Here is a 57,671-nt window from a genome sequence, read left to right as displayed (position 1 = left end):
ATGTGATTGCCACACTCAATCTCAATGGCGATTATATTTCGGATGCGTTGGCTGCACAGGTCGGCGGCATCGGAATTGCACCGGGCGGCAACATCGGTCACGGCGTTGCAGTGTTTGAAGCGACCCATGGCACCGCACCAGGCTACGCAGGCAAAGATCGGGTTAATCCAGGGTCACTCATTCTCTCCTCCGAAATGATGTTGCGATACCTTGGCTGGACGGAAGCCGCCGATCTCATTCTTAATGGCGTGCGTGGTGCCATTGCCGCCAAGCAGCTGACGTTCGATCTGGCGCTGGTGCATACGGCTGCCAAACGCACCAAACGAGACCTTGCGCGTCGACGCACGGTGGAAGAAAAACTCGAGCGACTGATTCCGGGCGCGACCTTAGTCGGTACCAAGGGGTTTGGCGAGGCCGTCATCGACCATATGGAGCCGAACGCGTAAGTTGAGCGAGACGAGTAAGCGCGAGCGAGGGGTAAGGCGGTGATTCGAGTGTTGCTGGTCGACGATCACAAGATTGTGCGTACCGGCATTCGCAAGATAATCGAGGGCGCCGTTGATATGGTCGTCGTTGGTGAGGCCGACACCGGGGAGCAGGCGCTGGATCTGGTTCGGCTGCATAAGCCTGACCTGGTCATGATGGACAAGCACATGCCGGGCATTGGAGGCGTCGAAGCCATGCGGCGCGTGCTGGCGAGCTTCGATGTGAAAATAATCTGTCTGACCATGGATGGGGCGGGTCCAATGACCAAACGCATACTTGAAATGGGTGTGATGGGGTATTTGACCAAGTCATGTGAACCCAGTGAAATGCTTGACGCCGTGCGGCGCGTGATGGCCGGGGAGCGGTTTTTAGGCGCGGAGATCGCTCGACAGATGGCTGAAGCCTCCCTATCCGGCCGCGACACGGGCTCGCCTTTTGATCAGCTCTCAGAGCGCGAGCTGCAGGTGTGTAATCTCATCGCGCAGGGGTACGCGGGTCGCGACATCTCGAACATGCTGCATCTCAGCCCCAAAACGGTGAGTACCTACCGCACGCGAATCTTTCAAAAAACCAGTGTCGATAACGTGCCGGAGCTGGTTCGACTCGCTATGCATTACGGATTGATTGATAGTAAAAAGATATAAATGAATAGGTTAGGTGATACTATTAATCTTATTTCTATTAAAGAATTCGGTCGATTCAGCGCGTAGCCATGGCGATGGGCGGGGCCGCATTCAATAAAAATTGCACGCGCTGCCCACGACTGGCCCGGTTTCTCAAGGATGTGCGCCGTCAATATCCGGACTATTACGGCTATCCCGTACCGGCATTTGGTCGCAAAAAAGAACCGATTTTAATTGTCGGTCTGGCACCTGGACTGCATGGCGCCAATGCCACCGGGCGCCCCTTTACGGGTGACCACGCCGGTGATGTGTTGTATGAAACGCTGCACCGACACGGATTGGCCAGCCGACCCGACTCACGGCATCGACGCGATGGCCTAACGCTGAACGGGTGTCGGATTACCAACGCTGTGAAGTGTTTGCCGCCCGCCAATAAGCCGGTTGGCGCGGAAATTAATGAATGCAACCCGTTTCTGGCACGTGATATTCAGGATATGGCGCGGCCGGGTGTGGTGTTGGCACTGGGAGGAATCGCGCATAATGCGGTCTTGAAAGCCCTGTCGCTCAAACTGAATGCGGCCAAATTTGGGCATGGCGCGGTACATTCAGTCGCCACAGGATTGACACTGCTCGACTCCTATCACTGTAGCCGTTACAACACGAACACGCGACGCCTTACACAAGCGATGTTCGATGATGTGTTTATAAAACTGCGTAAATTGGCGACACTGACGCAGGCCGAGACAGAATAAGATACCGGTATGCCGAGCGATCAGAATAATGAACTCAGAGATGGCTTTCCCGTTGAACCCGGCGCGTTTGAGCCGGCGGAATTTCTCTCGCGCCTAACCCGCCGGCCGGGTGTCTATCGCATGGTCGATGCGGAGGATACGGTGATTTACGTCGGCAAAGCGCGCAATCTTCGTTCACGCGTCGCCTCCTATTTTCGCGAACATAAACAAACCCGCAAAGTGGAACTCATGATGCGGCGCGTGGCGCGTGTGGATATCACCGTGACGAACACAGAAGCCGAAGCGCTTATTCTGGAAGACACGCTGATCAAACAGCTAAAACCACGTTATAACGTGTTGCTCAGAGACGATAAAACCTATCCATTCATTCGGGTATCCACGCATAAATCCTATCCGCGTGTGAGTTTTTATCGCGGCAAGAGTCGCGGCAAGGGCAAGTTCTTCGGGCCTTATCCGAGTACGTTGGCTGTGCGAGAAGCGGTGCAGCTGCTGCAAAAGCTATTCCGCTTACGGTCGTGCGACGACACCTTTTTCTCGCATCGTTCCCGTCCCTGCCTGCAGCATCAAATCAAGCGGTGTTCGGCACCTTGTGTTGGCATGATCAGTGAGACGGAATACCAGTCTGATATTCAGCATGCGCTGTATTTCCTTCAAGGCAAAAGCGAAAAAATTACCGACGACATTCAGCGGCGCATGCTCAAAAGTTCGAGTGAGCAGGACTATGAGTCCGCGGCACACTATCGCGATCAGCTTGCTGGACTAAAGCAGATCCAGGAGCGTCAGCTTGCGGTCGGCAGTGCCGCGGTGGATATGGACGTGGTGGCCGCGGTAACGGATGGCACCACACATTGTGTCACCGTGATCTTTATTCGGGCCGGACGCAATCTTGGTACACGCAGCTACTTTCCTCGCGTGGTTGCCGACGCGGAATTGCTCGAGGTGTTGTCAGCGTTTTTGGCGCAATACTATTTGTCGCGTGGCGCGCCGCCGGAAATCATCGTCAATCATGCCTTGCCGGATGCCGACTGGATCGCCGGAGCTCTGAGCGCGAAGATCGAACGCACCGTGCGCATTCGGCATCGCGTGCGGCAGGATCGCGCGGGCTGGTTGAAGCTGGCAATTACCAATGCCGAACACGCATTGGCATTACGCCAAGCCAGCAGCCTACAGGTGAGACAGCAGCTCGAGACGCTGGGTGAGTTGCTCGATGTGGAAACGCCTGAACGAATTGAGTGTTTCGACATTAGCCATACGGGAGGCGATTTGACCAGCGCCGCGTGTGTGGTCTTTGATCGCGAGGCGATGCGCAACGCGGAATATCGACGTTTCAATATCAAGGGAGTGAGCCCGGGCGACGACTATGGCGCGATGTCGCAAGCACTCAAACGTCGGTATACCCGTATTAAACGCGGCGAGGCGCCACTGCCTGACATCCTTTTGATTGATGGCGGCCCAGGACAGGTGAGTGCCGCTGCGGCGATTCTTGAAGAGCTCCAAATTGAAGAGCCATTAGTGGTGGGTATCGCCAAGGGCGCTGAGCGGCGAGCGGGTCATGAACGCCTGTTTATTCATGGACGTGCTGGTTGGATCACGCCTGGCAATCACTCAGCGGCGCTGCGGCTTCTGATGCAGGTGAGAGACGAAGCACATCGTTTTGCTGTGCGCAGTCACCGCACACGGCGTGACAAGAAAGCGACAACGTCGGTGCTCGAGCATATTCCAGGATTAGGTGCCAAGCGTCGCCGTGTGTTGTTGCGGCATTTTGGCGGCTTGCAAGGCGTGCAGCGGGCCGGTATCGATGATCTTAAGAAAGTTGACGGAATTGGTCCAAAATTGGCCAAAACCATTTACACTCAGATCCATGAGGCTTAATACGGAAACCGCAATTTAATGAACGCCCCCATTTTGCTTACCTGGCTGCGTATTGCGTTGATTCCGCTTTTCGTGTTGGTGTTTTTCCTCCCGTTTGAATGGGCTCGACCTGCGAGCAGCCTGATCTTCGTGACCGCCGGACTCACCGATATCCTCGATGGCTATCTGGCGCGCAAGTGGAATCAGACGTCCCGATTTGGGGCCTTTCTGGACCCGGTAGCCGACAAGCTCATGGTGGCCACGGCACTGGTGCTGATCGTTCATTCGGTGCCCGACGCATGGGGTATCCCGGTGGCGTTGGGTGCCGCTATTATCATCGGGCGCGAAATCACGATCTCAGCGTTGCGCGAGTGGATGGCCGAGGCCGGCAATCGCAATGTGGTGGCGGTTGGGCCGGTCGGCAAAATCAAGACGGTGGCACAAATCACCGCGCTCGCGTGGATGCTCTGGGAGCAGCCGTTTTACGGCATCCCCATTTATTGGATTGGCATGGCGGCGCTGTTTATCGCGGCGATTCTCACACTGATCTCAATGGCCATCTATCTGCGGTCGGCCATGCCGCATTTCACCACCGATATCGATTAGTGGCGGCAATGGCGGCGGGTGAGCAGGAGGTCGTGATATTTTGCCCAATGTGGGGCCAATCGCTTGACTAAGAACGGTCAGCGGCTACAATACGCCGCTCGCCACACTACGTTGTGGGACGGCATTGCGGGAATAGCTCAGTTGGTAGAGCACGACCTTGCCAAGGTCGGGGTCGCGAGTTCGAGTCTCGTTTCCCGCTCCAGATTCCAAAGCCCACCAATGGTGGGCTTTTTTTGTGGATCCGCCTCACGCAAACCACGCTACGCTATGGAGCCTTCCGGGAGACATTATGAGCGACACACCGCACATTGATACCGATGTGGTCATAATTGGGGCCGGACCCTGCGGATTGTTTCAGGTGTTTGAGCTCGGCTTGCTCGGCCTGCGTTGTGAGGTGGTTGATTCGATTTCGCAACCCGGTGGCCAATGTGCTGAGCTGTATCCTGACAAGCCAATTTATGACATACCGGCTGTACCGGTGTGCACCGGACAGGAGCTAACCGAGAATCTGCTCAAGCAAATCGAACCGTTCAACGCGGGGCTTCATCTTGGTCAGGAAGTGACCGAGTTGGAAGCGCAGGGCGAACAGTTTGTCCTGCGCACACACCTTGATACCGAATTTCGCGCCAAGGCGGTTGTGATTGCAGGGGGCGTCGGATCTTTTCAGCCGCGTAAAATTCGCGTGGCCGATGCCGATGCGTTCGAGGGGGAATCGCTGCACTATCGTGTCCGATTCCCGGAACGATTTTCTGATCAACGCCTTGTGATTTTTGGCGGGGGTGACTCGGCCCTTGACTGGGCGCTGGAATTAGCGGACCGAGCGAAGCATGTGACTCTCGTCCATCGACGCGATGAGTATCGGGCTGTTGATGCCTCCGTCGAAAAATTTAAAGCACTGGTCGCACAGGGTCGAGCTGCACTACTGGAAAGAACGGTCGTCGACTCGTTGCAGGGCGACAACGGCAAACTCAGCCACGTACACGTAAAACGCGACAATGGCGAAATTGAGGCGCTCGAGGCCGATCACATGCTGGTCTTTTTTGGTCTGGCGCCAAAACTTGGGCCGATCGCGGATTGGGGGCTCGAACTCGAGCGTAAAACGCTGCCAGTGGATACCGAGAAGTTCGAAACTTCCATGCCCGGCGTGTATGCCGTGGGTGATATCAATACCTATCCTGGCAAAAAGAAACTGATCTTATCCGGTTTTCACGAGGGCGCGCTCGCCGCGTTTGCCATCAAGCAGCGGATAGAACCCGATAAGAAAGTACGCGTGCAATACACCACAACGAGTCCGCTTATGCATGAGAGATTGGGCCTGAAGGAGGGCAATGAATGAGCCAGAAACTGGATATTGATACGCGCACTGAAGTTGAAGCCGCCGTTTTTCGACGTCTCATTCGACATTTGGATGAACGAAAGCATGTGCAAAATATCGAGCTCATGCTGTTGGCCGACTTTTGTCGCAACTGTCTCAGCAAGTGGTATGTGGCCGCGGCGGATGAGCAGGGTGTGGAACTGGACATTTCCGAGGCCCATGAGGCGGTTTATGGCATGTCATATGCCGAGTGGAAAGCGAATCATCAGACGGACGCAACCCCCGAGCAACTGGCGCAGCTCGAGGCAAAAAAGGCCTGAATTTCTTCGGTCAGCGGCGCTGATCGCCGATGTTGGGCGCGGGCAGAGGGCGTCGCGAGTTAGCGCCAATTTCCGCTCGGATTGGCCTGCATTTAAGAGATCAGTATGCTACAGTTCCGCGGCTTGCGGCGGTGCCCACACCGTCGCACCGCCCAACGACATTTCTGGCTAGATGGCAGAGTGGTGATGCAACGGCCTGCAAAGCCGTGTACCCCGGTTCGATTCCGGGTCTAGCCTCCATTTCGAACTAGGTGCGGCTGCAAACAGCCCGGGTGGCGGAATTGGTAGACGCTGCGGACTTAAAATCCGTTTTCCGTAAGGAAGTGCGAGTTCAAGTCTCGCTCCGGGCACCAGTTTTATTTTTCGTGGGGCGACCTGCATGACCTCACTCTTTGCGCGCCAACACGCGTCCTGCGTCGTGGCCTACAGCGACCTTGAGATATGGCGCGGCGAACGCTGTTTGTTGAGTCATGCCCAATTTACTCAAACGCACCCACTTGTGCATGTCAAAGGCGTGAACGGAAGCGGGAAAACGACGCTTTTGAAGGTGCTTGCGGGCCTGTCCACCGCCGAAACCGGATCGGTCGAATGGCGGCGTGATGGCTCGTTAATTTCCCCGACCGCCGGCGGCCTACTTGCCTACGCCGGTCACCTCGAAGGCCTCAATCCCGCTCTGTCCGTGTTGGAAAACGTACAGTGGGGGGCAGGGCTGCAACGCGACCTATCCTCGGCGCACATCGAATCGGCGTTTGCGTCGCTGTCCCTGTCGGCGTTGTTGCCCCGCTTGGCGCGCCAGCTTTCGGCCGGCCAGCGGCGACGCGTTGCGTTATTGCGTTCCGTGCTAACACAGTCGCCCGTTCTGGTTTGGGACGAGCCGTACGCGAACCTCGATGAGGCTGGAGTGGAATTTGTGGACGCCTTATTAAGACAGCATCTCGAGGTGGGTGGTTGCGCCCTGGTGAGCGCTCACCGTGTACCCAGCGTAGCGTCGTCTCAAAGGCAAACCTTGGTGCTGCACTCATGACTTCAGTCTCCCTTTCGCGGGTACTCCGCGCGCAAATGCTGAAGGAGTGGCGGCAGCTTGGGCGCCAGTTTGGGGCAACGCTCACGCCGCTTCTTTTTTTCGCGGTGGTGGTGGCCCTGTTTCCACTGAGCACCCAACCATCGCCTGAGCGGCTGGCCACCATCGCCGGACCGGTGGTCTGGGTGGCGGCCTTGCTGTCTGCCATGCTTGCGCTTCAGACGTTGTTCCGCAGCGACTATGATGACGGCAGTCTGCAACTCATGGCGCTCTCACCAACGCCGTTATGGCTACAGGTTTGGGCAAAACAGTTTGCGCACTGGACCACATCGGGACTGCCATTGGTGTTGTTGGGGCCGGTGGCGGGTTACTCCTTAAATTTACCGGCCGAGGCCAATCTGACACTGGTGCTCGCGCTGTTGCTGGGCACACTGAGCCTGAGCGCGCTCGGTGCGATGGGGGCCGCGCTGACCGTCGGTTTAGGTCAGGGTGGCTTGCTGTTTTCCGTGTTAGTTCTGCCACTTATGGTGCCCACGTTGATTTTAGGTGCGCGTGCGACCGAGCTGGCAGGCGCCGGGTTGAGTGCGTCGGGTGCACTCAACGTGCTGGCGGCGATCACTCTGCTGACGGCCACGCTGACCCCGTTTGCCACCGCGGCTGCGCTCAGGGTGAGTCTTGAATAGCGGTGTGGATGGGCGGTTTGGCAAGAACGGGCGGCTTGCGGTGATTAAATGGCGGGATTACTGAGTGGATTTTCACGATCAGCATGTTAAAAAGCCCACGGGCGTCACAAAACTGACCGAAATCTCGTTTCAAAATGGGCGTTTGGAACGGCCTGGCGGGTATTGGAACCTGCGACGTGCCGTGTGTGTCTCTTAGGAGGCAGTGGCCAAACGGGTAGAATAAGGCATCACTGACCACGCGTGTGTCGGCGGACCCGAGGAATTCGAATACATCCATGAACGCTTTCATGAACTGGTTCTATCGCATGAGCTCACCTCCGCACTTTTATCGGTGGGCGGGGGCGGCCATTCCTTGGGTCTTGTGGCCGGCCGTAGCGCTGGGCATTGTCGCCGCGTACCTCGGTCTTGTGCGTGCGCCACAGGATTACCAGATGGGCGATACCGTGCGCATCATGTATGTGCATGTGCCGTCAGCGTGGCTGTCGCTGATGAGTTACTCCTCAATGGCCGTCGCGGCGGCGATCGGTTGGATTTGGCGCATGAAACTGGCGCATGCCGTGGCCGCAGCCATTGCACCCGCCGGCGCGTCTTTAACCTTCTTAGCGCTCGTTACCGGTGCCATCTGGGGTAAGCCCACATGGGGGACGTATTGGGTATGGGATGCGCGCCTAACGTCTGAACTTGTTCTGCTTTTTTTATTTATGGGCGTGATCTTATTGCGTAATGCCTATGAGGACCGACCGCAAGGTGACCGCGCCGCGGCGATATTGACGATCGTCGGCGTGGTGAACGTGCCGATCATTCACTTTTCGGTGAAGTGGTGGAATACATTGCACCAAACGGCAAGTGTCTCCGTGACCGGTAAATCCGGGATCGACGCGAGTTTGTTGTGGCCGCTCCTGTTGATGATGCTTGCCTTTACACTCTACTTGGTCGCGTTGGTGCTGATGCGCACCCGCAACGAGGTACTTCGTCGCGAACAGCGAAAGCGTTGGGTCATTGAGTTGGTGTCATCATGATGGAATGGCTGCAGATGAACGGCGATGGCATTTACGTCTGGCCGTGCTATGTCATCACATTGTTGGTGCTGATCGCCAATGTGCAGGTAGCCCGTTCGAATCGGCGTAAGTGGTTGTCACGTGCGGCGGAACGTGCGCGGCTCGCGAAGCAGTCCGAGAGGCGCTCATGACACCTCGAAGCAATCGTATGATGAGTGTGATCGTCTTATTGGTCGGCGTCTCCTTGGCGACGGTGTTCGGTCTGCGGGGTTGCGAAGATCTCAAGTTTTACTTCTTTGATCCCAGTCAGATTGCGGCCGGCGAAGTCGATACGGCGCAGCCCTTTCGGTTAGGCGGAATGGTCAAAGAAGGCTCCTTTGAGCGTACGCCTGAGTCACTCGATATTCGCTTCGTCGTTACTGATTTTGCCCATGATGTCACGGTGCGTTATACCGGCTTACTACCGGATTTGTTTCGTGAGGGGCAGGGTGTTGTGGCCACCGGGCAGCTCAACGCCGACGGCGTGTTTGAAGCCGAGACCATTCTTGCGAAGCACGATGAAAACTACATGCCGCCCGAAGTCGCCGACGCATTAAAAGTTCAGCATAACAATGACGACGGTGCCAAATGAAGATTCGGCGCGACCCACGATGGAGACCTAGCGCGTGATTCCAGAGCTTGGACATATCGCGCTGATTTTGTGTTTGATGTTGGCGGTCGCGCAGATGGTGTTCGGCTATGCCGGCGCCTGGGCGAATCGTGCGAGCTGGATGGCCGTCGTCAAACCGGCCGCAATCGGTCAAATGGTCTTCGCCACGCTATCGTTTGCTACGTTAGTTGCCGCGTTTCTCGCCGATGACTTTACCGTCTCTTATGTCGCCAGTAACTCAAATACCGCGTTGCCCACCCTGTACAAAGTGGCGGCTGTTTGGGGTGCTCACGAAGGATCGTTGCTGTTGTGGGTGCTCATCCAAAGTGGCTGGACGTGTGCGGTTGCGCTCGGTAGCAACCGGCTGCCGGATGTCTTTTCCTCGCGTGTGATCGCGACGCTGGGATTTGTCAGCGTGGGCTTTTTACTCTTTATTCTGCTCACGTCAAATCCGTTTTGGCGTCTTATGCCCGGCGCGTTCGAAGGGCGCGACCTAAATCCGTTATTACAAGACCCTGGACTCGCCATTCACCCGCCGATGCTCTACCTGGGCTACGTTGGGTTTTCAGTGGCGTTTGCGTTCGCCATCGCCGCCATGATGAGCGGTGACGTCGCGTCTCAATGGGCGCGTTGGACGCGACCATGGACTACGCTCGCATGGCTATTCCTTACCATTGGCATCGCGTTGGGCAGTTGGTGGGCGTACTACGAGCTGGGTTGGGGCGGATGGTGGTTCTGGGATGCGGTGGAGAACGCCTCGTTTATGCCCTGGCTAATTGGCACAGCGCTTATCCATTCATTGGCCGTCACCGACAAGCGCGGTCTGTTTAAAAGTTGGACACTGCTGCTATCAATTCTGGCATTTTCGCTATCTCTGCTCGGCACATTTTTGGTGCGATCCGGTGTCCTCGTGTCCGTGCATGCTTTTGCCAATGACCCTGAACGTGGATTTTTTATTCTGCTGTTTCTCGGTGTCGTGGTGTGCAGTGCGCTTTTGCTGTATGCGTTTCGCGCGGGTCGCTTTGTTGAGGATGGGCAATTTGATTTGGTATCGCGAGAAACGGCCCTGTTGGTGAACAATGTATTGCTCGTCAGTGCCGCGTTTGTCGTGCTGTTTGGCACGCTCTATCCGTTGATTAACGATGCGTTGTCGCTGCCCAAGGTGTCGGTGGGAGAGCCTTGGTTTAACGCGTATTTTGTGCCATTAGCGCTCGTCCTGATGGTTTTCCTCGGTGCGGGAATGCACACCGTGTGGCGGGTGAATAATGTCGCGGCACTGATTCGTCGGCTCCGTATGCCGGCGCTTGTGGCGATCGTCGGCGCGGTTGTGATACCGCTGATCATCTATCAACGCACGTCAGTAATGGTCATTCTCGGTGCAACCACGGCCTTATGGGTGCTGCTGTCGAGCCTTGGCGAGGTGGTGGCGAGCTGGCGCGGCGGCCGTCGGCTGCCGCGCGCTGTGGCTGGCATGTTGGTCGCGCATATCGGTGTCGCGCTCAGCGTGGCGGGCGTGACCTTTACGTCGGCCTACAGCGATCAGCGTGATGTGGCGCTAAAGATCGGCGAGTCGTATGACTTGCAACACTATACGTTCACACTTCAATCGGTCGGCACCGTTCAGGGTCCTAACTATACGGCGGAGGAAGCCGTGGTGGGTGTGCAGCACAAGGGGCAGCCCTTAACGGAACTGCGTCCACAGAAACGTCAGTACTTGGTGCAAAAGTCGCCGATGACAGAGTCCGATATTCACCCCCGGTTGCGTCGGGATGTGTATGTGGCGATGGGTGACGACCTCGGTGGTGGTTCGTATAGCTTGCGTCTTCAGATCAAACCGATGGTGCGCTTTATTTGGCTCGGTGCACTGATCATGTCACTCGGCGGATTGCTGGCCATGACCGATCGACGATATTTTCGCGAGCGACAAACCTCGGCGGCGAGTGTGATTGTCTGATGCGTTACGCGGTGCCGCTTCTGGTCTTTTTAGCGATGAGCGTGTTTCTGGCATTGGGGCTCGGTCAGGATCCTGAATACGTGCCGTCGCCGTTTATAGGCAAAGCGGTGCCCCCATTCACTCTCGAGTCGCTCGATGATCCGTTGCAGACGGTCTCCACGTCGGACTTTAAGGGCAAGGCCTTTGTCATCAATGTGTGGGGTTCTTGGTGTCCAGCCTGCTACGACGAGCACCCCTATCTGTTGGAATACGCACAACAGGGTGAATTACCCATTGTGGGACTCAATTGGAAAGACACGCGTGAGGACGCACGAAATTGGCTGGCTCGGCTCGGCGATCCGTATGTGGTCAATGCCTACGACCCGGTAGGTGACGCCGGCATTAATCTCGGCGTTTACGGCGCCCCGGAGTCATTCTTGGTCAGTGCGGAAGGTGTGGTTTTACACAAGCATGTGGGACCTTTAACACCGGCTATTTGGCAGGCCGAGTTTTTGTCAAGGGTGAGCGCGCTGTGAGCCTTCGACACCACCCGCTTGGACTCGTCGCGGCACTGACCATCGTCCTTGTTTGTGCGCCCTCGCATGCAATTGATTCCGAAACGCTCGACGATCCCGTATTGCAGACGCGCTACGTGGCGATCAGTAAAGAACTGCGCTGTTTGGTGTGTCAGAACCAATCGATCCAAGATTCCAATGCCGATTTGGCCAAAGATCTGCGACGACAGGTGCGAGGGATGCTATTGGCGGGGCGCTCGGATACCGAGATTTACGCGTATATGACGGAGCGCTACGGAGACTATGTCCGCTATCGGCCACCTTGGCGCATCAATACGCTGCTGCTACAACTGTTTCCGTTCATCGTTGGATTACTCGGTGTTACCTTGCTTTGGGGTACGCTAAAGAAACACCGTTCTCGTCAGAGTGTGTCGACACCCGACGAAGCTGAGCGCGATCTGTCGCTGCCCGAGGATCAGCCGTAGTGCCTCTCCCATTTGTCGTGCTTGCTCTTGTGATGACGTTGATGGCGGCCGCCATCATTGTGATTCCAGTTTACCGGGCGGCGAGCGGGCAATCTTGGTTGCCGTCCGCGGCGTCATTCGCGCTCTTAGTGGTCGGCGGAACGGCGGCCGCGTACGTCTACCTGAGCGATTGGAATTGGCAGCCATTCGGTGTGCCGGATGCGCCCGCGGCACAGCAACTCTATGCGCTTCAAAAAGCCGTACATGAAGATCAACAAAGTGCGACCGCATGGCGTGACTTGGGGCGCTTCTACTTACAGTTCGATCAGTTAGCGCTTGCGATTGACTCACTCGAAAGCAGTGTTCGATTGAGTGGCGGCCGTGATGTCGACACCAACCTCAATCTGGTCGAAGCATTAGCCGCGCGTGGAGAGCCCAATGATGGGCCACGCAGCGCGGAGATTCTCAGTGCGTCCCTCAAGTTGGATCCCGGACATCGTAAAGCCCTTTGGTACGGCGGCGAAGTCGCGGCGAGTCTTGGTCAATGGGAGGTCGCAATCGCGCGATGGCAAGCGATGCTCAGCGATTCGCGACGCATCAATTCCGATGAGGCCCGTTCGGTTACTCGATTACTCGAACAACGCATCGCTGCTGCCGAGGCGGAGCGTGATCAAACGGGCATGCCCGCGGGCCACGTTGGCACAATGGGTGCACCCGAAGCGGTGCGCATACAGGTGACGCTCGAACCGGCGTTGTCCAGCACGCCGTCGTTGCGTCCATCGACGAACGTGTTTGTGTTTGTACGACCCGCTGGTGAGGGCGGACCACCCATCGCCGTGCATCGGGCGACGCTTGGGCAACTGCCGCTGGACATTGTGTTGGATGATCGCAATGCCATGATGCCATCCAGGACCCTATCTGGATTCGAGGCGCTAGATATTGTGGCGCGTGTGTCGTTGGGCGGCGTCCCGACCGCGACCCCTGGCGATCTTTTTGGCGAACAGTCGTTGGGTCCTAACGACAATCGTCACGTGTCGATCCGCATCACTGAGGTCGTGCGATAGACACATTATGTAAACATTGGTGACCAATCCCATCACACCGGTGGCTGTCTGCGTGACTCGCACCATCGGAGAGACAATAAAAGTATAATTATCAATTAATTACACGATAACCATATCCCGCCATACCGAATTCACCAAACGGCACCGAAATAGGGCGTCAAACCAATCCGTGAACCGCTTAACAGTATGATTCTGCGGGCGGACCTAGACTGACCCATAGTCTTTGTGTGGGTCGTGCCATGAACGTGTTTGTCTCCGCTTGCTTGCGCACCGTCGTCCAGTCGGACGCCGGTTTCGCGTTACGTGCCCTGTTGGTTTGTTCTTTGCTGATCATTAGCGGCGCAGTGGTGGCCGAGCAAAACCGCATTCTTGTTTTGGGTGGCATCAAAACAGCGAATCGCGATGTGAACGAAGCGCTCGAACCAATGGCCGCCTTTGTGCGTCAGCACATCAGCGAAATTGGTGTCGACGACGTGGTGGTGGTGACGGCGACCGACCGCGAGCATCTCGCACAACTGATTCGTCATGGCCGTGTCGATTGGATTTCACAAACCGCCTACAACGCTTCGTACTTTCTCAAGAACGCCGATGTGAGTGTGCTCAGCCGCAGTTGGCGCGGCGGAACTCCGACGTATAAAAGCGTGTTCTTCGTGCGTAAGGACAGCGCGCTCGACAGTCTTGATCACCTCGATGACCACTCCATCGCCTTTGAGCATCCGTATTCGACAAGCGCCTACTTCGTGCCGAAGATCGAATTGGAAGCACGGGGAAAAAATTTGGTGCGACAACTCGACGATGCGATGGTGGACGCGACCTCATCCGATAAGAAGGACGTGAATTATCGATTCTCTAAATCCGAGTACAACACGGCGCTATGGGTGCAAAAAGGCATTGTTGATGTCGGCGTGATCAACGACAGTTGTTGGCGTAATCCCAACGTTGTGCCAGACAGCCTGCGCGACGATTTTCGCATTGTGCATGAAACCGGTGACGTGGTACGTGCACTTGAGCTTGTCCGCAGCGATTTAGACGCGGACATCAAGGCTCGTTTAAGTCAACTGCTGCAGTCGATGCACGACAGTGAACGCACCGAGGCGGTGCGAAGCGCGTATTTCGATACCCAACGTTTCGATGCGCCCACCCAAGACGATATTCAACGTCTGCACGAGTTTTCACTGTATTCGGGTTTCGGCACGTCGAACGACGGTTCGGAAGATCACATTATCAGCCGAGGCGATCGTTAATGCGCATGGGCCTACAGTCTCGCTATCTGCTGCAAACGATCGGGTTGTCTTCGTTTGTCATCGCGATCATGACAACAATGCTGATGCTGTTTTTCAGCCATTCTGCTGGACGGATCAGCGAGCTGGGTGCGCAACGACTCCAGGATTCGTTGACTGAACGACTCGAGCAGCGTGGCGCGACAATTGCGCAGAACATGGCCGCTAATCTGGGTGACGACGTCGCCGATCTGGATATGCGCTCAATTCAGCTCAAGCTGCAGGCCGCGCTGGATAACAACGATGTTGCATTCGTGTACGTCTATGATCGCGAAGGCGCGATCGTCCATGACGGGCAGGCGACGATTCCGAAGTACGGCCAGCGGATTGCCGACGTGGTGCGCGACCATACCGGTGTTGAATCTGCTGTGACAGAAGGGAAGTTAGGTAATCATGTCGTCGTGTCGATGCCGCTGACCGACACCAGCGGTAGCGGCGTAACCGTTGGCTTATCTTTGGATTCGGTCTCGGCAGAAACGCAGACCATTGTGGCAAATACCCGGGCGTTGATCGATTCGGATCAAGCGCGTCAGATTTACATCGTGTTAGTCACCACCGGCATATTGCTGATCACAACGGCGATAATTGCGATGTGGCTGGCGCGCAAATTGGTCACGCCAATTCGCCAGCTTGCTACCTATGCAGACGAAGTCGGTAAAGGTAATTATGACGCCGTACTGCCGATTAGACGTTCTGATGAGTTGGGCGATTTGGCAAAAAGTCTTCGGGAGATGAGTGATAATCTGCAGGTTACCAGCGGAGAAGTGCACTATCTTGCGTATCACGATAGCCTGACAAAATTGCCCAACCGCGCGCAGCTGAAAGACGCGCTTCAGCGGGCGGTTGCTCGAGCCCGACGGTCGGAAACCAGTGCTGCGTTGTTGTTTATCGATTTGGACGACTTTAAGCGCGTCAACGATACGCTTGGTCACGACGCCGGTGATACCTTGCTCAAAGAATTTGCCGTGCGTCTAGCGGACAGCATCCGAGTTGAAGATCAGATCGCCACCGCGTCCGACGAGCAAAGCACAGATGTCATCGCTCGACTGGGTGGTGACGAATTCACGGTCGTGCTCGACAGCATTACTCAGCCATCCGACGTGGTGGTGATCGCTCAACGCATTCTCTCGGCCCTCAAAGAGCCGTTTGTGATTGCCGGGCAGGAAGTCGTTGTCGGCGCCAGTATCGGCATTACCACGTTTCCCGAGGACGGCAGTGACGTCGATACGCTCTTGCGTAATGCAGACGTTGCGATGTATCAGGCCAAAGAGCGTGGCAAGAATCAATTTGAGTTCTATAACGACTCAATGCATCGCATGGCGACGGAACGACTGTCGCTCGAGGCGGATCTGCGTCACGCGTTGCGTTACGATCAGATGCGCCTCGTCTATCAGCCTGTGCTCGATATTGAGCAAAACGCGGTAGTGGCAATCGACTCTAAATTGCGTTGGATGCATCCGGCATTGGGCGTCATTCATCCCGACGTGTTTTTACCGCTGGCTGAACAAACTGGCTTCATTGTTGAGCTTGATGAGTGGGTTGTCGAGTCGGTGTGCCGAGACATGCGCATGCTGCAGAAGCGTGGCTATACGTCTCACAAGATTTCGGCAAAGCTGTCTAGCGTGCATTTTCGCGATCAGAGCATCAGCGATGTGGTGAATAAGGCGCTCGTACAAAATGGGGTACCCGCAGAAAGTCTGAGTCTCAAAGTAGACGAAAAAACCATCATGCGTAATTTCCCGAGGGCGTCCAAAATCTTGACCGAACTGCGAGACAGCGGTGTGGACATTGTGGTGGACGCATTCGGTAGTGGGCATTCGCCTCTGAATTATCTCACCAAACTTCCGGTTGATAGCGTAAAGGTAGCTCACGAGTATATCCGGCAGATTGATCAGGGCGAACACGAAAAAGCCATTGTCGCGATTATAGTCGCGATGGCACACAGCCTTAAGATGAAAGTGATTGCCGATGGCGTCGAGAGCCAACAACAATTTGAGCTGGTCAAGAATATTGCCTGCGACATGGTGCAAGGGAGCTATTATGCGCGCCCAATGCTTCGTGACGATCTGATCACCTATCTTGAAAAGCATATCAACGGCAGCAATGAGTTTGTCCACACCGGTAGCTTTCCGGCTACTACTGTTGCCGTTCTGAATCCTCAGAACTAACCGCTCCCAATTAACGCGATCCAAGGTTATTGTTCTACTGTTATGTGCCAGCGCCAGTACGCCATAAACCGGTTTCCATCAAACGGAGGTTTAGGCAATTTTTTAATCGCCTTGCTATACTTCGCCGGCTTGCTATCGCGAGTGAATGCTTTTTTGTGCCGAATGGAGTGCACTGTGTTTGACCGTTTGCTCGGCCCCAAAATCAATCACGCGGACCCAACGGTACGGGCTAAAGCCTATGAGTCTGATGCCGTAGACATCGCCACAGTCAATGATGCGCTCAGCACGGAGCGGGACATCGAGGTCCTGAGCGTGGTGATCCAGCGCGCGGACAGTATCTCGGACATTTTGCGTCACGCGTCAGAAGAAGGATCGCTCGCCGCGATCGCCCGAACGCGCCTCGTGGCACTTGCCGAAAAGAACACCAACGCAGACCCGCAGGTGTGGCAGGGCGTATTCGAACAGGCGGCCAGCGCCGCATGGACACAGTGGCCAGACCTTTCCGCCACCTTGATACCCAGTGATGAACGGGTAAGGCTCTTACACGGCGCGTTACAGTCGCCTTCAACGCTCAAGGCATTGCCGGAAGCGCAACGACTCCGTCTTGCCATGCAATCGGGCAGCGCACCGGTTCGGCAGCTTGCCGCCGACTCATTAGTTGAGCGCGAGTCGATTGAGCAATGTTGTGCGCAGCTTAAAGACAAAGACAAAACGGTGTATCGACTGCTCAAAGAAAAGCTCGATGCACAAAAGCGTGCAGAGGCGCTCAATCATGAGGTGAGCGTCCTCAATGACGCGTGCCGGTCGTTGGGCGACAGCCACGTTGTGGCACAGAATGACGCGGTCGCCGCGCTTCAGGCTAAGCGTCAGAATTTAGAGCAACGAATTCGGGCAGTAGGCCAGGAAAATGCGGCGATGGGCGACTCGTTGCGAGCCACCTTTGAGGAATGTGTAGCGCCGGTGGATGCCGAGCTTAAAGTCGCCCGTGGCCATGTGGACGCGCGGAAGCAGTGCAAGCAAGATCTTGAATCGTTACGCGAGATGGTTGAGTCTGCCAGCGCTACCGATGAGGTCGACGCGACGGCTCTGGCGCAAATTGTTGAGCAGTGGGGTCGCATCCCCGACCACACAGGACTTGAGCAAACACAGTTTGACTCGGCGAGCCGAGCACTAAACGGCATGATCACGGCTCATCAAAGTAGCCGCAAGCTTCGCGATCAGCTTGAATCGCGTGTCGCTGAGTGGGAGAAGCATCAATACGATAGCTCGCCGGCCAGTCGCAAAGCGCAAGTCGAGCGCGAGTGGGCGAGCGCCGAGAAACCCGAATCCGTGTCGGAGCTTGACGCGTTAGCGCAACGTGTGACAAGTGTCTTGACGAAACTGGATCAGGACGAGGCCGAGCACGCGCGGAAGCGCGCGCACAACAGCGAACAACTGCTGGCCATTCTCAGTACCTTTGAGGCGACCGTGGAGGCAGGCGAATTCAAAAAAGCCATGTCGCTGAACGATAAACTCCGCGCGCGTTCGGCGAATCGAGCGCTTGAGCCGGCCGCACTACAGCGTATCGAGACCGCGTTAAAAGCGGCGCAGCCGAAGCTCGATGAATACAAGAAGTGGCGACATTTCGGCACACTTCAGGCCCGTGAAAATTTGATTGGCCAAGCCAATACGCTGATCAGTGAACCGCCAGCGTCGCCCAAGGCGTTGGCGGCAGCGGTTAAAGCGTTGCGTGCGTCCTGGCAGGATCTCGATCGTGACGACGGCCGTGCCTCGGAAACCCACTGGCAGACGTTCAATCAGGCCTGCAAAGTGGCTTATAAGCCCGCCAAAAAACACTTCGATCAGCTGGCCAAAGAACGCAAAGCCAACCTGAGTAAACGACGCGAAATCGTGTCTGCTTTGGAGGCGTTGCTCGACCAGACCGACTGGCAACAACCGGATTGGGCCGCAGTCACGCAGTCGCACAAAGAGCTGACCGCACAGTGGCGTCGAGCTGGCACGGTCGACTATAAGATGCGAAAGGAAATCGACCTAGCGTATGAACGAATTGGTCAGAAACTTGAGGCGCAATTCAAAGAAGAACGCGAGGCCGAGATTACGCGGCGTCGACGACTCATTGACGGGCTGAAACAGAGTCAGAATTCGGATAGCGGCGGAAAACTGGCCAGCGCCGCAAAGCGTGCACAACGCGATTGGCGACCGACGGTTCAGAGTGATCGAAAAACTGAACAAGCACTCTGGGAAGAATTTCGATCCGTGTGCGATGACATCTTTGGTTCACTCAAGCAGCAACAAAAAGACGCCAAAGCCGCGTGGCAGGCGCAGGCCGCTGATCGAGACGCACTGTGCGGTGAAATCGAGGCGTTGCTGAACGACACGGAAGCGCCGGAGCAGGGCTACACGGAACGCGACGCGAGCGTGGCGCAAGGTGCGCTGGATGCGGCACAAAAACGCTGGCGTGAACGCCATCAAATTCCCAAAAACGTCCTGGCAAAACTGGAAAGTCGGTACCGCCATGCGCAGAAAGTCGCCCGCCAACGCATCCGGCGCGTGCGTGTAGCACAAGAGCAGAAGGCCGGCGTGGCGCTGGATGAGCTGCTGCACCTGTGTCAAAAGGGTGAGGCGCACCTCATTGATGGTAACGACGAGACGTTTTCAGTGGATCAGTCATCCGTTGACGGAGTACGAGGCCCGTCAGGCAAAGCACTCGGTAAGCGTTTTGAGGCGCTGTTGGCATTGACCGAATCCCGCGACGCCAACGCGATTACACGGTTGTCCGAGGCACGGGTGGCGAATCTCGCGGCGCGGCGCGCGCTGTGCGTGCGGGCAGAACTGCTGGCCGAAATCGATTCTCCTACCGATGCCGAAAACGAACGCAATGCGCTAAAACTCGAGCGATTGACCCAATCGATGCGGGGGGAATTGCCCGAACCGGATCGGGAATGGAGCGAAATCTTGGAGCGGTGGTATGGACTCGGCGGCGTGGAGTCTAAGGATTGGGAGGCACTTCGTGAACGCTTTTCTCGTGCGCAGATCGCGCGCGCTCACATTCGGCAATCGTGACTCGAGGTCGGCTCTTTGTCCTGTGGCAGGGGCTTGCGTTACTGTTTAATCTCGCGTTGGCGGCGCCGGCCCTAGCGGATGCGAGTTCGTTACCGGACGAGCTTCAGTCCGGTCTTCAATCGCTTAAGATCGATCTCAAGAACGTGAGTTTGATCGTGAAAGAGGTGAATAGCGAACGTCCCATGGTGTCCTATCAGGCGGCGATTGCGCGTAATCCCGCTTCGGTAATGAAGATGTTCACCACCTTCGCGGCGCTCAGTGAACTGGGCCCTGGCTTTCAGTGGCAAACAGACGTGCGGCGAACCGGCCTGGCGGAAAACGGCCAGTTGAACGGTGATCTTATTGTGGTTGGCGGTGGTGATCCCTCGTTTTTGCAAGAAAACCTGTGGGCACTGGTTAATCAGCTCAGTGTTCGTGGCATCCACACCATAAATGGCGATCTGATCGTTGACGAGAGTCTATTCGACTTGCCGGATCACGATCCAGGCGCGTTTGACGGTCGGCAATATCGGCCATACAACGTAGGACCGCATGCGGCGCTTTTCAACTTCAACGCGATTAATTTCACCTTAGTTCCGGTCGCCAAGCCATTCGTCGATATCCGCGTCGTACCCGCAGTGAAGGGACTCGAGGTGGTCAGTCGTGTGAAAGCGCTCACCGGGGCGTGCAAAAGCAATCGCATTCGTATGCGTATCGCGGTGGAGGCCATCGAGTCTGGTCGACAGGTGATGTTCACGGGCCAGTACCCGAAGTCGTGTGGGCGCTATCAATTAACCCGCGCAGTACTGCCCAGCAATGAACTGTTGTATGGCACGCTGAGCACATTACTGGAAGAGCGGGGTGGTGGGCTCAATGGGGCTCTACTTATTGGGCGAGCACCGTCGGACAGTCGCAAATTGATGAGCCTGACGTCGCCGACACTGTCGGAGGTTGTCCGTAGCACCAATAAATTCTCAAACAACGTAATGAGCCAGCAGCTGTTTCTGACACTTGGCGAGCAGATGTATGGCGCGCCCGCCACGGCGAGCAAGGGCGACACGGCTTTACGGGCAGTGCTCAGCCGTCAGGGCATCGATGTTGAATCCTTGATCATCGCCAACGGATCCGGCTTGTGCCGTCAATGTCGTGTCACGGCTGACACCATAGTGCAGCTACTGGACGTCGCGTGGCATTCGCCCTACATGCCAGAATTTATTGCGTCTCTCGGCGTCCCGGGTATTGATGGTAGTTTGAAGAAACGCTTTCCCAAGGGTAGCTACAAGGGGCGGGTGCACATGAAAACCGGTACGATCGACCATGTGTCGGCCGCCGCTGGCTACGTCCAAACCCGCGATAATCGGCGTCTGCAATTTGCGCTGATGATCAACCAAGAAAATGTTCACAAAGGGGCGGGCCAGGCGTTTCAACGACGGCTGATGCACTATCTCGTCGCGCTGTAACACCCTCCAATTCCGCCACTGGATCAGATTTCGCTTTACACCGGTTGTTGCAATGCATTATTCTTGCTGACGACAAGTTTTTTGCGAATCCGCCCGCAGGAGTCCGCCCATGAACGTGAATTTTTCCGATGAAGAACGCGCCTTTCAGGCTCAGGTAAAAGCGTATTTCGAGACCGAATATCCTCAAGATATCCTCGAACGTCGGCGAAATGGCGCGATCTGGTCAAAAGAAGACTACGTTCGTAGCCAGCACGCGCTCTACGAGAAGGGCTGGGCGGGCATTAACTGGCCGGTGGCATACGGCGGCACAGGTTGGAGCGCGACGCAAAAGTACATTTTTTACACCGAATTCGCTGCGGCGGAGTGCCCCATCATTATCCCATTCGGATTGAGCATGGTCGGGCCCGTGATCTACACCTACGGTAGCGATGAGCAGAAGGCGCAGTTCTTACCCGACATTCTGAGTAGCCGAGTGTGGTGGTGTCAGGGCTATTCGGAGCCCGGTGCGGGTTCGGATTTGGCTTCACTAAAAACCCGGGCCGATCGGGATGGTGATGAGTACGTCATCAACGGCACGAAAACGTGGACCACATTGGCGCAGCACGCCGACTGGATGTTCTTGCTGGCCCGCACCAACTCGGACGTGTCGCGCAAGCAAGAAGGTATCAGCTTCTTACTCGTCAAAATGGATACGCCGGGAATTACAGTGTCGCCGATTTACACGCTGGATGGCGATCACGAAATCAACACCGTCTTCTTCGACAATGTGCGCATCCCTGCCAATCAATTGGTGGGTGAGGAAGGAAAGGGCTGGACCTACGGCAAAGTGCTGCTCACGCATGAGCGGGCGAACATCGCGGGTGTTTCCGTTTCCAAGCAACGGCTCCGTCGCCTAAAAGAAACGTTGAGTGAATACGCCGCTGAAGGCCAAGCACCGGCTGACATCGAATCATTCAAACGGAAAATTGCTCGCGTAGAAATTGAGCTGTCGGCATTGGAGTACACCGAACTGCGGACGCTGGCTTCGGTGTCAACCGGTAAAGCGCCTGGCCCCGAATCGTCCATCCTCAAAATCAAGGGCACGGAAATGCAGCAGGCAATCGACAACCTGTGTTTTGAACTTGCAGGTTATGGCGCATTTCCCAATCTTCGCGAGCAGTACGAGTCAGGCTATGCGGGCGATCGAATCGAAGATGATCAGTCGAGTCTCACTGCATTGCGCTATTTTAATTATCGAAAAGCGTCGATATACGGTGGCTCAAACGAGATTCAAAAGAACATTATCGCCAAAGCGGTACTCGGCATCTAACTCATGATTTTGGAGCGGCGCAGTGCGTCCTGAATAGGAAAAAGTATGGATTTTTCACTCAACGAAGAACAGTCAATGCTGAAAGAGTCGGTGGTTCAATATATCGACAAGTCCTATGACTTTGAATCGCGCATGAAGGTAGTCGAAAGCGACGCGCCGTACTCGATCGAAAAATGGCGTGAGTTTGCTGAACTTGGCTGGCTGTCCTTACCCTTTGACGTCGAAGACGATGGCTTCGGTGGCGGTGCGGTGGAGACCATGTTGCTCATGCAGGAATTGGGCAGAGGGTTAGTCATCGAACCGTATCTTGCTGCGATTATACTTGCGGGTGGCTGCATTCGACGGTCGACCAATACAGCACTCAAACAGCGATTGTTGCCATTGATCATGAGTGGTGAACATGTGTCGGCCCTGGCATTCAGCGAACGGCATGCTCGATTTGCGCTTCATCATGTGGGCGTATCAGCAACCGCTGACGGCGATCGCTATCGTCTAAATGGTGAGAAGTTTGTTGTGCTTAACGGGGCGACTGCTGATTCTGTGATCGTGTCGGCGCGCACGGCCGGCGAGATTAACGATCGCACAGGCATTGCCCTTTTTTATGTGGATACGTCGCAGGCGGGCGTGCACCGAGACGGGTTCAAAACCGTGGATGGGGCGCATGGCGCGCATGTGCGTTTTGACAACGTAGAGGTGCAGGAAGGCGACCGGCTATCGGGTCCGGAAGACGGTCTAGCGATACTCGAACCGGTCATACTCGAGGCAACCCTCGCCGCCAGTGCCGAAGCCCTTGGCATTATGGACGCGCTGACGCAAAAAACCGTGGAGTATACGAAGAATCGGCAGCAATTTGGTGTGCCGTTAAGCTCATTTCAAGCGCTTCAACATCGTATGGTCGACATGTTCATGGCGCTTGAGCAGTCGCGCTCGCTGTTGTTGCGGGCGGCCATTTTGTTAGATGAGAAAAACCCGGAGGCCGATGAGGCGATTGCGGCGCTCAAGTACTATATCGGCACAGAGGGCCGAAAACTCGGCGAAGAGGCGGTTCAGCTGCACGGTGGAATGGGCGTGAGTAATGAGGTGGATGTCGCGCATTTATTTAAGCGTCTCACGCTCATCGATTCGCTTTTTGGTAATGCCGACTACCAGCTCAATCAATACATCGAGCGCACCACTTAACGCCAATGGCGGTCACCTGAGCCATGCGATCGTTTGAAGGATGCGTCGCGGTAGTCACCGGGGCTGCGTCGGGCATCGGCGAAGCATTGGCGATCGAGTTATCCCGTCGCGGCGCGCACCTGGCGCTAGCCGATATCGATCAGAGCGAGCTCAATCGTGTAGCTGATGTGGTGCGGTCGCCGGGCAGTCGCTGCAGCGTCCATCACGTCGACGTCGCTCATCGTGACCAGGTCGAGCAGTTTGCCCAGGATGTGCTTGACTCGCATGGCGGCGCGCAGCTGCTGATCAATAATGCCGGTGTTGCGCTGGCGGATTTTGCCGCCACTCAGCGTTACGCGGACTTCGAGCGGGTGATGAACATTAATTTTTGGGGAGTGGTGTACGGCACCCGCGCGTTTTTACCGTTGCTCAGCGACGCGAAGGCGGCGCATATCGTGAATATTTCCAGCTTGTTTGGCCTGGGCGCGTTGCCCTCGCAGAGTGCGTACAACGCATCGAAATTTGCCGTCCGTGGTTACACCGAGGCACTCAAGATGGAATTGGCCGATACCGCCATCGGTGTATCGTGTGTTCATCCAGGTGGCGTGAAAACGAATATCGTGCGCAACAGCGTCATCGCCGAAGCGCACGTGCCAATGAACAAGCAACGTTTTATTGAGTATTTTGATCGGTTGGCAATGACGACGCCGGAGCAGGCGGCCCAAATAATCTTGAAGGGCGTCAGCAAAAACAAACGTCGAATATTGGTGGGTAGGGATGCACGATTCGCTGATTTTATAATTCGGCTATTCCCAGGTAGCTATGAGCGCTGGCTGAAACTGGAGCGACCCATCACCGAACGCTGGCGTTCATTACGCGGTCGCTAACGTTGTATCGCCGTAGCGCGAGCAGCGTCGGACGTTGCGCTGATGGACGTTCGTCAAGCGCAGCGTGGACTCCCATTTGGTTGTTGACGTTTGAACTCGATCGTCGCATCGTTGACCGATGTTTCTGACAGCGATGGGATCATGCGTGTAATTAGACGAGTACTGTACTCAGCCTGTGCGCTGGTAGTGATTGCTGCGGTGTTCTTATGGCATCGCTCAGACGTTCGACCGACGATTTGGCAGCCGGCGCCACTTCCCGCATTGGATGGTCCATTTACGGTGACAGACGCCGCTACCCTAATCCATGCCCGTTTCTTGTCCGTGCCTGCTCTCGGTCCAGAAGATGTGGCGAGCAATACGCAGGGCACGATCTTTACTGGCCTAGCGAATGGTCAGATCGTTCAAATAAAGCCGGAAGCGATCGCAGCGGAACCCTTTGTGAACACCGGCGGTCGGCCACTCGGTCTGCAGTTTACTCACCAGGGCGATTTGCTGGTGGCGGACGCCGCGAGAGGGCTACTCAGCATTACGCCTGACGGTGCACTGACCGTGATGACCAGTGAGGTAGATGGAGTTGCCCTGACACTCACCGACGACCTCGACATCGCCGAGGACGGTAGCGTTTGGTTTACCGATGCGTCACAGCGGTTTGGTTTGGATGACTGGATCAAAGACCTGCTCGAGGCCAGTTTCACCGGCCGCCTGTTGCGGTTTGATCCGGCGACCGGTAACACAACGGTGGCGATGGACGGGCTGCATTTTGCCAATGGTGTGGCTCTTGGGCCGGATGAACAGTTCGTTTTGGTGAGTGAGACCGGCACAGGGCGCATACACCGGTTGTGGTTAAAAACCGAGCGTGCGGGTGAGCGCGATATTTTTTATGACGGGCTGCCAGGCCATCCGGACAATCTGTCATTCAATGGTCACGATACGTTTTGGGTGGCGCTGCCCGGATTGCGTTCGGTCGCCCGCGAACGATCGTCGGGCTCGATCTGGCTGAGGCGGCTGCTCGGTGGGTTAGCGTCCACAACGCTCATTCCGCATTCTCCCCACACGCTGGTCGTCGGCCTCGACGTGAACGGTGAGGTCACCCACTTTATTGCCGATATTCATGATCAATTTAGCAGTGTTACCAGCGTGAATCAGGTGGGCGATGTGCTTCACTTAGGCAGCTTGACCGCCGATCGAATCGCAGTCGTCCCGGTGCCGGCACCGTTGAAACCCTAGTTTTGGGGCCGACAAGTGCCCATCGTGTTTCGGTCGCCTGCGAGCGCGACACCCGCGCGTGGATCGTCGTACAATGTCGGCGCCGCTAATCAGTGAGTGAAACGACTTTGCCAATGACGCCACCGCCCGAGCAACGACGATCCCATTATGCACACTGGCTTAACGTACCCACCCGGTGGATGGACAATGACGTCTTCGGTCACGTCAATAACGTCACGTACTACAGCTATTTTGATACGGCCGCCAACGATTTTCTGATTCGAGAAGGTCAATTCGATTTTCAATCGAGCGATGTCGTTGGATTCGTGGTGGCCTCGAGTTGCGAGTACTACAAACCCATCGCCCATCCGGACACGTTGGCGCTCGGCGTCCGGGTCAATCGCCTCGGTCGCTCGTCGGTCGAGTATGGCATTGCTGTGTTTCGACATGAAGACGAAGAAGCGGCAGCGGTAGGGCGTTTTACCCACGTATTCGTCTCACGAGCAAGCCAACGCTCGGTTCCGATCCCGGATACCTTACGCGCCGCGCTCGATGCTCTCGCAGCGCGAGTTGACTGACACGTGACCGATCATCTCTTCACGTTCACTACCGTGCTTGCCCGTCGCGCCTGGCTGTGTGTGTGGGTGTTCGTATTGGGCTGCGAGTCCCCCCTCAACGAAGAGGCGCCCGCGGTTGGAGAGACCGCCCAGCGCGTTGTGAGCCTTGATTATTGCGCGGATCAGTTTGTACTCAAATTCGTGCCGCGACACCAAATCGTGGCGGTGTCACCGGACGCGCGTAAACACTTTTCGTATCTTCGTAATCGGCACCCCGATGTGCCGTCGGTCCGGTCGAGTGCCGAGGACGTGCTCGCATTGTCCCCAACCACGGTCGTGCGTTCTTACGGAGGTGGACCACGAATTGGCGAGTTTTTGTCGCGCGCCGGAATTGAAGTGGTTCAGCTTGGTTATCCTCAAGACTTGTCGCAGGTGCGAACACAGACGCTCGAGATGGCGACCGCTCTGGGGCAGCCGACGGCAGGTGAACGAGAAATCGAGCGATTCGATGCGCGTTTGGCCGCGATTGTGCCGGCACCCGAGCTGAGCGTGCTCTACACCACGCCTAGTGGCGTCACCACCGGACCCGGGTCGATTGTCCACGAATTGATGGTGGCCGCGGGGTTGCAAAACTACGAATTGAACGCCGGCTGGCACGACTTACCGCTCGAGCGTTTGGTGTATATGCATCCTGATCGACTGGTAAACGCCACATTCGGCGATCCGAAATCGCACGTGAACCCTTGGTCACTTTCTCGTCATCCGCATGTTCGCTCGCTCGTAACAGACGTACCTGGTATTCACATTGAGGGCGCCAAAACCGCCTGTGGCGGTTGGTTTTTGCTCGATGCGGTTGAGGCCATCGCAACGTTGGGTGCGCGCCATTAGCGGTTCGCGAGCAATCGATCCGGTGTGGGTACTCAACAGTGTGCTCGTGCTCGTGGCGCTGGCGTTGTGTGCGGTGGCGATCAGCTTGGGTTCGACGCCGTTGGGGCTGACGCGCGCCGTCAGTGCTTTGGTTGGCAATGGTGCGGTCGCCGACGCCATCGTGGTACTCGAGATCCGCCTGCCCAGGGCCTTGGCTGCGCTCTTGACCGGCGCCGCGCTGGGATTAAGTGGTGCCGCACTGCAAGGCTTGCTGCGGAACCCGCTCGCTGAACCAGGTGTGTTGGGCGTGTCAGCCAGTGCGTCGCTGGGCGCGACGCTGGCGTTATTTTTTGGCCTGTTAAGCGTCAGTAGCTGGGCGTTGCCGGGCGCGGCCGTGGCGGGGGCCTTGGCCGCTACCGCCTTGTTGATGCTGGCGGCAAGACGGGTGTCGTCGGTGGTAACGTTGCTACTGATCGGCGTTGGGCTATCCAGTTTCGCCGGGGCGCTGATGGCACTGCTCATGAATCTGTCACCGAACCCGTTCACTCTGTCTGACATGGTCAACTGGATGCTCGGCTCAGTGAGCAATCGGAGTCTGTCCGATCTCTATTTTGCCGCGCCCTTTATGCTGGTGGGCGCCGTTGTGCTGATGCTCGTGCGCAATGACTTGTCCGTGCTGACGTTGGGAGAAGAGGCGGCGGCAGGCAGTGGGTTAAATGTGGCGCGGTTACGCTGGCTGGTCATTCTTGGCACAGGACTGTGCACTGGTGCGTCCGTTTCGCTCGCCGGTGCGATCGGTTTTGTCGGCATTGTGGCCCCGCATATCGTGCGGCCTTGGGTGGCCTACCGCCCGGGTGCCGTATTGGTGCCTTCTGCGCTACTCGCGGGCTGCATCGTGCTCGCGGCGGATATCGTGGTGCGGATCTTACCGACCGGCAGTGAACTCAAACTGGGCGTGGTGGCGGCATTGATCGGGGCCCCTGCGTTCGTGTGGATCGCCAGCCGTAGAGGGGTTGAGCATGCCTGAGTTGGGCCTTAAGCGGGTATCGGTCGTGCGTGGGGACCGCACCGTCTTGCAGGACGTCAGCGTGCAGTTTTCGTCTGGCGAGCTTGTCGCCATACTCGGCGCAAACGGATCTGGCAAAAGCACATTGGTAAGATCGGCGATTGGAATACAGATTATAAACAGTGGTATAGCAACAATAAATAAAGTGGATTCTCACAAAATGTCCGCCCATGATCGCGCCCGCGCGGTGGCCTATCTGCCACAAATTCGCACGTTGTCATGGCCGCTGACTGTGCGCGATACCGTGGCGCTCGGTCGTTTCGCCCATGGCGCGCGGCTGGGCAAGCTCGGCGTTGAGGATGAGCAGGCGGTGCACGAGGCGCTCACCGCGTGCGACCTTCAATCGTTTGCCATGCGACGCGTTGACGCCTTGTCAGGCGGCGAGCTGGCTCGCGTGCATTGCGCCCGTGCGTTGGCAAGTCAAGCCGCCCTGTTCGTGGCGGACGAACCCACAGCCGAGCTCGATCCCTGGCATCAGTTTCGGCTCATGGAGCTCATCCGAGGGTATGTAAATGAAGGCGGCGGCGCCGTGGTGATCATGCATGATCCGGAACTGGCCGCTCGCTACGCCGATCGCCTGTTGTGGATGGTCGACGGACGCATCGTCGACGATGGTCCCGTCATGACGACCCTTTCCGCCACTCGACTCGCACAGGTTTATCAGATGGAGGCCGACGTATTTTGGCGCCACGATCAACCCCAGGTGACGTGGAAAGGGCTCGCGGACTCGCCGGCACAACGATGAGCAGTCGCTTGTTCTTATCGACTTCCGATCGAATGACGCATGAAGACGCGCTGACGCGTAGGTTGTCGGAGGCGTTGACCCGTGTTCGTCAAGGCGCGGCCAGCCCCTCGTACGACGAGGCGGTCTTTCTTCGCGAATTGGCCGAACGTGATTTCTCGTCTCCGCAGGCGCTTGACGAGGTCCTGGACTGGACGGTTGGTTATCTAGAAAAGGGCGGGGTTCAAATGACACACCCGCGTTACTTTGGCTTATTCAACCCCGCCCCGTCGTACCCCTCTGAATGCGCGGATCGGGTCATGGCGGCGTTTAATCCTCAGGTGTGTGTGCTTTCCCACGCACCTGTTGCCGTTTATATCGAGCGCCATGTCGTTGAAGCGATGTGTCGTCGTGTCGGCTTTCGCCGCGCAGCGGGTCATATGACAAGCGGTGGCTCTGAAGCGAATGCCAGCGCCGTGGTCTGTGCGCTGACCAGACGGTCGCCGGATTTTGCTACGCGCGGTTGTCGCGCATTCGACGGGCAGCCGAGGCTCTATGTATCGCGAGAAAGTCATCTTGCGTGGCTAAAAATTGCGCACATTTGTGGCATGGGTCGAGAAGCCGTGCGGTTGATTGAAACAGACGGTCGTGGGCAAATGAGCCCTGATGAGTTGTCCACCGTTCTGGCGATGGACACGGCTCAAGGCGATGTGCCGATCATGGTTGCGGCGACGGTTGGCACGACCAACGCGGGAATGATCGACCCGGTGATGGCCTGTAAACGGCTCGCGGATCGCTACCATATGTGGCTGCACGTCGATGCGGCGTGGGGCGGGGCATTGATCGCCGATGAAACCCAACGGGCAGCGCTCGCTGGAATCGAGCAAGCGGATTCAATCACGATCGATGCGCATAAGTGGTTCGCAACCACAATGGGCACCGGCATGTTCTTGACGCCGAATACAGATAGCTTGGATGCCTGTTTTCATGCCAAAGCAAGCTATATGCCGTCGCAAGACGCGTCGGTCGACTACTATTTAACCTCGATGCAGTGGTCACGTCGTTTCTCGGGTTTGCGTCTTTTTATGGCGCTGGCAACGGGCGGCTGGTCGGCCTTTGCGGCTCATATCCAGCGCGCGCAATCGCTTGTTCAATATGCCAATGAGCAATTACTTGAACGGGCATGGCGGGTGGTCAATGATTCGCCAATGGCCGTATCGTGCGTGGTCCCGCCCAAGGGCACCACGACCCCGTGCCACACGATCGTTGAGCGGGTGGTCGAGGCGGGCAACGCCTGGATCTCGATAGCTGAATTTGAACGGACACCCGTCATTCGGTTTTGCATTACCAATGGCACCACGACCGAGTCGGATATGGACGTTCTCGTCAACGAACTGATTCGGGCGACTGATTCGCCGCATTGAGTGTAAACGTCAGGCTACAGCGACCGTTGAATGGGATCAGGTCGCCATTAGATCAGCGTAGAGCTGCCGATGCGTAGCGAGATAGTGATCATACGAAAACGTGGTGACTATTTTTTCTCGCGCCGCCGCCGAGAGTCGGGCGTAGAGTTCGGTGTCGTCAAGCCATAATTGAATGACATCGGCGAGCTCTTTGGCGTTCGGTTCGTCCAGCAACAATCCGTTGACTTGGTGATCGATCACTTCAACCGTGCCGCCAGAGTTATTCGCGATGGTGGGTACGCCGCAGGCCAGACTTTCCATCACCGAATTCGGTAGGCCTTCCTCGATCAGCTGATTGTTCGTTAGCATGACCGCGATGTCGACCACTGACCAAAGTTGGTCGACATCGTTTCGCTGTCCGAGAAACCGCACGGGCTCGCCGTGCGCGGAGTTGATGCGATGAATGTCATCGCGCATCGGACCGTCGCCGATGCTCAGAAAAACAACATCCGATCGGGCTGTCGTAACGAGCTTAGCGGCCTCAATAAACGTGGCGTAGTCTTTGTGTTCGCTCAATGCGGCGACCATCGCCACGCAGCGTTGCGATGAAGTGATCGAGAGTGACGCTCTGAGCGTATCGGCGTGACCACCCAGATCGGTGAAGCGCTCTAGATTTATGCCGTTATAAATCACGCGAAAATGGGCCGGAAGCGTGCGATAGCGATTGTTGAACCCCGCCTTTGAGTTTGACGTGAACACATGGGCGAGGCGCGATGTGATCGCTCGGTAGACACGGAGCGAGCGCTGCGTATCGCGCGCATCACGAATCGATGCGGCGACCACCTTTACACCGGCAAGTCTTCCCGCGAGAGTGCCCACGAAACTGCCTAGATTGAGAAAGCCATGCACGATATCGATTTTCTCGGCGTTAATTAGGCGACGGATCGTCCAAACGGAGCGCAGGTAATCGGTTTGACCCTGACACTTTAGGCGCGTCACGCGAATGCCGAGTGCCTCGACATCCGCGATGTAGTTCGGGACAGAGTCGACGAGCGTCACCACGTGCGCAATGGCAAATTGGTCGTCCAATCCTTTGAGTAATTCGACCAGTTGACGTTCTGTTCCACGACGGCCGAGGGACGGGATGACAAACAAAATGCGGTAGGGCGACATGGTGCTACAGGTCGAGGGCCGCGGAGAGTTCAGTGAGAAACTGTGTCGCCTGTGTCGTCGGGGCGTGATGAGTCTCGACAAATGCCCGGCAACGCGCCATTCGCTCGGTGTAATCATCAGTGTCTGCGCGCGTTACCTCGCGAATGGCGTCTCGGTATTCATCAACGCCATTAACCACAAAACCCAACGCATTGTTCGCCACGATATGATCGGGATCAACGCCGACCGAGGTAATGATCGGGGTGCCCACCGCCAGTGATTCTAAGAAGGTGTTGGAAAAGCCCTCGTAGTGGCTCGTGTTCACGAGTGCACGAGCGTTGTGTAAAAAGGTAGGTACTTGTGTGCGCTTCGTAAAGCCCACGTAATTCACATTGTCCAGTGTTTTTAACTGATCAAACGCGTCGAGCGTGATGGTATCGGCTAGTTTGGCGGGCATGCCCGCTACGCGAAATTCGACATCCGGCGTCGTGCGAGCCAACGTCAGAAGCAACGGCAGATTCTTTTGTTCACTAAATACACCTAGCCAAGCGACGTACGGCGTGGTCTCCGCTTGGGCCTCTGGTTCGGCCAACGCCTTGTAGGGATTGTGCAGCGTAAACTGTGGTGTCTTTGGGAAGCGTTGCTTGAGTTTCTGCGCCTGGTAATCGTTTTGGCAAACAAACGCGTCGGCCATTCGTAGCGCAAATTGGTAAGCATAATATTGATACGGCTTCAGTCGCTGCTTTATTCGATCATCGACGTCAATATCATTGACAACGCGATACACGAACTTCTTACCCGCCTGCCGTGCCGCCAGTCCGTAAAGCAGCGTTGCTAAGCCAGCGCAGGCCTGGACCATGACGTCGATATCGTTCTCGCGCAAGGCGTTACTGACCGCCGGCACAAACCGCCGAAAATAGCGCCACCCACCCGTGTCACGCTGTGGAGACCACGCTTCGATAAACTCAACCGCGGACTGTGAGCCCGCAATCTCATTGGCGCCGTCCCAGGTCAATACAACCGATCGATTCAACGCATTAAAGCCCTCGAACCAACCCAACAATTCCACCGCCCAGCCGCCGGTCGGATAATCCGCGTCGTCAACCAAGTAGGGCAGTGCATCCTCTGCAAACGCGAGCGAGGGATGATTCATGCAAGTAGCTCCAGTTGGTGGTTTGGTTAATTCGAAATGCGAGCCGTCGGTTCGTTTGGCGTCACCCGGTTTTTGCCGTTGTTTGTCTTTGCCTGTTGATCATTGGCGACTGTGACGACCGGCAGAGCGCGTGTACCAATCCATTCCGTCACGGCCGATATTGCGTGTGACGAAAACCGCGATCGACGCGGTCTGCCCCGCGAGCGACAGACACTATAGCGACCGGCGGTGATTTGTCTAGCCTCTGTCGACCATTTTGCTGATCGGTTAGATGAATTCGTGAAAACGAGCATAACGTATTGGCATTAATGTAAAAACCAGCGAGTTAAGTGTGCATTGACATACATAGAATATCTAAGTAATCTTTACTTAGAATTACTAAGTAAATGACCGCTATGTTTTCAAAAGATTTAATTGCCGCGTCGGCCACCCCCATCGTCCTTTCGATTCTGCGTGAAGGCGATAACTACGGTTACGCCATTATAGAGCGCGTGCATCACTATTCTGACGGTGATTTGGCGTGGAAGGACGGCATGCTCTACCCCATTTTGTATCGACTCGAACGCAAGGGTTTCATCGAGTCGTACACCGACACTTCCGGCGCCGGCCGTAAGCGCAAATACTACCGGTTGCTTGAATCGGGTCGTGCAGCGCTCGCCACCCAACGAGCCCAGTGGCAACGACTGAATGCGATTTTCACTAAACTCGAGGCAGTCACATGAATAAAGACGCGATGGTTTTAGAGCAATGGGCGATGGACTGGTGCGAGAAACATTTTTCCCGTCAGTGCGTGGGCCTTTCTTCTGATCAGCTTGACGAGCTCGTCGATCACATCGTGAGTGCTGCGCTGGTAAACCGAGCGGAAGGGGTCAGCTTGGATGACGCGTTCTCACACGCGCTCAAACAGTTCGGCGAGCCCGACAGTGTGAGCCGCCAGCTGCGAGCCGGTTTACCGCTTCATCGCCGAGTGTTGGCGGCGGAGTGTGGCCCACAACACGGCGCGTCCCCCGTGACGTCGGTGGGTATTGCGCTTGTGTTTGCGGCGTTGATTCTGATGTCCGCTTGGTGGCTCAAAGAGGCGCGTATTTACGACTGGGTGTTTGCCCTGCTGATCTTGGGTTGGTTCGTGACCAGCACGTGGTTAGGCGGATCGCGCGCCGTCGCCGCTGCCGAATGGCGGTGGTTAAAGAATCGCTTCTTTCGATAGTGCGGCGACTAGCACACCAAATGAAAATCGTGAGCAGGCAGGTGCGTTAGACAGTGGCAGGATCGCGATCATCCAGATAGCGCTCAATGACCGAGATAAAGGCCTGCCCAAATCGATCGAGTTTCGATTGACCGACGCCCGACACGGTGAGTAACTGCTGTTTGGTTACCGGCTTTAATGCCGCCATACTGGCCAGCGTGGTGTCATGAAAGATCACGTAGGGCGGCACACCTTGTTCGCTGGCAAGATCTTTGCGGCAAGCGCGTAGGGCATCGAACAGGTCGCTATCGGCGTCGTTCAAGGACACCTTCGACTTTTTTATTTTCTGCCGCACAGGCGATTTGAGCAGATCTTTGCGTAACGGTAGCGCAACCTCGCCACGCAATAATGGGCGACATTTCTCGGTCAGCGCCAATCCGCCGTATCCGCCCGTATCCACGGTCAAAAAGCCTTGCACCAGGAGCTGTCGTAGAATCGAACGCCATTGCGCCTGTGTGTAGTCGCGTCCGATACCAAACACAGCGAGTGCCGTGTGGCCATTTTTCGTCATACGATCGCTGGTTTTTCCCATCAACACATCGATCACGTACACCGCACCAAAGCGTTGACCGGTTCGAAAAACGGCTGAGAGTAGCTGCTGCGCAGGCAGCGTGCCATCGAACACCTCCGGCGGAAGGTCACAGACATCGCAGTGACCGCAGGCATCGTCTCGCTCATCACCAAAATACGCCAACAGCGCTTGACGACGACAGGTCGTTACTTCGCACCAACCGAGAAGTGCGTCTAATTTTGCGCGTTCGTTGCGCTTGAATTCGTCTGTGGCCGTCGACTCATCCACCATCTGTCTCAGCCGCACGACGTCTTGCAATCCATAAATCATCCATGCTTCCGACGGGAGTCCATCGCGACCGGCGCGCCCGGTTTCTTGATAGTAAGCCTCGATGCTTTTGGGCAGATCGAGGTGCGCGACAAAGCGAACGTCCGGCTTATCAATGCCCATACCAAACGCGATTGTCGCCACCATAATGATACCGTCGTCGCTGAGAAACCGTTGCTGGTGCCGATTGCGCGTCGCCGCGTCGAGTCCGGCATGATAGGGCAGCGCGTCAAATCCGGCCTGCGTAAGCGAGATAGCCGTGTCTTCGGTTTTTTTTCGTGACATGCAGTACACGATGCCAGCGTGACCTCGATGCCGCTGGAGAAACGCATGGAGCTGCTGTTTTGGCGCGTGTTTGGACTGCACGTCATAGCGAATATTTGGGCGATCAAAGCCCGTAACAAACTGTCGAGGTGCGACAAGACGCAAACGAGAGACAATTTCGTCGCGTACGGGTTTGGTGGCGGTCGCCGTAAGCGCCAGAACCGGCGTGGAGGGAAACATGTCTTTGAGGCGACCCAGCGACAAATAATCCTCACGAAAATCGTGACCCCACTGCGACACGCAGTGTGCTTCGTCAATGGCAATGAAGCGAATGCGACATTGGCTCAGACGCTGAAGTGTGGCCGGCTGCATGAGCCGTTCAGGCGCGATGTACAACAGTTTAGTGGTTGCGGTGTCAAGCGCGTCGAAGACGGCTTGCTGAGCTTGGGGGCTGAGCGTCGAGTTGAGGAAGGCCGCCTCAACCCCCAGCTGCGCAAGGGCGGAGACCTGATCGTGCATCAACGCAATGAGTGGCGAGACGACGAGGGTCACGCCATCAAACAGCAGTGCAGGAATCTGATAACACAGCGATTTGCCCGCACCTGTGGGCAGCAGCACGAGTCCGTCGTTCCCAGCCACCACGTGATCGATCACGTCACGCTGCACGGAGCGAAACTCGGTATAACCGAACGTGTCTTCCAAAATGGATTGCGGGGTGGCGCTCATAGGAGGGGCGGTGCGAAAGGGACGGTTGACGCTAGCGGTTCTACCGACGCGACGCAAGCACCGATTCGTGCGATGACCGAGGGTTTTGCCGGTCGCCCGATGTGGCGCCGTCATCACGTGGTCGCCATTTGGGCCAAGAGCGGGGCGCCGTGATGTGAACGCCGTTGGGGATCGAGTGGGGCCGATGCGAAATGTCGAGGATTCCCCTAAATTGCCGGTTTGGCATAACCCCAGAAAACGTTAAAGCGGCGCAATTAACCCGGGCAAGGGCGGGTGGGGTGCAATTGCCTCACTGGCGGTAACCGTAAAAATAGATAACTTACAATGAGATACGGTATACGCGTTCGGTGCAAATGTTAACATTGATCAAGATGAGATGTTCATCATAGTATTGACCCGCAGTATGCGTACATTAGGGGTATAAAAGTACGCAAATCAATGCTTTCGGCGACATTGCTCGCCGACGGTGGGTACACAGTCACTATCATCTAATAATGCACCGGACACCAACAGGGCGCACCGGGCAATAAGGGATTCTACTATGTCACGATACTCACGCCGTTCCAGCGGAATTCGACCGCGCAGCACGCCGCTTTTCATCACATTGGCTGCGCTGTTCTCAACGTCGTTTGCCTTCGCCGAAGGTTCTGCACAGCTCGGTCTTACCCAGCGCGTGTTGGGTGCCGAGGAAGCCGCACTTCAAGGCTATGCCGATGCGGCTGAATCCGATACGTTCTCTCACTTTGTCGATATTTTTACCATCGGTGAAGTGATCAACGTATCGCTCTGCGGTCAGCAGGATACCGATGCATTGAGCATCGAAGTCTTCGCGCCGTCCGACGACGCGACGCCGGCTTTTACGTCCAACTTGACCAGCAGTAACGTGTCGTGTGCCGACACGATGACCGCGCCGCTCACGAATCCCGAGCGATACACAACCACCGAGGTCGGTACGTATCGTCTCGTGCTGCAAAACGTAACGGGCACGAACTTTTCGAACGGTTTTTTTGAGCGCCTGGATATCACCGTCACGCCGGATGCCGTGACAGACCCCGATCCAACCGTCGCTGCGGGTCGACTGTGGGCGTACAGCTGGAACTTCAATGCGGGCTCTTTCGCTGAAGCGAATGCCACTGACGCCAATTTTTATGCGCTGGTGCCTGGCGGCAGACCCAACACCAATTACATATGGCAGCTCGATCTCAACAACTTTGCGGGCTTTGGCTACAACATTATCGCCAACGATATCGGTGTTAATTCACCCAATTCCGGGTTTTCAACCCCATTGGTCGGTAATGACGCTGAGTATCGCTACCCCAACTACCTGGGCGTACCGGCCATCGCGGATCCACAACCGACCACACCTCCGTCGGTGACAGGACTGCGATTCATCGACAACGAAGGTCAGGACATCGGAATTTCGCCTGACCCATCAACCAGTGGTGTTCAGGACGACGGCACCTTTGAGTTCAACTCGGATGTCGAAGGCACCTATTCGGTATTCATCGACGTCGACAATAATGGCGTGTTTGGTAATGTCGGTGACACGCTGTTGCTCGGACGTGCGGTCGTCGGCCTAAACTCGGTGACGTATAACGGGACCGATCCGGATGGCAACCCACTCCCCGCCGGCGCGTATGCGGCGCAAGTGTCCGTGCGCATGGGTGAGTATCACTTTGTCTCTAACGATGCGGAAACAAGCGGTGGGCCCAGCGAAGACGGCCTCACAATCTTTCTATCGGATTTAGTCGGTGTCACCTCGCCGACCCAGATCTACTGGGATGACGTGACGGTGCTGGGGGCCGGTGCAGGCGGCACCTCGACCGTCCCTCTCGGCGAATTGTCGGGAACGGCTGCCGGTAGTCACACCTGGGGAGATTTTACGAGCAGCGGATTCGGTAATGCGCGCTTTATTGATACCTACGTGTACGGGTTGGAGTCGACCGCGACGGCCAATTTGGTGATTACCGCCGACGATACCGCTCTCACCGGCGTCGATGGTGTGGTAACGATCGATGAGACAAGTGAACCGGGCGATACGCTCACCATCACCGTCACCGACGCCGATCTGGATTTGAACGCGGCACTGGTCGAGACGCTGGTCGTGACGGTTGTAAACGATGTCACCGGCGAAACTGAACAGATTACGTTGACCGAAACCGGCCCGAACACGGGCGTCTTTAGCGGCACCGTTGCGACCACACCCGGCACGACTGCGGGTGTGAACAATGACGGCACGCTCAATACACAGGCTGGCGACACGGTGACGGTAACGTATACCGATCAGCTCGATTCAGCGGGCATGAGCGTCGATCGAGACGACACCAATGAAGTGAGTCCCGATGCCGATGGCGATGGGATTCCAAACGCGACGGATCCTGACGACGATAACGACGGCATCCTCGATGTCGATGAAGGTGCCGGTGATCTGGATGGCGATGGAATTCCAAACTCACAAGACATCGACTCAGACAATGACGGCATCGTCGACAATGTGGAAGCACAGGGGGAGGGTGCCTACACGCCGCCGACCGGCATGGATACCGACATGGACGGTATCGATGACGCGTACGACACCGATAACGGCGGCACGCCGATTACCATCGCGAATACCGATGGGGTCGATCAACCCGATTTTCTCGATGACGATTCGGACAATGACAATGTGCCCGATTCGATTGAAGGTCACGATGCGAACGGTGATGGCATCCCGGATGTCGTGATCGCGGACATCAATGCCGACGCCGATGGCGACGGGCTCAACGACGTGTTTGACACCCAAAGTGGACCGGGGGCGGGCAACAGCACCGCGAGTAACAGTCCGCTGCAAAACACCGATGGCGATGCTGATCGCGACTGGCGTGACGAAGACGATGACGACGATGGCATCAACACGGCAGACGAAGACGACAACAGTAACGGCAATCTTGCCGATGACGATGCGGACGGCGACGGCACACCGGATTACCTGGAATCCGCAACCGATGACGCTGACGGCGATGGCACACCGGATCAAGATGATCCGAATAACGCGGACCCATGTGATCCCAGTCAGTTTGGCATGGGCTGTACCACCGACACGGATGGTGACGGGGAGCCGGACAGTGTTGAAGGACCCACCGCCGACTCAGACGGTGACGGCACACCAGATTATCTTGAGCCGTCGAATGCCGATATGGACGGTGATGGCTTCCCGGATGAAAGCGATCCGGCCAATACGGATCCGTGTATTCCCAGTGCGTTTGGCACCAACTGTCTGATCGACACCGATGGTGATGGCGATCCCGATAGTGTTGAAGGCCCAACGGCGGACTCCGATGGTGATGGCATTCCGGATTTCCAAGAGTCCTCCATCATTGATACGGATAACGATGGCTTCCCAGATGAAAGCGATCCGGCCAATACGGATCCGTGTATTCCATCCGATACCGCGCCGAACTGTGATGCGGACATGGATGGACTGACCAATGCCGACGAGGCGACGCTGGGTACCGACCCGACCAACCCTGATACGGATGGCGACGGCCTACCGGATGGTGTGGAAACCGGCGGTGATGCCAGTGTTGATGCAGGCGATACCAACCCGCTGGATCTCGATTCCGATGATGACGGCATCAGCGATGGTGATGAGGACGCCAACGGCAACGGCATGGTCGATGCGGGCGAAACCGACCCGAATAACCCAGACACAGATGCGGACGGCATCATCGATGGCGTCGAAGCCGGCGTGGTGGCCGGCATTGCCGATCCCGATGGCGCCGGACCGATTATGGGGACGGACCCCGCCTTTATGGGTGATGCGGACCCATCCACGACAACCGACCCGCTGGATCCCGACACCGATGGCGACGGTCTCACCGATGGTCAGGAAGACCTCAATGGCGATGGCCAGACGCTCAATTCAATCGGCGGTACGGGTGGTGCGCCCGGCTCGGGTGAAACCGATCCAAACGACAGTGATACCGATGGTGACGGACTGACCGACGGGGACGAAGTCAATGGTACGGGCCCGCTGGTTCCTTACGGTCCCACCGATCCACTGGATACCGATACCGACGATGGCGGCGCGCTGGACGGCGCTGAAGCCACCACGGATATGACCGACCCGACGTCCGGTAACGGGTTAGATGACGCGGTGGATTCCGATGGTGATGGCATATCCGATGCACTCGAAGGGGTGCTCGGTACGGATCCCAACGATCCGGATACCGATAATGATGGCCTAACCGACGGCGAAGAAGTGGGTCCGGATGGCGTATTGGATCCTGGCGAGACCAGCCCACTGGATGGGGACACGGACGATGACGGAATCAACGATGGCGATGAGGTCAATGGCACCGGTCCGCTTGCGCCGTATGGGCCAACCGATCCGCTCAATCCTGACAGCGATGGCGACGGTATCGATGACGGCATTGAAGCGGGCGTGTCGTTTGATGGTGTCGACCCTGGTACGAGCGACGGCAACAGTACGCCGTATGACGGCACGGCCGCTGGCTTCCCGGGTGACGCGGATTTGAGCACCACCACGGATCCGACCAACCCCGACACCGACGGCGACGGTCTGCTGGATGGCGATGAGGACGCCAATGGTGACGGCGCAACGATCAACACAATTGGTGACTCGACCACGCCGGGCAGCGGCGAAACCGATCCGAGCAACCCGGATACCGATGGCGATGGTCTGACAGACGGTGATGAAGTCAATCAGACGGGACCTTTAGCAGGAATTGGTTCCACCGATCCGCTCGACGTCGATACCGATGACGGTGGCGCCGGCGACGGAACCGAAGTGCTGTCCGATGGCACCAATCCGACGGCCGGAAACGGCGCCGACGATGTGTCGATTGACACCGATATGGACGGCTTGAGTGACGCGCAGGAAATGCTGCTGGGTACCGATCCAAACGATGCCGATACCGATAACGATGGTATTCCGGATGGTGCGGAAGTGGGTGCAGACGGCGTTCTCGATCCGAATGATACCGATCCACTTGATGCCGATACTGATGATGATGGCGTTAGCGATGGTGACGAGGTCAATGGCGCCGACGGCATGCCGCTGACCGGTGATGAGACCGATCCGCTCGCTGCTGACAGCGACAATGACGGTATTCTCGACGGCACTGAGCTTGGCGTGATCGCCGGTATTCCGGATGGAACAAGCGATGGCGATGGCGTCATGTACTTCGGTACCGACACCGCGTCGCCAAACTTTGTGGTGGACGCGGATCCAACGACGACCACCGATCCGGCGGATCCCGATTCTGATAACGATGGGCTGATCGACGGTGACGAAGACGCTGATGGCGATGGCGCGACCGTTAACACGCTGGGCGTAACCGGCACGATGGGTTCGGGTGAAACCGATCCCAATAACCCGGATACGGATGGCGACGGACTGATCGACGGTGACGAAACAAACGGAACCGGTCCCTTGAGCATGGTTGGGGCAACCGATCCGCTCGACAGTGATACGGACGATGGCGGCACCGAGGACGGCACGGAAGTGCTCACCGACGGCACTGATCCGACGACCGGTAACGGCGCGGATGATGCGTCAACCGATTCCGATGGCGATGGCATCAGCGACGCGCAAGAAGCGGTCCTGGGAACCGATCCCAACGATCCCGATACCGATAACGATGGCATCGACGATGGCGATGAGATTGGTAACGACGGAACCGTCAATGCGGGCGACACGGATCCGCTGGATGCCGATAGCGATAACGATGGATTGTCCGATGGCGATGAGGCACTGGGTCCCGATGGCGTGATGAATAGCGGTGACGAAACCGATCCACTGAATCCCGATACCGATGGTGACGGGTTGGGCGATGGCCTCGAATTGGGTGCAACCGATCCGATTCCTGGCGGCACCAGTGACGGCGACGGAGTGGCGTTCGACGGCACCGATCCGATGGCGTTCGTGCCCGACAGTGATCCGACCACGTTGACCGATCCGACCGATCCCGATACCGACGACGACGGACTGCAGGACGGCGTGGAAGATGCCAACGGCGATGGTGCAACGGGTCCTGTCGAAATTGGCGGCACGGGCACCAGCGGCAGCGGTGAAACCGATCCGGCAAACCCTGACAGCGATGGCGATGGCCTCACCGACGGTGTCGAGGTAGTCGGAACTGGACCGCTCTCGGGCACAGGTCCAACCGATCCGCTCGATACCGATACCGACGATGGTGGTGTCACCGACGGCATTGAAGCCACCGCCGATATGACCGATCCAACCGCTGGCAATGGCGCTGACGATTTGTTGGATACCGATGGTGACGGCATTTCCGATGGCGCGGATCCTGATCCAAACGACGCCTGTGTCCCCAACTTCCCAGGCATGGGCTGTATGGACACGGACGGCGATGGCGCCGTGGACTTTGGTACACCGACGACGACCCAACCGATTGAGCCGGATGTGGCCGCAGACACCGACCCGTGTGTGCCGGACAACACTGCCGCCGCGTGTGATTCGGATATGGACGGCATTCCTGACGGCACTGAGATCGATTTGGGTACCGACCCGAACGACCCAGACTCCGATGGGGATGGTGTACCGGATAACCTGGAAAACATGGATACCGATGGCGACGGCATTATCGACGCGCTGGATCCTGATTCGGATAACGACGGTATTCCCGATAGTGTCGAGGCCGGTGCCGATCCGTTGAACCCCGTAGACACCGATGGTGACGGCACTCCGGATATGCTGGATCCCGATTCGGATAACGACGGCATTCCAGATAGCAATGAAGCGGGTGGTGACCCGTCGGTTCCGTCGGATACAGACGGCGATGGCACCCCAGATTATCTGGACCTTGATAGCGATGCGGATGGGTTACCCGACACCGTGGAAGACGGCGTCGCGATCGGTTTCGATACCGATGGTGACGGCATTGACGATGCCTATGACATCGACCAGACCGGTGGCAGTGATGCCGATGGCGATGGCGTGGACGATGCGCAAATGCCGATCGATACCGACGGCGACGGGAGTCCCGACTTTGTCGACATCGATGCCGACAATGATGGTATTCCAGATACCGTGGAAACCGATCTGGATCCCATGGCGGACGGTGACGGCGATGGTATTAACGATCTGTATGACGTGGATATCACTTTGGGCACCGACGCCAATGGCGATGGCGTTGATGATAGCGTGATGCCCACCGACACCGATGGCGATATGGCGCCGGACTATCTTGATCTGGATGCGGATAACGACAGTATTCCGGATGTACAGGAGGCGGTTGGCCCGGATTCTGATCTCAACGGTGTGATCGATGATGTGCCGACGAACGAAGGCACCATCTCCATGCCGGTGGACACCGATGGCGACGGCATTGGCGACTGGCGAGAAGTCGATAGCGATAACGACGGTACGCCGGACATAGTCGGCACGTTGTTTGAGTCGTCGGATGCCAATGGTGACGGCGTGGTGGATGATCCCACTGATTCCGATGGCGACGGCATTGCCGATCCCGTGGATCTGTTTGATGGGTTTGGCACACTCGCCGATACCGATCGTGACGGTATTCCCGATTCGGTAGAGGGCACAGCCGATACCGATGGCGATGGCAATCCGGATTTCAATGACACCGATTCGGATAACGATGGCATCCCCGACGCGGTGGAGGCACAAAACCTCAACTCGCCGGTGGACACCGATGGCGACGGCACACCAGATCTTCGAGACACCGACAGTGATAACGACGGCATTCTTGATGTACTGGAGGGCACTAACGACTTCAACAACAATGGCATTCCGGACTACCTCGATGCGGGTGAAGAACTCGAAACCGCACTCGAGGGCTCGGGCTCGATTGGGTTGCTGGCGTTGTTCTCAATCATGCTGGTGGCGCTTGCGCGCCGCCAGCGGATGCCGCTCGCGCTAAACATTGGACAAATGAAAGGAAAGGCTGTGACGCAATCGAAACGTAACTCACACGCACGTGCACCGCTCTGGACGGGCCTGTTGATACTGCTGTTCGTGTTGGCACTGCCTGCGCAGGCTCAGTCGAACAACGGCGATCCTTGGGCCGATGGCGGCTGTGCGCTGGGTCAGCATCGGGGCGAAGCGCGCGAGCAGGTGGGCAGTGATTTTCGCTGGCGCGACTGTTGGTATGGCGGTATCGGACTCGGGTACTCCTACGTATCGCCGGATGAAGAAGCACAAAACTTTTTCCACGATGCGTCGGAAAATCACGACGGTGGTATTCAGCTTTTTATCGGTAAGCAGTTCACCGAGCGATGGTTTGCAGAATTAAAGTATGCGGACCTTGGCGAGGCGGGTATTACCAATCGGAATCCGGCCATCGCGGCCGCCTTTCCAGGCGCCAACATCAGCTACACCGTACCGTCGTTGATGGCCGGTTATCGCTTTCGGGTTAATCGCAAATTAACACCGTTTGTTAAGGCCGGGATTTCGGTCATTGAGAATGAAGCGGGTGGGGGCCCTGTGCCGTTCGAACAACAGACCAGCGCACAATTTGCGTTTGGATTGGGTGCGGACTACGACTTTGGCGAAAATCCATGGTTTGCGCGTGGTGATATCGATTTCTACGATCGCGATGCCTGGTATGCCGGCATCGCCATCGGTCGTGGTTTCGGATTGCCTCGCGGCGCTGCGGTGGCGCCTAAGCGCGATCTCGACTCCGATTTTGATGGGGTCCTCGATTCAATCGATGCGTGTCCGCGATCGGCGCGTGGTGCGATTGTTGACGCGCGTGGTTGTGCGCGCGTACTGGATTCCGACGCCGATGGTGTGATCGATTCGATGGATAACTGTCCGCGTACACCTGCCGGCACATCGGTGGACAGCAATGGTTGTAAGCGCGTGCTGGATTCCGACGGTGATGGTGTGATCAACGCGATGGACAGCTGTCCCGATACGCCCAAGGGCGATGAGGTCGATAGCACAGGCTGCACGCGACGCATCATCGTGGATCCGACTACCTGCGATCTGCGTCCGGTGTATTTTGCGTATAAGTCTGATGCACTGACGGCCGAGTCCGATGCGCGTCTGCGCGATGCGGCTGTATGCTTGTCGCACAGCCCAGGCGTGATGGTTGAGGTTGCCGGACATACCGACAGCGTAGGGGGGCAGAACTATAATCGCGGTCTTGCCGGAATGCGTGCGAAACAGGTGGTCGAGTTCTTGGTCACATACGGCGGTGTGTCGCGCGAGCGCCTCCAGCCGGTTTCTTACGGCCAGCTGCGACCAGTTGATGACAACAGCACTGACAGTGGCCGGGCGGCCAATCGCCGTGTCGAACTCCGTCTGGTCGATGGCGGTGTCATCGATTCAGACAGCGATGCGATTCCGGATGGCCAGGATCAATGTGCTAACTCAACGGAAAATGCCGTGGTGGACGAGAAGGGCTGCGATGTGACCCAAGACATTCGCCTTCCCAACATACGCTTTGGTTATAAATCCGATGAATTAACCGAGCAATCTCAGCGCGACCTCGACTTAGCGGCTTCGATGCTGCGCGGTCGTCGCAATTTGGTGATTGAAGTCGGTGGGCATACCGATAGTGTGGGAGGGGCGGACTACAACATGGGCTTGTCTAAGCAACGGGCAAACCAGGTGCTGGAGCATTTGGTAAGTCGAGGGGTGCCCAGAGATCAGCTCCAGTCTCGTGGCTATGGGCTGACACAGCCCATTGAAAGCAACGCAACGAAGGAGGGCCGCGCGGCGAATCGACGCGTCTCGCTGAAATTCGTATCGCCCTGATTAGGAAAGACCGGCGGTCTGCCCGTTGAGACACAACGGGCGTTGCCTTGATAAGTAATTAACGCGCCGGCGCTTGCTGGCGCGTTTTTTTTTGTGAAATGGCTTTCCGCGCTATAGTGTGGAACCAGAACCCACATGAAGGTCGGCGCATATCGAGCGGGAAAGTGGGCGGTTGTCGCCACGCTGATCGAGTTCATCGTCAAAGGAGCTGCGTAATGAAACTGTCGTCGTGCCGCGCATTGAAACTGGAAATTCAGGAAAAGGCTTATTCGCTTTCGTCCCGGTCTGCCTCCGCGAGGCGCTATCCGCTCGCGCGCGGCGCGGGCCGTCAACGACGGCTCAGCGTTCGCGAACCGACACCGATTGCGGCCGTAGGCATAGCCCCTGGCAAAGGCGATGAGTACAAGCTGGCGGTGCGGTTATATCAAGGATGCGAACGCCAGCAGAAGGCGCTCCTTAAAGACCTCGATCGACATATGGGTGAGATTGATCTGGTAACCGGCATTCGCTATCAGCCGCGTACAACACTAACGGCTGGTGGATCCATTGGTCACTATCGCATAACCGCAGGCACTCTCGGTGGTTTTGTGGAAGACGCAGACGGTTATTACATGCTTAGCAATAATCATGTGTTCGCGAACAGTAATCAGTGCTTTCATGGCGATCCAATCGTTGCGCCTGGGCCGCTTGACGCAGGGCAAGCCACCCCCAAGATTGTGGGTCTGCTCGACCGCTACATTCCACTGAGTAAAACCAAAGTAGATGGCGTGGATGCCGCATTGGCCACCTTCTCTGAGGAGGTTGAATTCTTCGAACCGTGGGACTACAGCGGTATTGGCGTGATCGACAAAACACCCATGTCCGATCGGTTCGCCGTGTCGCGCGTTATCAAACGCGGGCGTACAACGGGCGTCACGCGTGGCACCGTGAGTGCGTTTGAACTCGATGGTATTCAGCTCAACTACGGTTCCGAATCCGATCCCGCTATTGTGACGTTCAACGATCAGATAGAGTTGGTCGGTGCCACGCGCAGTAAGGCCTTTAGCGCCGGCGGCGACAGTGGTTCATTCATCATCGATCGCGACACCCTGAAGGTGTACGCGTTGTTATACGGTGGGGGACCGGACAGTCAGGGAATTGACCGTACGGTTGCGCACTTCATGCCCGACGTGTTTCGTCAACTCGGTGTTGGGCTCGTTCAGTAGCCGCCATGTCCGCCTCACCAGCCGCGCGTCGCGCTAAGCGCATGTTGCACAAACGTCTCGCACCATTTGGCTGGTATGCAGGTCTGGGCCTTGTGCCCGCGGAGGGTGGATTGGGCTTGCGCGTGACGGCCTCGACGCAACCCAATCCCGACGATGTTCCGACAACGTATTACGGTTTTCCAGTTGAGGTGGTGGTGACACGGGGCTATGTCGCGCGTTAGTAGCGCACCGCGCAACGCCAAATGCATCAGCTTTCCGGTGAATAGGGCAGCGACGAGTGATGCACGTTGATGCGCACGTCGCCCACGTTGTCGCGAAAATAGCCAAACGTAAATTCGACTAACACCTCATCACCTTGTTGATAGGGTTGAAAACGGTAGTGTCCCATCGCAACGGCAGTCGCGCCTTGCAAAATGATCTGTTGCGGACCAATGGAGACGGCCTCCCAGGGTTTGATCGCAAAACCGTGATCTTCATTGACAACACCGCCAATAAAGTACGAGAGCGCTTCGGTTTTGCTTGGCCGGAACGGCTGTTTGGCCGCCAGCGTCGGTTTAAACAGTACCGGGCCCTGATCGTAACCGTACAACGCGTCGATGAGCGACTGCGCTTCACTGACGTAATCACCGCCGTCAATGAACACGGCGCTGATCGCCACAATCCCTTCGCCCCACGCGGTTTGCGCCGCGATCACATCCTCTTGCGTGATGGACGCACGATCGTCGGTGTGTGACTGCGCCACGACGATCGCGTCTTTATCGACCACCGCTGGCTGGCTTTTAACAGATTCGGACATGACCTTCCTCTAAGTCGCTTGATTTCTCATTATAGCGAAAGGTAGCACTGTGGCTCTACCGCGCCATTTCGCAATCGCAGAAGTCTGAACACGCCGGCGAGTCCGTGCCAGGCTCATTACGTCAAACGCCAAACTGAGGCGTAGGCGACACAGTTGGTCAAGTCGAAATCCACGTAGGCTCAACGACGTCGGCCAGCCAGCCAAAGTGTGAACCAGCTAACACTTCGCGGTTGGGCGCTGTGTAGACTTTTGGTGATGATTTAGTGGATTTCCAGGCAATATCGATGTCGTACTTTAAGCTCAGCCCGGCGGTTATGGCCGCTGTGATCATCGCGACCTCATCGCTCGCCACCCGCGCGGAGGTGTATACGCTCTCGCCACCTTCAGACACGGAATCGTGTAGCGAAGAGTTCGAGAACATGGCCAATGCGCTCATGCCTGGTGATGAGTTGATTCTCAACGATGGAGTCTACTCTCAGGCCTGCGCAAGACGCCTAACGATCAACGGTACACCCGATCAACCTATTCTAATCCGCGCTGCCGACGGCGCAAGACCGCTCATCACCCGCCCGCAATCGAGTAGCTCGAGCAATAACAATATTGAATTATCGGGGTCGCATTTTACGATTCGCGGTATGCATTTTCAGTACGGCAGTTCCGGTGTCCGCTTCATGTCGAGCAATAATATTACCTTTGAGGACAATATTATTTCGGACACACTCAATAACGCGCTGACCATGAACTCCGGCGCAACGGATGCTCACATTATTCGGGGTAATGAAATTTACAATACGGGCCTCGCGTCAGGTGATACCGAAGGCGAAGGGATGTATATCGGACAGCACAATGGTGGTGGGCCGGGCACCAATCACCTAATCGAAAATAACTACATTCATCACCTTCGCGGAACGAGCAGCGGTGGCAATGACGGCATCGAAATCAAGTTCGGGTCGGGTGGCAATGTCGTGCGTGGAAATGTCATTCACGACACCAATATTGGCACCGAGTTTCCATGTATTTTCGTGTACGGTCATGGCGCTGAGCCGAACATTGTCGAGAATAATCTGGTGTATAACTGCGGTGACGCCATTTTGGTGACCGCCGATGCCATCATCCGCAATAATGTGGTGCTCAATTCATCGGTCAACGGTATTCATCTGCGCGTACAAAGTCCTGCGCCCAGTATTCGGAACGTGACCATCGTTAACAACACGGTGTATGGCAGTCATCCGGTGTGTGCGCGCCTGCGCGTTGGAAGCGCGCCCAATGTCGTGGTAGCGAACAATGCGCTTTTCTGCGAGAACGCCACCGCACTTTGGGGAGACGGTTTAGACAATGCCGATCTTGCCAACAATGTGGTTCGCGGCGGCTTATCCGGTATTAGCGTCGACTACGTGCGAGTGATCGCCGGATCGGCGGCCAGCGATCACTTTGTCGATCCAGCACTTCAGGATTTCCGTTTGTTGCCCACGTCGACATTGATTGATGCGGGAGCCAATATTGCCGCAGGTAGCGAAGATTTCGCCGGCAATGCCCGTGTTGTTGGGTCCGCCATCGATATCGGTGCTTTTGAGTATGCCGCGACCTCGGTGCCGCCCGCGCCACAATTAACGTTGACGGCACCGACCTCGGTAGCCGAAGGCGACACCATCAGCCTCGTGTGGAGCAGTTCAAACGCCACCGCCTGCGTCGCATCGGGCGCTTGGTCGGGTAATCGCCCGCCAAGTGGCAGCAACACAGTAGTGGCCAGTAGCACCGCGACGTACACGTTAACCTGCACGGGCGACGGTGGCAGCGTGTCCGTTTCTCGCAATGTGAACGTACAAGCATCCGATCCGGACCCCGATCCTGACCCCGACCCGGATCCGGATTCCGATCGCGATCGATTGCCCGACAGTTGGGAGATCAACTACTTTGGTTCGTTGGCACAAAATGGCAGCGATGACGGTGATCAGGATGGATTTAGTCACCTGGATGAATACACGGCGGGCACGGATCCAACGGTTGCCGATACGGATGGCGATGGTTTGATGGACGGCGAGGAAGGCCAACACGGCAGCGATCCGCTCAAGGCCGATACCGACAATGACGGGTCGTCCGATGGAGCAGAGGTCCAGGCAGGCACCGACCCGACCGATAGCACCAGTAGACCGATGGCACCATTGACACCCGCACCGGATCCACCGGCGGCCAATACCGACGCCGCCTCCGGTGGTGGTGCGACTGGCGCGATTGTGCTGGCGATTCTGGTCGCTGTGGGTCGACGTCGTCGGTGTCATCGAGTCATACGCAACGCGTAGCCATGACGGTCGCCCGGGTCCACCAATCGAGGTATATTCGCGGTCTTTGCATGGGAAGAACGTATGTCATTTGTCGTCAACCGTCGCGATCTGGATTTCTATCTCTACGAGTTTTTATCGACTGACCGTCTTTTTGCGGCCGAGCGCTACAGCGAATACGACCGCGACACGATCAATGCCATGCTCGATGCAGCTCAGACCATTGCAGAGCAAGCGTTTCATCCCATTGCGGCCCTCATGGACGAGAACGAACCGACGTTACACAATGACCGGGTTTCGGTCGTTCCCGAGGCGAAAGAGGCGCTTCGCGCGTATCTGGACGCGGGATTTTTGGCGGCTGGCTTTGACTCAGACGTGGGAGGCATGCAGCTTCCTTGGACTGTGCATCAGATCATAAGCGGCATCTTCATGTGCGCGAACACCGCGCTCTCTGGCTATCCATTTCTTACGGCCGGCAATGCCAATTTGCTCAATACCTGTGGTAGCGAAGCGTTAAAGCAAAAATTTCTTGCTCCGTTGCTCGAAGGCCGTTGGTTTGGAACGATGTGCCTCAGTGAAACACAGGCCGGGTCATCGCTGGCCGACATCCGTACGCGCGCTGAACCACTCGGTGAAGGCCGATATCGACTGACTGGTTCAAAAATGTGGATATCGGGCGGCGACCACGATTTAACTGAGAACATCATTCATATGGTGCTCGCGCGTGTGCCAGACGCTCCGCCAGGAGTGCGCGGCATTTCGCTCTTTTTGGTGCCCAAAATCCGTGTGAACGACGACGGCACGCTTGGCCAATTCAATCACGTGGTGGCGGCAGGGCTCAATCACAAGATGGGCTACCGAGGCACGAGTAACTGTCTGCTTAATTTTGGGGAGTCCGGGGAATGTGAGGGCTTCTTGGTTGGCGACGAAAACCAGGGTCTGGCCAACATGTTCCACATGATGAATGAGGCACGAATTGGCGTCGGACTTGGCGCTGCGATGAGCGGCTTGGCTGGGTATCTTTACTCGTTGGATTACGCGCGAGAACGCCGGCAGGGGCGTTTGCCGGGCAACAAAGATCCACAGTCACCGCAGGTGCGCCTGGTGCGTCATGCCGATGTCAAGCGCTTGTTGCTTGCTCAAAAGGCGTACATTGAAGGCGCGCAGGCGCTGTTGTATTACTGCGCTTCCCTCATTGACCGACAAAAAATTAGCGCACGAAAAGACGAGCAACAGCAATTGGCCCTGTTACTTGATTTGCTCACACCCATTGCGAAATCGTGGCCCTCTGAGTTTTGTTTGGAAGCCAACAAGCATGCCATTCAAATATTGGGCGGCTATGGTTATACGCGGGAATATCCGGTGGAGCGTTTTTATCGGGATAATCGACTCAATCCGATTCACGAAGGAGCACACGCCATTCATGGCCTCGATGTGCTAGGTCGAAAGGTCAGACTGTTTGATGGCGCAGCCGTCGCCATGCTCAAGTCAGAAATGCAATCCGCCATCGCGCAGTCGGTCGAATCGCCTCTGGTAGAGGAGGGACGCGAGCTCGAGCGAGTCTTTGTTGCGGCTCAGACGTGTATTCGAAACGTCGTGGACAGTGATGACGCGGAGGCCGGACTCGCCAACGCTACTCTATTTTTGGATGCGCTTGGGCATGTGGTCGTCGCGTGGATGTGGCTGCGACAGGGTCTGGTCGCGGCGGACGCCTCCCACCAGGCGGTTGACACCGCGTTTTATGAGGGCAAGGTTGCCGCGTGCCGCTACTTTTTTCGCTACGAGCTGCCGCGCGCATCAGCGCAGTTTGCGCTGGTGGGTTCGCTGGATCGAACATGCCTGGATATGAGCGAAGCCGCGTTTATCGGTACGTAAACCCACCTGCCGCTACCACGTGGCCGTTAACTACCTAGCGGGTGGTCCATCGTCACATTGACGCCGTAGAGTCGATCCAGCGTCATTGCCGCTAACGCCGGCACGCGCGAGGCGAGTGCGAACGCGGCATTGCGTGCCCCCACAGCAAGTGGGTGGCCGAGATGAAAACGACGCGCGTTTTGTCGAGATTGTTGCATGACATAGCGCAGACGCGGCCGGCGATGACGTTCGTACAGCTCGAAGGCTGTCCGCGAAGTGGATCGATTGGTGAGCAGGCTGGCGAGCACCCACGCGTCTTCTATCGCCATCGCCGCGCCTTGTGCCATAAAAGGCAGCATGGCATGACAGGCGTCACCTAACAGAACAACGCGGTCAGCCGACCATCTGTCCGGCAAGGCGTGTTCAAACAAACCCCATTGGTAAACCGCCTCGCAATGAGTGAGAAGGGTGCTAACCGCGGGATGCCAATCTTCAAAATAGTCCAACAATGCCGCGGCTTCCCCTTGGCGTTGCCAATCTTCGTCTAGCCACGTCGCTTGTTCAGTGACCGCGACGAAATTGATCCAGGTGCCGCCTCGAACGTAGTACGCCACGACATGGCGCTGCGGGCCAAGCCATACCGTCGCATCGGGTTCGATCAGACCCGCCGGAAAACGATTCGCATCGACCAGTCCGCGCCACGCGGTTTGTCCCGTGAAGCGCGCGGGTCGGGTGGTAATCATCTGCCGTCGCACAATCGAGTGAATGCCGTCAGCGCCCACCAGCAGATCGCCATTAAACGATCGACCGTTCGTCTCGACCTGGACACCATCGGCCTCCACCAAGACTCGTGAAACCCCAGTGTCAAAATGCACATCCACTCCCTGGGCACATGCGCGTGTGTACAGATCGCGCATAAGGTCGGCCCGATGACAATGCACATACGGTGCACCAAACCGGCCTTCGTAGGTGGGGTTAAGCGGCGTGCGTATAAGGATGCGGCCATCTTGATAGTCACGAAGGGTGGCGAAGGCCGGTTTAAACGCATGCGTCAGTAGTGCCGATGTCACCCCCAGCTGTCCCAGAACGTGCATGGCGTTCGGCCCAATCTGAATGCCAGCGCCCACGTCATCGAGCGTCGACGCCTGTTCTAGAACGACCACGTTCCGACCCGCTTTGGCGAGCGCGGTTGCCAACGTAAGCCCGCCGATGCCGGCGCCAGCGATAAGAATCGATTGGGATGCCATGGTCACAGATCGAGTGGGCGCCGCCTTACTGAGTCGGAACCACTCGGAATAAGACGGAATAGAGCACGGGCACGACCAGTAGCGTTAGCGTGGTAGCGAACAATAAACCGAAAATGATGGTGACGGCCATTGGTTCAAACATCGCCGTGCCACCCCACCATAAAGGCATCATGCCCAGTACGGTGGTGGCGGTAGTGAGCATGATCGGACGCAAGCGCTGCAGGCAGGCATCGACAATCGCATCACCGGGTCGTTTGCCTAATTCATTGATCTCGATCTTGATTCGATCGATCAACACAATGGCGTTGTTGATGATAATGCCCGATAGGGCGATGATGCCGAGAATAGTAAAAAAGCCCATCGAGGAGCGTGCAACCAGTAACCCAATTGTGACGCCGATCAGTCCTAAAGGAATCGTTGTCAAAATAATAATCGGCCGTCTAATGGAATTGAACTGGATAACCAGCAGCAGCACGATCACCATCACCGCGAGCGGCAGTTTGGCGGCGATGGAGGCGTTCGCGTCATCGGAACTTTCCGATTCGCCACCTATTTCATACTCATAACCAGGTAGCCATTGTTCACGTGCGGTAGCCAACCACGGCACAAGCGACTGATTGATCTGACTGGCGGTGACGCCATCCACCAACTGCGCTTTGAGTGTCAGTGTCCGTTCGCGATCACGGCGTTCGATGATGCCGGGTTCAAACGTCAGCTCGATGTCTGCCACCTGCTTGAGCGGTACAGGCCGCCCGGAGGAGGTTGAATACACACTCAAACCATCGAGTTTGGAAATGTCGTTACGGTCGCCCGCGACCGTGCGCAGCGTGACGGGAATCAATTGATCGCCCTCACGATATTGCGTCAGATCAATACCGGTTAAGCCGGCTCGAAGCGAAAAAGCGACATCCGCACTGGTGACGCCCGCGCGCAATGCTCGTTCCTGATCAACCGCCACGATGAGTTTCTTAGTCTGCAGTCCCCATGTGTTTTTTACGGAGAGCACGCCGGGATAGCCATACAGCTGCTCGGTAACCGTGCTGGCCAGAGTGTACAGCTCGGCCACGTCCCGTCCCGACAGGCGAATCTGAATGGGATAACCAACGGGTGGACCGTTTTCAAGTCGCGACAATTGATTACTCATGTCGGGGTACTGCTCGAACAAAAACTGCTGAATGCCCGCAATAACATCCGGCACTGCTTCGCCCGTCGTCGTGTTGGCAATCATAAAGGAATTCGCCGGATTGCGATTGGGTGGATCAAGACCCAACGTGAAGCGGGGACCGCCTTCGCCAACAAAGGTCATCCAGCTTGACACCTTCGGTTCGCTTATATTGACGAAACGGTCGAGCACAAATTGATCGACGGCCGCGATAATTTCTTCACTGGTTTCAATCGTGGTGCCCAGTGGTAGCTCCAGCTTGCCAGAAAACACCGGGTCTTCTGACGGCGCAATAAATTGCGCGGGTACCAGCCCCAATCCTTTATTGGCTAGTACAAACAGGGCAACAACAAGCGCTAGAAACAGCAGTCGTTGCCGCAAAATGGCGTGAAGTAAGCGCCGGTAATAGCGATAGAGCCAGGAATTGTCTCGTTGATCGCTGTCGGGTTTTGCTTTGACGTTCAACAGTACGGTGGTCAGCATGGGAATCAACGTCATGGCGAGCAACCACGACACCAACAAGGCAATGGTGACCACATAGAAGATATCGGCAGTGTATTCGCCGACTGCCGACTCGGCGAGCCCGATAGGCATAAACGCCGCGCCGGTAGTGAGAGACGAAATCAACAGAGGCAGTTTGAGTTCAGCACCGGCCTGTACGGCTGCATCGACCGCACCCATGCCGTTCTCTCGTTTAACCAACACCGATTCGACCATCACAATCGCATTGTCGACCAACAAGCCGAGGGCGATGATCAAAGCAGCGAGTGAGATCTGATTCACCGTGATGCCGAACGTCTGCATCATGAAAAACGTAATGATCATGGTCGACGGTATTAGCAAAGCAACGACAAGACCGGTGCGCACGCCTAAGAAACCAATCATGACCACGACTACAATGGCGATCGCTTGGAGGAGATTCGACGCAAAGTCGTCGACGCTCTTGGTGACCAAGTCGGCCTGAAACCATATTTTCTCGAGCGCTACGCCATAGGGATACCGATTCTCAATATCAGGAAGCAGTTTGTTGAGCCGCTCGCCGAGTTTGAGTATGTCGCCGCCATCGCGCAGCGATACCGCAATGGCGAGTGCCGGTTGCCCATTTACGCGTGTCAGGCTTTCGGGCGGATCGACGTATCCCCGGTAGATCGACACAATGTCGCCCAGATACACCACGTTGCCACCCGGCAGTTGAATCACCGTCCGACGCAGCGCATCGAGCGACTCAATGTTTCCGGTTGGTTCCAGCACGATGCGTTCGCGACCGCTCACCACGCTGCCGCCGGTCGAAAGAATATTGACGTTGCCGAGCACGCCCGAAAGCGACTGTGGCGTGAGACCAAGTTCCGTGAGGCGCTCATTGTTGTACTCAACAAAAACCACTTCGGATTGGCTGCCATGAATCGACACCTTCGCGATATCCGGCTCTTTTAAGAGCTGATTGCGAATCTCATCGGCTACATCCTTCAGCTCGGCATTGGTAAAGCCTTCACCAGTTAGAGCAAATACACTACCAAAGACATCGCCGAATTCGTCGTTGACAAACGGTCCTTGAATGTCGTCCGGGAGTTCACCCACCACATCGTCTACTTTGCGGCGTAGTTCATCGAAAATAGGCCGCATGTTTTTATACGACTCTTTGAAATTGACGTTGATAATCGACACACCCGAACGCGTACTCGACGTAATGGTGTCGACCTGCGGCATCTCCTGTGCTTTTTTCTCGATCTTGTCCGTGACCAATTGTTCCATACGCTCGGGGCTTGCGCCGGGTAGTTGGGTGGTAATGACCGCAGTGCGCACGATAAAGCCAGGGTCCTGCGCTTTGGGCAGCGAGACGTACGCGAAAATACCGGAGATGATCAACAGCACAGCCACCGTACCGGTGACACGATTTTGACGGATGGCGGCGCGGGTTATCGACATGTGGTATCAATCACGGACTGGCGGCGATGAGGACTTGCAGGTTTTCGCGTATGACCGATACGCCTGCGGTCACCACCTGTTCGCCGATAGCGAGTCCTTCCACAATTTGTATCCCCTCTTCAACAAGTTCGCCCGTCACGACTGGCCGGCGCCGGATTGTCGCCACGTCGCCATTGGGTTCGGCGATATAAACGAACGTGCCGCGCTCGTCTTGGATCACCGCGGCGGCCGGCACGACAATGGTGTCATCACCGGCTTGTTCAAATCGAAAGACCGCCTCGGCCGCCATACCCGAACGGATCGCGGACGTGGTTTCATCTAGGGTCACGACTACGGGGAACGTGGCGGAGCCGCCGGTATTGGCCACACCGATCTCCGTGACCGTGCCGCTAAATTGGCGGTCGGAGATGGCGTTGAACGAGACTCTTGACGCCATGCCCTCGGAAACCGAAGCGATCAGACTCTCGGGAATCGCCACGTTGATCTGTATTCCTGCGCCGCAATTCATGCGCGCCACCGGCTCACCAGCCCCAATGTTCTCGTTGAGCTCAACATTGAGTGCCGCCACAACGCAGTCGCCGGGCACCGTCAGTGTCGTGTAAGAGCGATTCAACTGCGCGATTTCAAGCGTCTTTCGAATAGAACGCACCTGCGCCCCGGCCGACTCGGCAGACGCACGCGCGGCGTCTAGATCATTGCGCGATGCATTGTTGCCAGCGTATAAGCCCTTGACGCGTTCATAATTCGCACTGGCGTTGCGCTGACTGGCCTGCGCTTGCGCAAGACTGGCTTCGACTTGTTGAACCTCCAAATCGAATGATGAGCGGTTAAGTCGCGCGAGGACATCGCCGGCGGTCATTTGCGAACCGGTGCGCACCGGCAATTCGGTGATTGTGCCGCCAACCTTAAAGCTGATACGCGTTTCTTGCGTCGACTGACTCAATCCTGTGAAGGCGCGTTCGCGTGTGGTGTCCTTGTGGTCAATTAGTAGCGTGCGGACCGGTCGCAAGACCGGTTCCTCCTCAACGTGCACCGCGTCGCCACAAGCGGGCACCAACAGGATGACGGCAACCAATAATAGGCGGATCATGGGGACTCTCCCAATGTGGGCCGATCGTCGGCCTCGCGTTCTTTAATATACTGAAAAAACTCATCACGACTTGCCCGCTTGTCGGTCGGGCCAAGCAAGAACTCAAAGGTGCTGGTCGCACGTTGATAACTCATGATGTTGAGCAGGAAATCATGCACAGCGTTGCTGGCGTTTAAGTCGGCTTGTAGGCTCTGATTTTGCGCATCCAGCAAATCCAAGATACTCAGCGTACCTTGCTTATACGCTTCGGAGACAAGCTCCAGGTTTTTGCGGGATGCCTCGGCGCCGATTTCTGAAAGCTCAATGTTGACATACGAGGCCTGGGCGGCGTGCATCGCGGCGCGGATCGACTGTTCAATGCCTTGGCGAGTTGCCGCATCACTGAGCGCAAGTTGGCGAACCTGAATTCGACTGCGATTGAGTGCGGACCGACGGCTATTGCCAGAGTAGATCGGCAGTGAGGCATTCAGTGACACATTCCAGTCGTCAATCGAGTCAAACGGTGTGCCCGATCCACGTCCGGACGCGGCAATGGCATCCAAATATTGCGCCTGGAGCGACAGTTGCTGCACCCAAAATTCACG

At 56.6% G+C, this 57,671-nt stretch carries 44 protein-coding genes and 3 tRNA genes (1 of these 47 running past the window's edge); 39 read left to right on the top strand and 8 right to left on the bottom strand.

Going from position 1 to position 57,671, the window contains the following annotated elements:
- The 32 genes from icd to AAF465_10700 form a co-directional block, all read left to right on the top strand.
- Window positions 1–446: the end of an NADP-dependent isocitrate dehydrogenase gene (icd, locus tag AAF465_10855; protein MEM7083221.1), read on the top strand. It extends 895 nt beyond the left edge of the window; the window shows 446 of its 1,341 coding nt (coding positions 896–1,341); the start codon falls outside the window, past its left edge; the stop codon is at window positions 444–446.
- A gap of 39 nt (window positions 447–485) precedes the next feature.
- The gene (locus AAF465_10850) at window positions 486–1,130 is read left to right on the top strand and encodes a response regulator (GenBank protein ID MEM7083220.1); all 645 of its coding nucleotides are present in this window, start codon (window positions 486–488) and stop codon (window positions 1,128–1,130) included.
- Window positions 1,131–1,204: 74 nt separating this feature from the next.
- Window positions 1,205–1,861: a uracil-DNA glycosylase gene (locus tag AAF465_10845; GenBank protein ID MEM7083219.1), complete on the top strand. Its 657-nt coding sequence runs from the start codon at window positions 1,205–1,207 to the stop codon at window positions 1,859–1,861.
- 9 nt (window positions 1,862–1,870) lie between these two features.
- Window positions 1,871–3,733 carry an excinuclease ABC subunit UvrC gene (gene uvrC, locus AAF465_10840; GenBank protein ID MEM7083218.1) on the top strand — a complete coding sequence of 621 codons (1,863 nt, stop codon included), beginning with the start codon at window positions 1,871–1,873 and terminating at the stop codon, window positions 3,731–3,733.
- Between the two features lie 18 nt (window positions 3,734–3,751).
- Window positions 3,752–4,318, top strand: a complete 567-nt coding sequence (gene pgsA, locus AAF465_10835; GenBank protein ID MEM7083217.1) for a CDP-diacylglycerol--glycerol-3-phosphate 3-phosphatidyltransferase — start codon at window positions 3,752–3,754, stop codon at window positions 4,316–4,318.
- Between the two features lie 126 nt (window positions 4,319–4,444).
- A tRNA-Gly gene (locus tag AAF465_10830) sits at window positions 4,445–4,520 on the top strand.
- Between the two features lie 87 nt (window positions 4,521–4,607).
- On the top strand, window positions 4,608–5,654 hold the full coding sequence (locus tag AAF465_10825) for an NAD(P)/FAD-dependent oxidoreductase (protein MEM7083216.1): 1,047 nt from the start codon (window positions 4,608–4,610) through the stop codon (window positions 5,652–5,654).
- Window positions 5,651–5,953, top strand: coding sequence for a DUF1244 domain-containing protein (locus AAF465_10820; protein ID MEM7083215.1), 303 nt, complete (start codon window positions 5,651–5,653; stop codon window positions 5,951–5,953). Before AAF465_10825 ends, AAF465_10820 begins: the two co-directional genes overlap by 4 nt.
- 166 nt (window positions 5,954–6,119) lie before the next feature.
- Window positions 6,120–6,193 (top strand) — tRNA-Cys (locus AAF465_10815).
- A 26-nt stretch (window positions 6,194–6,219) separates the two neighbouring features.
- Window positions 6,220–6,306 (top strand) — tRNA-Leu (locus AAF465_10810).
- A 26-nt stretch (window positions 6,307–6,332) separates the two neighbouring features.
- A complete protein-coding gene (gene ccmA, locus AAF465_10805) occupies window positions 6,333–6,977 on the top strand; it encodes a heme ABC exporter ATP-binding protein CcmA (GenBank protein MEM7083214.1) in 645 nt (214 codons plus the stop codon).
- Window positions 6,974–7,657 (top strand): heme exporter protein CcmB, encoded by a 684-nt coding sequence (gene ccmB / locus AAF465_10800; GenBank protein ID MEM7083213.1) that lies wholly within the window; start codon window positions 6,974–6,976, stop codon window positions 7,655–7,657. The genes ccmA and ccmB overlap by 4 nt, the downstream gene beginning before the upstream one ends.
- Before the next feature lie 287 nt (window positions 7,658–7,944).
- On the top strand, window positions 7,945–8,676 hold the full coding sequence (ccmC, locus tag AAF465_10795; protein ID MEM7083212.1) for a heme ABC transporter permease CcmC: 732 nt from the start codon (window positions 7,945–7,947) through the stop codon (window positions 8,674–8,676).
- Window positions 8,673–8,846 carry a heme exporter protein CcmD gene (ccmD, locus tag AAF465_10790; GenBank protein ID MEM7083211.1) on the top strand — a complete coding sequence of 58 codons (174 nt, stop codon included), beginning with the start codon at window positions 8,673–8,675 and terminating at the stop codon, window positions 8,844–8,846. The genes ccmC and ccmD overlap by 4 nt, the downstream gene beginning before the upstream one ends.
- On the top strand, window positions 8,843–9,286 hold the full coding sequence (gene ccmE / locus AAF465_10785; GenBank protein ID MEM7083210.1) for a cytochrome c maturation protein CcmE: 444 nt from the start codon (window positions 8,843–8,845) through the stop codon (window positions 9,284–9,286). Before ccmD ends, ccmE begins: the two co-directional genes overlap by 4 nt.
- Before the next feature lie 34 nt (window positions 9,287–9,320).
- Window positions 9,321–11,258 carry a heme lyase CcmF/NrfE family subunit gene (locus AAF465_10780; protein MEM7083209.1) on the top strand — a complete coding sequence of 646 codons (1,938 nt, stop codon included), beginning with the start codon at window positions 9,321–9,323 and terminating at the stop codon, window positions 11,256–11,258.
- Entirely contained in the window at window positions 11,258–11,773 is a 516-nt protein-coding gene (locus tag AAF465_10775) for a DsbE family thiol:disulfide interchange protein (GenBank protein MEM7083208.1), read from the top strand. Before AAF465_10780 ends, AAF465_10775 begins: the two co-directional genes overlap by 1 nt.
- Window positions 11,770–12,237 (top strand): cytochrome c-type biogenesis protein, encoded by a 468-nt coding sequence (locus AAF465_10770; GenBank protein MEM7083207.1) that lies wholly within the window; start codon window positions 11,770–11,772, stop codon window positions 12,235–12,237. The genes AAF465_10775 and AAF465_10770 overlap by 4 nt, the downstream gene beginning before the upstream one ends.
- Window positions 12,237–13,280, top strand: coding sequence for a hypothetical protein (locus tag AAF465_10765; protein ID MEM7083206.1), 1,044 nt, complete (start codon window positions 12,237–12,239; stop codon window positions 13,278–13,280). Before AAF465_10770 ends, AAF465_10765 begins: the two co-directional genes overlap by 1 nt.
- Before the next feature lie 239 nt (window positions 13,281–13,519).
- The gene (locus AAF465_10760) at window positions 13,520–14,524 is read left to right on the top strand and encodes a phosphate/phosphite/phosphonate ABC transporter substrate-binding protein (protein ID MEM7083205.1); all 1,005 of its coding nucleotides are present in this window, start codon (window positions 13,520–13,522) and stop codon (window positions 14,522–14,524) included.
- Complete coding sequence (locus tag AAF465_10755) at window positions 14,524–16,728, top strand: EAL domain-containing protein (protein MEM7083204.1); 2,205 nt, start codon at window positions 14,524–14,526, stop codon at window positions 16,726–16,728. The genes AAF465_10760 and AAF465_10755 overlap by 1 nt, the downstream gene beginning before the upstream one ends.
- Window positions 16,729–16,902: 174 nt before the next feature.
- Entirely contained in the window at window positions 16,903–19,791 is a 2,889-nt protein-coding gene (locus AAF465_10750) for a DUF349 domain-containing protein (GenBank protein MEM7083203.1), read from the top strand.
- Complete coding sequence (dacB, locus tag AAF465_10745) at window positions 19,788–21,230, top strand: D-alanyl-D-alanine carboxypeptidase/D-alanyl-D-alanine-endopeptidase (GenBank protein ID MEM7083202.1); 1,443 nt, start codon at window positions 19,788–19,790, stop codon at window positions 21,228–21,230. The genes AAF465_10750 and dacB overlap by 4 nt, the downstream gene beginning before the upstream one ends.
- Window positions 21,231–21,339: 109 nt before the next feature.
- Window positions 21,340–22,539: an acyl-CoA dehydrogenase family protein gene (locus AAF465_10740; GenBank protein MEM7083201.1), complete on the top strand. Its 1,200-nt coding sequence runs from the start codon at window positions 21,340–21,342 to the stop codon at window positions 22,537–22,539.
- A gap of 45 nt (window positions 22,540–22,584) precedes the next feature.
- Window positions 22,585–23,718 carry an acyl-CoA dehydrogenase gene (locus AAF465_10735; GenBank protein ID MEM7083200.1) on the top strand — a complete coding sequence of 378 codons (1,134 nt, stop codon included), beginning with the start codon at window positions 22,585–22,587 and terminating at the stop codon, window positions 23,716–23,718.
- Between the two features lie 23 nt (window positions 23,719–23,741).
- Complete coding sequence (locus tag AAF465_10730; GenBank protein ID MEM7083199.1) at window positions 23,742–24,584, top strand: SDR family oxidoreductase; 843 nt, start codon at window positions 23,742–23,744, stop codon at window positions 24,582–24,584.
- 141 nt (window positions 24,585–24,725) lie between these two features.
- On the top strand, window positions 24,726–25,811 hold the full coding sequence (locus tag AAF465_10725; protein MEM7083198.1) for an SMP-30/gluconolactonase/LRE family protein: 1,086 nt from the start codon (window positions 24,726–24,728) through the stop codon (window positions 25,809–25,811).
- Window positions 25,812–25,924: 113 nt separating this feature from the next.
- A complete protein-coding gene (locus tag AAF465_10720; protein MEM7083197.1) occupies window positions 25,925–26,368 on the top strand; it encodes a thioesterase family protein in 444 nt (147 codons plus the stop codon).
- Window positions 26,369–26,371: 3 nt separating this feature from the next.
- Window positions 26,372–27,235 (top strand): ABC transporter substrate-binding protein, encoded by an 864-nt coding sequence (locus AAF465_10715; protein MEM7083196.1) that lies wholly within the window; start codon window positions 26,372–26,374, stop codon window positions 27,233–27,235.
- On the top strand, window positions 27,222–28,241 hold the full coding sequence (locus tag AAF465_10710; GenBank protein ID MEM7083195.1) for an iron ABC transporter permease: 1,020 nt from the start codon (window positions 27,222–27,224) through the stop codon (window positions 28,239–28,241). Before AAF465_10715 ends, AAF465_10710 begins: the two co-directional genes overlap by 14 nt.
- Window positions 28,234–29,025, top strand: a complete 792-nt coding sequence (locus AAF465_10705; protein MEM7083194.1) for an ABC transporter ATP-binding protein — start codon at window positions 28,234–28,236, stop codon at window positions 29,023–29,025. Before AAF465_10710 ends, AAF465_10705 begins: the two co-directional genes overlap by 8 nt.
- Window positions 29,022–30,425 (top strand): pyridoxal-dependent decarboxylase, encoded by a 1,404-nt coding sequence (locus AAF465_10700; GenBank protein MEM7083193.1) that lies wholly within the window; start codon window positions 29,022–29,024, stop codon window positions 30,423–30,425. The genes AAF465_10705 and AAF465_10700 overlap by 4 nt, the downstream gene beginning before the upstream one ends.
- Before the next feature lie 36 nt (window positions 30,426–30,461).
- On the opposite strand, the gene AAF465_10695 is transcribed toward AAF465_10700, so the two are convergent.
- Both AAF465_10695 and AAF465_10690 read right to left on the bottom strand, forming a co-directional pair.
- A complete protein-coding gene (locus AAF465_10695; protein MEM7083192.1) occupies window positions 30,462–31,577 on the bottom strand; it encodes a glycosyltransferase in 1,116 nt (371 codons plus the stop codon).
- Window positions 31,578–31,581: 4 nt separating this feature from the next.
- Window positions 31,582–32,709 (bottom strand): glycosyltransferase family 4 protein, encoded by a 1,128-nt coding sequence (locus AAF465_10690; protein MEM7083191.1) that lies wholly within the window; start codon window positions 32,707–32,709, stop codon window positions 31,582–31,584.
- Window positions 32,710–33,104: 395 nt separating this feature from the next.
- On the opposite strand from AAF465_10690, the gene AAF465_10685 reads away from it, so the two are divergent.
- Both AAF465_10685 and AAF465_10680 read left to right on the top strand, forming a co-directional pair.
- A complete protein-coding gene (locus AAF465_10685) occupies window positions 33,105–33,431 on the top strand; it encodes a PadR family transcriptional regulator (GenBank protein MEM7083190.1) in 327 nt (108 codons plus the stop codon).
- Window positions 33,428–33,916 (top strand): hypothetical protein, encoded by a 489-nt coding sequence (locus AAF465_10680; GenBank protein ID MEM7083189.1) that lies wholly within the window; start codon window positions 33,428–33,430, stop codon window positions 33,914–33,916. Before AAF465_10685 ends, AAF465_10680 begins: the two co-directional genes overlap by 4 nt.
- A gap of 46 nt (window positions 33,917–33,962) precedes the next feature.
- Here AAF465_10680 and recQ read toward each other — a convergent pair whose 3' ends face one another.
- Window positions 33,963–35,783 carry a DNA helicase RecQ gene (recQ, locus tag AAF465_10675; protein ID MEM7083188.1) on the bottom strand — a complete coding sequence of 607 codons (1,821 nt, stop codon included), beginning with the start codon at window positions 35,781–35,783 and terminating at the stop codon, window positions 33,963–33,965.
- Window positions 35,784–36,324: 541 nt separating this feature from the next.
- Between recQ and AAF465_10670 the strand changes: the two genes are divergently transcribed.
- From AAF465_10670 to AAF465_10660, 3 genes are all read left to right on the top strand, one after another.
- Window positions 36,325–45,528, top strand: a complete 9,204-nt coding sequence (locus AAF465_10670) for an OmpA family protein (protein ID MEM7083187.1) — start codon at window positions 36,325–36,327, stop codon at window positions 45,526–45,528.
- 215 nt (window positions 45,529–45,743) lie between these two features.
- Entirely contained in the window at window positions 45,744–46,733 is a 990-nt protein-coding gene (locus tag AAF465_10665; GenBank protein ID MEM7083186.1) for a hypothetical protein, read from the top strand.
- Between the two features lie 5 nt (window positions 46,734–46,738).
- A complete protein-coding gene (locus AAF465_10660; protein MEM7083185.1) occupies window positions 46,739–46,954 on the top strand; it encodes a hypothetical protein in 216 nt (71 codons plus the stop codon).
- A 26-nt stretch (window positions 46,955–46,980) separates the two neighbouring features.
- On the opposite strand, the gene AAF465_10655 is transcribed toward AAF465_10660, so the two are convergent.
- Window positions 46,981–47,529, bottom strand: a complete 549-nt coding sequence (locus tag AAF465_10655; GenBank protein ID MEM7083184.1) for a hypothetical protein — start codon at window positions 47,527–47,529, stop codon at window positions 46,981–46,983.
- A 284-nt stretch (window positions 47,530–47,813) separates the two neighbouring features.
- Between AAF465_10655 and AAF465_10650 the strand changes: the two genes are divergently transcribed.
- Window positions 47,814–49,829 carry a right-handed parallel beta-helix repeat-containing protein gene (locus AAF465_10650; protein MEM7083183.1) on the top strand — a complete coding sequence of 672 codons (2,016 nt, stop codon included), beginning with the start codon at window positions 47,814–47,816 and terminating at the stop codon, window positions 49,827–49,829.
- 63 nt (window positions 49,830–49,892) lie between these two features.
- Entirely contained in the window at window positions 49,893–51,683 is a 1,791-nt protein-coding gene (locus tag AAF465_10645) for an acyl-CoA dehydrogenase (GenBank protein MEM7083182.1), read from the top strand.
- A gap of 26 nt (window positions 51,684–51,709) precedes the next feature.
- Here the strand turns inward: AAF465_10645 and AAF465_10640 are convergent, their stop codons facing one another.
- The 4 genes from AAF465_10640 to AAF465_10625 all read right to left on the bottom strand — a co-directional run.
- Complete coding sequence (locus AAF465_10640; GenBank protein ID MEM7083181.1) at window positions 51,710–52,909, bottom strand: FAD-dependent monooxygenase; 1,200 nt, start codon at window positions 52,907–52,909, stop codon at window positions 51,710–51,712.
- A 25-nt stretch (window positions 52,910–52,934) separates the two neighbouring features.
- The gene (locus AAF465_10635; protein ID MEM7083180.1) at window positions 52,935–55,997 is read right to left on the bottom strand and encodes an efflux RND transporter permease subunit; all 3,063 of its coding nucleotides are present in this window, start codon (window positions 55,995–55,997) and stop codon (window positions 52,935–52,937) included.
- 10 nt (window positions 55,998–56,007) lie between these two features.
- The gene (locus AAF465_10630; protein ID MEM7083179.1) at window positions 56,008–57,087 is read right to left on the bottom strand and encodes an efflux RND transporter periplasmic adaptor subunit; all 1,080 of its coding nucleotides are present in this window, start codon (window positions 57,085–57,087) and stop codon (window positions 56,008–56,010) included.
- Window positions 57,084–57,671: TolC family protein (locus AAF465_10625; GenBank protein MEM7083178.1), on the bottom strand; the 588-nt coding region annotated here is incomplete at its 5' end. The genes AAF465_10630 and AAF465_10625, both read right to left, overlap by 4 nt.

Source organism: Pseudomonadota bacterium (assembly GCA_039028935.1).
Classification (GTDB): Bacteria; Pseudomonadota; Gammaproteobacteria; order Steroidobacterales; family SZUA-146; genus SZUA-146.
The sequence above is the reverse complement of the archived record's forward strand: the minus strand, read 5'-3'. Positions and strand labels throughout refer to the sequence as shown.

What these genes read in the sequence shown, in the direction of transcription:
- pgsA (MEM7083217.1), top strand. Translation starts at nt 3,752, where the DNA reads ATGAACGCCCCCATTTTGCTTACCTGGCTGCGTATTGCGTTGATTCCG.
- AAF465_10685 (MEM7083190.1), top strand. Translation starts at nt 33,105, where the DNA reads ATGTTTTCAAAAGATTTAATTGCCGCGTCGGCCACCCCCATCGTCCTT.
- AAF465_10640 (MEM7083181.1), bottom strand. Translation starts at nt 52,909, where the DNA reads ATGGCATCCCAATCGATTCTTATCGCTGGCGCCGGCATCGGCGGGCTT.
- AAF465_10735 (MEM7083200.1), top strand. Translation starts at nt 22,585, where the DNA reads ATGGATTTTTCACTCAACGAAGAACAGTCAATGCTGAAAGAGTCGGTG.
- AAF465_10730 (MEM7083199.1), top strand. Translation starts at nt 23,742, where the DNA reads ATGCGATCGTTTGAAGGATGCGTCGCGGTAGTCACCGGGGCTGCGTCG.
- AAF465_10635 (MEM7083180.1), bottom strand. Translation starts at nt 55,997, where the DNA reads ATGTCGATAACCCGCGCCGCCATCCGTCAAAATCGTGTCACCGGTACG.
- AAF465_10655 (MEM7083184.1), bottom strand. Translation starts at nt 47,529, where the DNA reads ATGTCCGAATCTGTTAAAAGCCAGCCAGCGGTGGTCGATAAAGACGCG.
- ccmE (MEM7083210.1), top strand. Translation starts at nt 8,843, where the DNA reads ATGACACCTCGAAGCAATCGTATGATGAGTGTGATCGTCTTATTGGTC.
- AAF465_10670 (MEM7083187.1), top strand. Translation starts at nt 36,325, where the DNA reads ATGTCACGATACTCACGCCGTTCCAGCGGAATTCGACCGCGCAGCACG.
- AAF465_10690 (MEM7083191.1), bottom strand. Translation starts at nt 32,709, where the DNA reads ATGAATCATCCCTCGCTCGCGTTTGCAGAGGATGCACTGCCCTACTTG.
- uvrC (MEM7083218.1), top strand. Translation starts at nt 1,871, where the DNA reads ATGCCGAGCGATCAGAATAATGAACTCAGAGATGGCTTTCCCGTTGAA.
- AAF465_10680 (MEM7083189.1), top strand. Translation starts at nt 33,428, where the DNA reads ATGAATAAAGACGCGATGGTTTTAGAGCAATGGGCGATGGACTGGTGC.
- AAF465_10755 (MEM7083204.1), top strand. Translation starts at nt 14,524, where the DNA reads ATGCGCATGGGCCTACAGTCTCGCTATCTGCTGCAAACGATCGGGTTG.
- ccmA (MEM7083214.1), top strand. Translation starts at nt 6,333, where the DNA reads ATGACCTCACTCTTTGCGCGCCAACACGCGTCCTGCGTCGTGGCCTAC.
- AAF465_10650 (MEM7083183.1), top strand. Translation starts at nt 47,814, where the DNA reads ATGTCGTACTTTAAGCTCAGCCCGGCGGTTATGGCCGCTGTGATCATC.
- ccmC (MEM7083212.1), top strand. Translation starts at nt 7,945, where the DNA reads ATGAACTGGTTCTATCGCATGAGCTCACCTCCGCACTTTTATCGGTGG.
- AAF465_10760 (MEM7083205.1), top strand. Translation starts at nt 13,520, where the DNA reads ATGAACGTGTTTGTCTCCGCTTGCTTGCGCACCGTCGTCCAGTCGGAC.
- AAF465_10845 (MEM7083219.1), top strand. Translation starts at nt 1,205, where the DNA reads ATGGGCGGGGCCGCATTCAATAAAAATTGCACGCGCTGCCCACGACTG.
- AAF465_10665 (MEM7083186.1), top strand. Translation starts at nt 45,744, where the DNA reads ATGAAACTGTCGTCGTGCCGCGCATTGAAACTGGAAATTCAGGAAAAG.
- ccmD (MEM7083211.1), top strand. Translation starts at nt 8,673, where the DNA reads ATGATGGAATGGCTGCAGATGAACGGCGATGGCATTTACGTCTGGCCG.
- ccmB (MEM7083213.1), top strand. Translation starts at nt 6,974, where the DNA reads ATGACTTCAGTCTCCCTTTCGCGGGTACTCCGCGCGCAAATGCTGAAG.
- AAF465_10725 (MEM7083198.1), top strand. Translation starts at nt 24,726, where the DNA reads ATGCGTGTAATTAGACGAGTACTGTACTCAGCCTGTGCGCTGGTAGTG.
- AAF465_10775 (MEM7083208.1), top strand. Translation starts at nt 11,258, where the DNA reads ATGCGTTACGCGGTGCCGCTTCTGGTCTTTTTAGCGATGAGCGTGTTT.
- recQ (MEM7083188.1), bottom strand. Translation starts at nt 35,783, where the DNA reads ATGAGCGCCACCCCGCAATCCATTTTGGAAGACACGTTCGGTTATACC.
- AAF465_10700 (MEM7083193.1), top strand. Translation starts at nt 29,022, where the DNA reads ATGAGCAGTCGCTTGTTCTTATCGACTTCCGATCGAATGACGCATGAA.
- AAF465_10660 (MEM7083185.1), top strand. Translation starts at nt 46,739, where the DNA reads ATGTCCGCCTCACCAGCCGCGCGTCGCGCTAAGCGCATGTTGCACAAA.
- AAF465_10695 (MEM7083192.1), bottom strand. Translation starts at nt 31,577, where the DNA reads ATGTCGCCCTACCGCATTTTGTTTGTCATCCCGTCCCTCGGCCGTCGT.
- AAF465_10645 (MEM7083182.1), top strand. Translation starts at nt 49,893, where the DNA reads ATGTCATTTGTCGTCAACCGTCGCGATCTGGATTTCTATCTCTACGAG.
- AAF465_10825 (MEM7083216.1), top strand. Translation starts at nt 4,608, where the DNA reads ATGAGCGACACACCGCACATTGATACCGATGTGGTCATAATTGGGGCC.
- AAF465_10720 (MEM7083197.1), top strand. Translation starts at nt 25,925, where the DNA reads ATGACGCCACCGCCCGAGCAACGACGATCCCATTATGCACACTGGCTT.
- AAF465_10820 (MEM7083215.1), top strand. Translation starts at nt 5,651, where the DNA reads ATGAGCCAGAAACTGGATATTGATACGCGCACTGAAGTTGAAGCCGCC.
- AAF465_10740 (MEM7083201.1), top strand. Translation starts at nt 21,340, where the DNA reads ATGAACGTGAATTTTTCCGATGAAGAACGCGCCTTTCAGGCTCAGGTA.
- AAF465_10630 (MEM7083179.1), bottom strand. Translation starts at nt 57,087, where the DNA reads ATGATCCGCCTATTATTGGTTGCCGTCATCCTGTTGGTGCCCGCTTGT.
- AAF465_10705 (MEM7083194.1), top strand. Translation starts at nt 28,234, where the DNA reads ATGCCTGAGTTGGGCCTTAAGCGGGTATCGGTCGTGCGTGGGGACCGC.